This window comes from Geovibrio sp. ADMFC3 (assembly GCF_054687035.1).
Window position 1 is genome coordinate 3,045,362 of record NZ_BAAFZG010000002.1, and the last position, 57,671, is coordinate 3,103,032.

Here is a 57,671-nt window from a genome sequence, read left to right on the forward strand (position 1 = left end):
ATGAAGTGGGCAAGCTTGAAGCGTTTACCTCACCCAGAGGATTTATAATATGGTCTGCTCCTGTTACTGATAATGCAGGCAACAAACTAAGCATTACTGTAACTCCCAACGGAATAAGAACCGGTCAGTATCCTTTTCAGCCTATGCAGGGCAGGGGCGGCGTTCCCGTCAAATAAACAGGCGATAAAAAAGGCGGACACAGTGTCCGCCTTTTTTATGGAACTTAAGCGATATAAATAATTATTTAGAGAATCGCCTTTTCAGGCGGTTTTTTGTTGTTTTGTGTGATTTTTAAGTTGTTCAGGGGTGAGCCCCAGCCCGTCACCCAGTCCGAAAACATACCATTTAAGCTGTTCTTCGGTGAGATCAGAAGCCATTACAAATACGTCGCCTTCTTTTTCACCTTTGAGGATTACATTGAAGTGAGATGATTTTCCCTCGACTTTCTTTTCAAGGAGAATGGACACATTACGTTCTATAGCCTGATTTATATGTCCGAGAACGGCAAAAACATTGCTCAGGAATTCTTCGCTGGACTTCATAAGACCTCCTAGTCATAAAACGGGCATCCATGCCCTAAAACCACCTGATATAGTTATCGTCCGTATGATTCGATCTTAAAGTATTTTTTTAATGAATTACAGTGAAATTAAGAAAAAAATAAAAAAAGCCGCGGATGTGTTTCCGCGGCTTAATAATTATTTAGTATAATTGCGGTTAGCTACAGTGAGAATAACCGCAGGAGTAGCAGATATCGCAGCCTTCAACATGCTCAATGGGACTGCCGCATTCAGGGCATGCGCCGTTTTTCACTTTGTGAGACTCATCATGAACACTTACAGTCTCAAGAAGTTTGTCGACACTGAGCTTTTCCTGTTTTCCCGTTACGGTTATTTCAAGAGCAGATGCCTTAAGTGCAAGTTCAAGGGCTTTACCCACAGCATCGGAGCAGCTAAGTACTGTGTTTTGTCCGAAGCCGTATTTCATGTGGCATGAAATTCCTTTGAGCTGTTTGATTATGAGATCTATATCTCCGCCGCTTCTCAGGTCAAGAGATATAAGTCTCCCGATAGCCTCGCACTGACTCTGGGCGCATCCGCCTGCCTTGCCCATGCTGGTGAAAACTTCAAAAGGTTCGCCGTTTTCATCCTGATTTATGGTTACGTAGAGTTTGCCGCATCCTGTCATCATTTCTATAGTGCGTCCCACAAGGACAGAGGGGCGGGGTCTGGGGGCTTTGGGAGCCTGCTCAATTACGACTGTTTCCTCTTTTTTGTCCTTAGTTCCCACATTGAGAACCTGACCAGTACGGCTGCCGTCACGGTAGATTGTTGTCCCTTTGCAGCCAAGTTTATATGAAAGCAGATAAGCGTTTCTCACATCCTCAACTGATGCCTCGTTGGAGAAGTTAACAGTCTTGCTGACGGCGTTGTCAGTATATTTCTGAAACGCAGCCTGCATTTTAATATGCCACAGGGGCGTGATTTCATGTGAGGTTACAAAAACTTTGCGCCATTTAGACGGAACTTCATCAAGATCGTGAACATGACCGGTATCTGCGACTTTTTCCATGAGTTCATCAGAGAAAAAGCCGTCCTTTTTGGCTATGTCTCTGAAAACAGGGCAGACTTCCGGAAGCTTGTTATTGTCCATTACGAATCTGTAGAAAGCTATTGCAAAATAGGGTTCAATGCCGCTGGAACATCCGCCTATGATGGATATTGTGCCTGTGGGGGCTATTGTCGTAACTGTGGCGTTACGCATGTTTTTAAAGCCCATTGCAGGGTAAACGCTGTCATTGAAAGTAGGGAAATTGCCTCTCTCTTTGGCAAGCTCTGCTGATGCTTCTCTCGCTTTATCACGGATGAATTTCATCATTTTTTCAGCAAAATCAATGGCATCATCACTGTTATATGGAATCTCAAGCATGGCGAGCATATCTGCCCAGCCCATTATGCCCAGTCCGATTTTGCGGTTTCTTTTAGTCTGGTTTTCGATCTGAACTATGGGGTATTTGTTCATTTCGATAACGTTATCAAGGAATCTGACGGCTATTTTTACTGTTTCTTCAAGGGTTTTCCAGTCAGTTTTGCCGTTTGCAACAAATTTTCCGAGGTTGATTGAGCCAAGGTTGCATGATTCGTAGGGGAGCAGGGGCTGCTCACCGCAGGGGTTCGTGCTTTCAATTTCTCCTTCTTTCGGTGTAGGGTTTTCGGCATTAATTCTGTCCAGAAATATTATGCCGGGATCACCGCCTTCCCATGCAAGCTGAACCATCTGATCAAAGACTTCCTTAGCATTGAGAGTGCCTGCTTTTTTCTTGGTCTTGGGGTTTATGAGGTCGTAGTCTGTGCCGTTTTCAAGGGCTGTCATAAAGGCTTCTGTGGCACCGACTGATATGTTGAAGTTTGTGAGCTTGGTTTTATCTTCCTTGGCGTAAATGAAATCCATAATATCAGGGTGATCCACACGGAGGATACCCATATTGGCGCCCCTTCTTGTTCCGCCTTGTTTGATGGTTTCCGTTGCTGCATCAAAAACGCTCATAAAGGATACAGGACCGCTTGATACGCCTTTGGTCGTTTTCACAACATCGTCTTTGGGTCTGAGGCGGCTGAAGGAAAACCCTGTCCCTCCGCCTGATTTATGAATAAGGGCGGTGTTTTTCACCGCTTCAAAAATGCCTTCTAGTGTGTCTTCCACGGGGAGGACAAAACATGCGGAAAGCTGCTGAAGCTCTCTGCCTGCGTTCATAAGTGTTGGGGAGTTCGGAAGGAATTTCAGGTCAATCATCTGATCGTAAAACTGAGCAGCTTTGGCGAGAACATCTGCTTTCTCGTCAAATTTCCTTTCGGCTTCCGCAATGTTCAGCGCAACCCGCTGGAACATTTTTTTCGGCGTTTCCGTTGCGTTTCCGCTATTATCCCTCTTCAAATACCTCTTTTTAAGAACGGTAACCGCATTTGCCGAAAGTTTCGGTTCACGGGAGAGAACCTTTTCAATCTCCTCGGTGTTAAGCATACAACCTCCGCACCCCGGTTTTTTTAAAAACCAAGGGTTAGCGTTTTTTTCAAAATAAGAGACGCATAAAGCGCCTGTACAAAAAATAACGCAGATCTTGCCCGATCCGCATTTTATTAAAATATAAGGGAAACTGTTTTTCCCAAGTATTTTTTTAATTCATTGTCTGATTAATCACTCTGAAAGGGAAAGCTGGATGCTTTTGAAGTTAAAAAAGGAAATACTTCCGACCCTGCGGTGATAAGCCACGACAACACCTTATAAATAGAAATGTTGATTTAAAGTTAACAAAACTGCCGTAATGCAACCTTGAACGCCGATAAAAATAAACAGGCTTAAAGGTAAAGAACATTTTAGCAGTGTCTGTTAATGGGGAGCAGAAAAAGAAGAAATGCACCGCCCATGTGATATATGTTAAAGCATGAAAGAGGGTTCGTCAAACAAAAAAATAATAAAAATTATTCATGCTTATCAGTGGTTTGGGTGTAGGAGTCTGTTTACAGCCGTTTATGGCTGAACATATTCCTTCTGACCTCTCATTTCGTCATCGGCAAGTTGTTTAAGGGTATAGGATTTAAGTTTCTGAAGCAGGCTGGACTGTATATCACCCCACATTTTATGGGCGGAGCATGTGTTAACTATGCTGCAAAAGCTGTCATCGAAAATACACTCGTTGAGACTTAATTCGCCTTCGATTGCTTTAATTATGTCATAAACAGTTATGTCTGAAGTTGGTTTGTTTAACCTGAAACCGCCTTTTTTCCCTCTTTCCGAGCTTAATATATCGGCTTTTGCGAGATTCTGGAGGATTTTGCCGAGAAAGCTGTCCGGTATATCGCATGCTTTGGACAGTTCAGAACGCATGAAGACAGTTCCTTCGGGTTTTTTGGCAATGTGAATGAGTGAGCGGATAGCATAATCACTTGCTCTGGTAACTTTCATATGTAGCTCCTTGTTATCATCAAAATTAAAGCCGTCGCAGGTCTTCTGTCTAAACTAAATAAAAATACTTAGATTGCGATTAATCATACAAACACAGTCTGGTTCAGTCAAGGCTTTTGAGAGCGGAAGCATCTTTTTTAATTTATTTTATAAAAATAGGTTGACACAGAAGCAAAAAAACTATAAATACGATTTCCCAATTACAGGGGTGTAGCCAAATGGTAAGGCAGCAGTTTCTGGTACTGTGTATTGTGGGTTCGAGTCCTTCCACCCCTGCTTCTTTTTTTCTCACTTTTTTTGTTAAAAATTCCCGCACGGAACCGTGCGGTGAAAAATATTGACAAAATCATTAAAAGCTTATAAATTTTTCTTCCTTACAGGGGTATAGCCAAATGGTAAGGCAGCAGTTTTTGGTACTGTGTATTGTAGGTTCGAATCCTTCTACCCCTGCTATTTTTTCATTGAATTCATCCGAAGCGCTGCCCTGATTTTAACAATATTTTACATATATTTCTGATTTCAGCTTTCATTAACCCTTGTTTATTTAAAAAAACTTAAATTAATCATGTATCAGGATATTTATTTTCATATTCTGTTTCTATTCTGCTTTTAACTTTGCAAATATTGAAAAACCCTATCCCTTGACTTCACTGTATGAGAGGAATATATTTTAAATATTAGAACTTAACAAACTTATGTCTGTCTAAATTTTGACAGGCTTATTCTGACGGCTTTCAGTGCGGCAACGTTGACCCCCCGTATAAACCACTTTGGAGGTTACTAATGGGAAAAATTTACGAAGCACCCGGAAATGCAGGAAGTATTGTATCATTAAAATCGCGTTACGATAATTTTATCGGAGGAGAATGGGTAGCGCCTGAAAAAGGGCAGTATATGCCTAACATCAGTCCGGCAACAGGGCAGCCTTTTTGCGAAGTTGCCAAGTCCACATCTGCTGATGTTGAAAAGGCATTGGATGCCGCTCACAAAGCGAAAGATGCTTGGGGTTCATCATCCCTTGCAGAAAGGGCGGCGGTGCTTAACCGCATAGCAGATGCTATTGAGGCTAACCTTGAAATGCTTGCTGTTGCGGAAAGCTGGGAAAACGGCAAACCGGTTCGTGAAACTCTGGCGGCTGATATTCCGCTGGCTGTTGACCATTTTCGTTATTTCGCAGGGGCGACACGCTCTCTTGAAGGAACCCTGACAGAAATCGACAAAGACACTGTTGCTTATCATTTTCATGAGCCGCTCGGTGTTGTCGGGCAGATCATACCTTTTAACTTTCCTCTTTTGATGGCAGCTTGGAAAATTGCTCCTGCTCTTGCCGCCGGCAACTGCACTGTAATCAAGCCTGCATCTCCGACCCCATGGTCTATACTTAAGCTTGCAGAGGTTATTGCTGATGTTGTTCCTGCCGGAGTTATCAATATTATAACAGGCCCCGGCGGGGAGATAGGCAAGGCCTTGGCGACAAGCCCACGCATATCAAAGATCGGCTTTACGGGTGAGACAGCAACAGGAAGACTTATCATGCAGTATGCCGCTCAAAACCTTATTCCTTCTACAACAGAACTCGGCGGTAAATCCCCTAACATCTTCTTTGAGGATGTAATGGCGCAGGACGATGCTTTCCTTGATAAAGCTGTTGAGGGTTTGGTGCTGTATGCATTCAATAAAGGCGAAGTTTGCACTTGCCCGTCTCGTGCGCTTATTCAGGAATCTATATACGATAAGTTTATGGCACGTTGCCTTGAACGCATTAAAAAAATTAAACAGGGCAACCCTCTGGATACATCCACAATGGTTGGACCTCAGGTTTCCGTTCAGCAGATCGAGAAAATAACAAGCTATGTTGAAATCGGTAAACAGGAAGGAGCAGAATGCCTGATCGGCGGTAAACGCAATAATCTCAGCGGCGAATTCTCCGGCGGATATTATTTCGAGCCGACTGTTCTGCGTGGAAATAACAAAATGCGTGTATTTCAGGAAGAAATCTTCGGACCTGTTCTCGCTGTCACAACCTTTAAGGATGAGGCGGAAGCTCTTGAAATAGCTAATGACACTCTCTACGGTCTCGGCGCCGGTGTTTGGACAAGAGACGGAAGCCGTGCTTACCGCATGGGACGTGCTATTAAAGCCGGACGTGTTTGGACAAACTGCTACCACTTGTATCCGGCAGGCGCAGCTTTCGGAGGATATAAAATATCCGGTATCGGAAGGGAAAACCACCTCATGATGCTTGAGCATTACACCCAGACTAAAAACCTGCTTGTAAGCTACAGCCCCAATGCTTTGGGATTCTTTTAAGGAAGATGTATTATGAAAACGCCTGACGGTGAGCCTGCGGTTGTGGCTACCCCCGCAGCCCTTGAAGCAATAGAAAGCTTACTGAAAGAGCGTGGTTCCGTCATCTTTTTTCAATCTGGCGGATGCTGCGACGGCAGTCTGCCTATGTGCTTTGAAGAAGGTGAATTTATGATAAGTGATAATGATGTTCTTCTCGGTGAAGTCGGGGGATGCCCCTTTTACATCGATTTTCGGCAGTATGAGGCATGGAAGCATACTCAGCTTATACTTGATGTTGGGGAAGGCGAACCTGAAGGGTTCTCCATAGCCGCAGGAGAAAATAGTCATTTCATCACAAGATCCCGTGTATGCAAGATACCCTCTGCTGAATCCTAGGCAGAGAAATAAGCATCACATATAATTTATAATTACGGAGAGGAGCAAAAACCTGCGCTCCTCTCCTTTGTTTTTATAATTCCCGTCTGCAAAACGTTTTTTCATATATTTTAAAAAGTGATATATAATATCCATTGTCTGCCGGACTGATTTCTTTTGATTAATCTGCCGCAGGCTCTCTTTTGACATCTTAATTACATTGCCGGAGGAGCTAATGTTTATCACCGTAGCAGTTCTTTGTGTTTGTATAGTGTTTTTCATCAACGGACGTGTCCGCTCTGATCTGGTGGCGCTATGTGCATTGATGATACTGATGCTTTCGGGGATACTCACTCCCGCAGAGGCTTTATCGAGTTTTTCCGATTCCCTTGTGATCATGGTCATAGGCTTGTTTGTGGTAAGCGGCGCTCTTCTGCGCACAGGGCTTGCTCAGATGGTCGGAAGCAGGCTTCTCAAACTGGCAGGAGCAAGTGAGGAAAGACTTTTTTTCCTTATAATTGCCGTTACCACAATGATCGGGGCTTTTATCAGCAATACTGGTACGGTTGCACTGGTTATGCCTATTGTTGTCAGCATGTCCATGCAGTCTGATATTAATATCCGCAGGCTTCTTATGCCTCTTGCGTTTGCAGGAAGCATAGGCGGAATGTTTACCCTTATAGGTACTGCTCCGAACCTTGTTATTCAGGGTGTGCTGGTTCAGCATGGTTATACAGATCTCAGATTTTTCTCCTTCGCTCCCACAGGGCTGGTTGTATTCTTTGTGGGAACACTGGGTTTTTGGCTGCTTTCAAAAATATTTTTATCGAAAAAAGTAGATATAAAAGAAAAACACCACAGCAAAAGCCTGAAAGAACTTGCCGAGGAATACCACATAATGAACAAAACATTCGTGGTAAAGGTCTCTGCAGGTTCTCCGGTTGAAGGAAAACCTCTGTGTGAGCTTAATATAACTGAAAAATACTCTGTCAATATTGCAAGAGTAATCAGAAAAGGAGAGCATGGCTTCATAATCCGGAATGAAGACACTGTGGAAACGGCAGGTCCTGAAACTGTGATACATGCCGGTAACATTGTGGAAGTTCTGGGAAGTGCCGAAAACGTTGAACGCTTTATAGATGACAACTCGTTGAAACTGATAAAAGGCGGAAGCGGAGAAATATCCGATACCGGCATTGCAGAGGCTGTCCTTTTGCCCAATTCCAAACTTATTGATGTTAAAATAAGCGAATCCGGTTTCCGTAAAAAATATAATGTTAACATTCTTGCTGTTAATCACCGCAGAAAATATAAGTCGGATAATCTGGCGGATGAGGTGATGAGAGCAGGCGATGCTCTTTTGGTGCAGGGCAGGTGGGAAGACCTCGGACGGCTTAACAGGGACTACGAAAATATTGTTCTTGTCGGTCAGCCCCTTGATGAGGCTTCAAAAGTTACACTGAACCATAAGGCTCCGCTGGCGGCACTGATAATGTTTATTATGATAGCATCAATGGTCACAGAGACTCTGACGCCTCCTGTGGCTATAATGTGTGCCGGGCTTGCCATGGTTCTGACCGGATGTCTCAGAAATATGGAGGAAGCCTATCATCTCATAAACTGGGAGAGCGTGGTTCTTCTTGCTTCTATGCTGCCTATGTCCATTGCTCTCAATAAAACAGGGGCAGTGGAGCTGGTTACAAACAGTATTGTCAGCTCTTTCGGAGAAATGGGACCGTATGCTCTTCTTGCGGGAATATACTTCAGTACATCTTTTCTGACTCTTTTTATCAGCAACACAGCCACTGCGGTGCTTTTTGCTCCCATAGCCCTTCAGGTTGCCGAAAGTATGAAGTTAAGTCCGTATCCGCTGCTTATGGCTGTGACAATTGCAGCCAGTATGTGTTTTGCAAGCCCCTTTTCCACACCTTCAAATGTGATGGTTATGACACCGGGCAGGTACAAGTTTGCAGATTATTTAAAAGTTGGTGGTCCGATGCAGATTGTTATGGGTATTGTGATGATATTTGTATTGCCGCTTATATTTCCTTTTTAGGTGTTTCTGTGAGGTTTGAAGTTTATTTAAAACATTGACAACAGAGGGATAGAATGATACTGAACATTAAATCTGCAGGTTCTAATCTGTATGCACCTGCTGCATTTTTGTATAGTGTTCCCTGAATGATTACGAACATGTGTCTGAAAGGGGGCGGCTGTTTTTCAGCATGCCGATATGCTTAAACAAAACCACAGGATGTATGTTTTTACATTAATAAAATATGAGACATTTACCTGAAATAGAAACCCTTGTTGTCAAAATAGGAAGCAATATTCTTCTCTGTGAGAACGAAGGGCTCAACTTAGACTTTATCCGTTCTCTTGCTTCTTCAGTCGCTGATGTTCAGAAAAAAATCAAAAATATAGTAATAGTTTCTTCCGGTGCTGTGGGAGCGGGTTTCAGACATTTAGGCTTTTCTTCCAGACCAAAAAACATCACAGACAGACAGGCATGTGCAGCCATAGGGCAGGCTCGTCTTATATGGCTGTATGAAAAAGAGTTTGAGAATTTCGGAAAGAGTGTGGCGCAGATCCTCATCACGAAAGATGATTTTTCCAACAGCCGCAGGTGCCTCAATGCACGTTATGCTATCCGGCGCCTCCATGAGTTTGGCGTGATACCGATTATAAATGAAAATGACACTGTAGTTGTTGATGAGCTTAAATATTTTGAATCATTCGGTGATAATGACAATCTCTCTGCTCTGGTTGCCGGGCTTATCGGGGCTGATCTTTTGCTCATTCTTTCTGATGTTGAGGGACTTTACGATAAGAACCCTTCGGTTTATCCGGATGCAAAGCTGATACACGATGTTCAGTATATAGATGAAAATCTTATGAATGCCGCCGGGGAGTCTGTGAGCGGAGTTGGCACAGGCGGTATGGGCTCAAAGCTCAAGGCTGCAAAAAAGGCTCTGGACGCCGGATGCCATGTGGGTATAATCAACGGACGTAATACAGAGAATATAACCAGGTTCATAAACGGCGATCTTGTGGGAACATACTTCTCACACACTGAAGATGTTTACCGTATCAGAAAATTCTGGATAGCTCACGCAGCAAGTGTTAAGGGGACTATTTCCATTGACGCAGGCGCTGTTAAGGCTATAGTAGATATGAAGAAGTCGCTTCTCCCGTCCGGAGTGGTAAATATCGAGGGACGTTTTGGTATCGGGGATATAATCTCCGTGACAGACAGCGCAGGGCTTGAAATTGCCAAAGGCAAAGCACGTTATTCCAGCAAGGATATGAGGCAGATTAAAGGCAGGAAATCCGCTGAGATCTTCGATATACTCGGCTATAAATTTTCAGATGAAGTGATACACAGAGATGACCTTGTGGTATCTCTTGAAAGGGGGCATGGATGAAGGAACTTTTTGAAAAAGCCAGAGCCACTTCCTACAAGCTGATGAATCTGAATACAAAAGTTAAAAACGAGGCACTCGCAGCAATTGCCCGTAAGCTTGACGAACACCGGGAACTGATTAAGGCTGAAAACGCCAAAGACCTGAAGGCGGGCGTTGAAGCAGGCTTAAGCTCTTCTCTCATGGACAGGCTTAAGCTGGACGACAAAGCCATAAACTCCATGATTAAGGCTGTAAACGAGATAAAAGAACAGACCGACCCTGTTGGTTCTGTTGTTGACGGATACAAGCGCCCCAACGGGCTTTATATAACTAAGATTCGTGTTCCCCTCGGTGTTGTGGGAATCATTTACGAATCGAGACCTAATGTAACCATAGACGCCGCTGCTCTCTGCCTTAAGTCCGGAAATGTTTCCATACTCAGAGGCGGAAAAGAGGCTATTCATTCAAATGCGTGCCTTGGCAGAATAATGGAAGAGGCGATAGCCGAAGCCGGTCTGCCGGAAGGTGTTGTGAATATTGTTCCTGACACTGACAGGTTCAGGGTTACTGAAATGCTTCAGGCAAAAGGATATATCGATATAATCATTCCCAGAGGCGGAGCAGGGCTGATTAAGTTCTGTGATGAAAACACCTGCATACCCCTTGTTAAGCATGATAACGGAATATGCCATGTTTACGTAGATAAGGATGCCGATATCGAAAAAGCGCTTAAAATAGCACGAAATGCTAAGGTTCAGCGTCCGGGTGTGTGTAATGCCGCAGAAACTCTTCTGGTACATGAAGATGTTGCGGGTGCATTTTTACCTTCCTTTGTTGAGTGTACCTCAAAAGACGGTCTTGAGATCAGAGGCTGTGAGAGAACGCTCAGTTTTGTAGATGTCAAACCTGCAACAGAAGAAGACTGGCGCACGGAATATCTTGATCTTATTATTTCCATTAAAGTGGTTTCCTCAATGGAGGAGGCTTTGGTACACATAAACAGATACGGCTCCGGTCATTCCGAAGCGATTATTACAGAAAACTATACAAGTGCGAGATACTTCATGGACAGAGCGGACGCTTCTGCAGTGTTTGTGAACGCATCCACAAGATTTAATGACGGCGGGGAGTTCGGATTAGGGGCTGAGATAGGTATCAGCACGCAGAAACTTCACTGCCGCGGACCTATGGGCGCCTTTGACCTGACAACTACAAAATATCAGGTTTACGGCGACGGTCACATTCGGGAATAAGATGCGTCTGGGACTTTTCGGCGGAACATTCAATCCTATACATCTGGGGCATGTGACTCTTGCAGGTAATGTTTTCAGGGATTTTAAGCTGGATCGGCTCCTGCTTATCCCGTCAAGCATTCCTCCGCACAAACAAGGAAGCGGGGTAATATCACCCGAACTAAGATACGAGATGGTTCAGCTTGTTGCCGAGAAATTAGGCAAAGGGTTTGAAGTTTCCGGCTACGAAGTCAATTCGGCGGAAGTGTCTTATACCTATAAGACTCTTAAAAAATTCAGAACAGATTATCCCGAAGCGGAAATATTCTTCATTGCGGGAACTGATATTTTTGTTACCATAGAAAAGTGGCAGTATTGGCGTGACCTTTTCAGGCTCGCTAATTTTATAGTCGTAAACCGCTCTTCAGTGAGTTTTGATGAGCTGATGAAGCGTATCCCCGTCAGCCTCAAGGAGATGGTTGTCAGACCTGATGAGTATAACGGGGAAAAATACGGCAGGATAATACTTTACAACATGCCTGAAATTGACATTTCAAGCACTGAAATAAGAGATATGCTGGATGCGGAATACAGAAAGGCAAATCTGCCTGATGATGTATATGAATTCATACGCACCAACAATTTATACAGGAGAGCCAATGGCTGAAGACACTCTTTTAAGAGACATAGTAAAATACCTTGACGACAAAAAAGCGGAAGACATCGAAATTTTTAAAATAGCGGAAAAAAGCAGTCTTGCTGACTACCTTGTGATTGCCACCGCAAACTCAAACACACATGCCAACGCCCTTGCTGATTTTATTCTGCAGGAGCTTAAAGGACAGCAGATTCAGCCTTACGGGCTTGACGGATACAAGGTTTCCAAGTGGATCTGTGTTGACTTCGGAAGCATCCTTCTCAACATAATGTGTGAAGATGAGAGAAACTACTACAACCTTGAATCAATTTGGGGCGGATGCACAAAAATAGACGCTTCGCAGTTTTTTGAGGCTCCTCAGAAAAACGCCTGATGATCAAAATCGCCCTTATCGAACCTGAAATACCCCAAAATACAGGAAATATAGGCAGAATTTGCGTGGGAGCAGACTGTGAGCTGCTCCTTGTTGGCAAGCTTGGTTTCTCTATGGATGATAAGTACATGAAGAGAGCAGGGCTTGACTACTGGGAAAAAGTGCGTCTGCAACGTATTGAAACTATTAGTGAATTTTTTAATAAATACGATACTCCGGAATACACTCTTGCATTTCTTTCCAAAAAGGCAGAAAAAATCTATACGGAAATACCCGCCAAAAATGACGGGACTCTGGTGCTTGTCTTCGGCAAGGAAACACTGGGGCTTTCCGATGATATTCTGCAAAAATATGCTGAAAGAAGCTACCGTATACCCACCACAGGAAATGTGCGCAGCCTGAACATTGCTAACACGGTTTCAATTGTTACTTTTGATGTTCTGCGGAGGCTTAATTTTGCAGGGCTGGAGAGAAAAATATGCTTGTAATCGGGCAGATAGACTACGCAAACGTCTACCCCATCTTTCATCAACTGAACAAACACAGCGAATACAAATTTGTTAAAGGTGTTCCTTCGTATCTTAATAAAGCTCTGAGGGAAGGGGTTATAGACCTTTCTCCGTGCAGCAGTATTGAATACGCCAAATCATTTGAAGACTACATCCTGATCCCCGGAATCTCCATAAGCAGTACAGAAAAAGTAAAAAGCGTGATGCTTTATTCCGAAGTTCCCATCGAAGAGCTTAAAGGGCGTAAGGTTTTTCTCACCGGAGAATCCGGCACGAGTGTTGTTCTGTTCAGGATACTGGTAAATGAAATGTACGGTTTTCAGCCTGAATTTACAGATCAGCAGGATGAGGCAGATGCTAAGGTTCTGATAGGGGATAAAGCACTTTTTGAGCTTTATAACGGGCAGAATAAGCATGTGTATGACCTCTGCACTCTTTGGAATGCTTTCACTGGTCTGCCGTTTGTTTTTGCTCTGTGGATAGCCAGAAAAGACTCAGTTAAAGAGAAAAGAACCGAGTTTGAAATGTTTGCAGGACAGCTTGATGAGATAAAAAAGGACAGCAAGTCAAACCTTGCTGCTTTGCTTGATCATTACTCAATGAAGGGGCTTACTTCATACCAGATAATCGACTACTGGGAAACAATGGACTACAGCCTGTCAGACAGACATGTTCAGGGACTTCTGCGCTTTTACAGCTATGCCAGAAAATACGGAGCCATAAAAGAGGTTCCGCCTATTAATTTCTTTATATAATTCTTGAAACAAGAAAGCCCCTGAAAGCAGATGCTCAAAGGGGCTTTTCTATGTAAAAATCCGGGTGATTTTTAAAGTTTGATAACCTGCTCGCCGTGAAGGTTAATATCCAGACCTTCTGTCTCTGTTTCTGCACTTGTTCTTATGCCCATTGTAAATTTGATTACCAGAGCAATGATAAGGCTGAGAACAAAGGAGTATATACCCGCAGCCATTATGCCTTCAAACTGAAGCCAAACCTGATAAGCATTACCTTTAACAAGACCTTCCGCACCCACTGTGGCAAATATTCCTGTTGCTATAGCACCCCAGAAACCGCCTATTCCGTGTATGCCGAAAACATCCAGAGATTCATCAAGCTTGAAGATGAACTTGAGACGGCAGCCGTAAAAGCAGAGTATGCCCGCTACAAAGCCGATCACTATCGCTGCCCAGGGCTCAACAAAGCCTGCAGCTGGTGTGATGGCAACGAGCCCTGCAACAATACCTGATGCGAGACCAATACCGCTGGGTTTTGACTTAAGAGCTTCCATAAGGAGCCAGCCGAGAGCCGCAGCACCGGGAGCAACAAGTGTGTTTACGAATGCTACACCTGCGCCTTCTCCTGCGGAAAGGGCACTGCCGGCGTTGAATCCGAACCAGCCGAACCAGAGTATCCCTGCGCCGATAAGTGTATAGCCAACGTTATGAGGAATTGTGGCGCTTTTCATAAAGTCTTTTCTGTTGCCGAGAACTATGGCAAGTGCAAGTGCCGCTGTACCTGATGAGAAGTGGACAACGGTTCCGCCTGCGAAGTCCAGCGCTCCTCTTTCGAGCAGCCATCCGCCAGCTCCCCACACCCAGTGTGCGATGGGTGCATAGACTATTGTTGCCCATACGGATATGAAAATAACAAAAGCGGAAAATTTCATTCTTTCCACAACAGCGCCGCTGATCAGAGCGCAGGTGATGATGGCGAACATTCCCTGAAACATTGCAAATACAGAGAGAGGTATTGTTCCTGAAAGCTCACTGGCAAATGAACCGCCCATAAGGACATACTGAAGGCTGCCCCAAACGGAAGAACCGCTGTCGCCGAAGGCAATTGAAAAACCTATCAGAACCCACTGAACACCTATCACCGCCATTGATATAAAAGAGAGCATCATTGTGTTAAGTGCGTTTTTCGCACGAACCATACCGCCGTAAAACATCGCCAGACCGGGCAGCATAAATAAAACCAGAGCCGCAGACGTGAGTACCCACGCCGTGTCGCCCGGATTAACTTCGCCTTCGCCCGCAAATGCCGTTACAGATAAAAGAAGTGTCAATACACCTGCTACAAATTTCATAACTCCTCCTGTTCGCCCTATTCATGCAAGAGACGTGCCAAAACGGTACTATGATTTTTTGCGGTTTCAGAGATATCAGGTGGTTAAAATTTCAGCAGTTATGCTTAAAAAAAGAACGTACATCTATCGGCCGTTTATGTGGCGGAAGGGAGAATAATTGTCAGAACAGCACCCTGAGAGGTGTTTTCCAAGGTTATGTGACCGCTCATGTTATTTTCTATGACAGTTTTGGACATATACAGTCCGAGTCCTGTTCCTTTGCCCTGTTCCTTCGTTGTGAAATAAGGGTCAAAAACTTTGGCGGAGTTTTCGGGGGCTACCCCGGTTCCATTGTCTATTATACGTATGATTATTTCTGCGTCATTTTTATCTGCTTCAATAGTGATGGAAGGTTCAAACAGAGCTTCGGAGCTTCTGCGCTCGTTTATTGAATCTGCTGAATTTTTCAGGGCAGTGAGTATTACCTGTTTAAAGTCGGAAAGATAACCCTGCACAAGGAACGAGCTGTCCTCAATGAGGACACCGGAGAGAATATCTGTATAAACTTTACTGTCAGTGCCTGATGTTACAAGGCTTAAGGAGATTCCGTCACTCATTATCCTGCCGGATATCAGCCTTGCGGCGTCTGTTGCGACGGTAACAGCGCTGAATATTGTTCTGCCGTCCATCGGTTTGTAAAATCCGCTGAAGTCATCTATGGTTTTAGACAGCATGCTTATCTGGAGCATGGTTTTCTGAACTGTTTCTCTGACATATTCAGGGCTAATTTCCTTATGCTCAAATGCGTCTTCCAGATCCTGAACATAGAGCCCGATGGTGTTTAGCGGCTGTCTCCACTGGTGTGCGATTGAACCGAGCATCTCGCCCATGGCGGCCAATCTGGACTGCGACATAAACATTATCTCCTGCTGGCGGTGTTTCTCCACTTCCGCAGCTATCTTGCGCTCAAGCTGGTACTGAACCTCTTTTATCTCTGAAATGTCTGTAAAGGTGGCAAGCGCAGCCTGTCTGCCTTCGTAGTTTATGCCGCTCAGGGTCATGAAGATGCTTTTCTGCACACCATCTCTGCGGTTCAGGCGTATATCCTGAAGCTTTTTTGTGGATCCTTTTGAACCTGTTACACTGAAACAGGAATTCTTGACAATACTCTGCTGTTCCGCAGAAACAAGCTCCCACAAGCTCACAGATTCCAGCTCCCTTAAAGAAAATCCGGAGATCTCACATGCCATCGGGTTAGCGTAGTGTATTTTATCGCTGAAAACAATTATGCCGACAGGAACTTTTTCCGAAAGCGCACGGAAAAGCTGTTCACTTTCAGATATTTTCTTCTGGAGTTCCACTCTGTTTGTTATGTCATAAATAATAAGGAATAGTTGCACATGTTCTTTGAATTTAAGCAGTGTGGAGTGTATTTCAGTTTCTCTCACGCTGCCGTCGGGCAGTTCCTGAGTTACAGTTCCCTGATGGATAAATCGCTCAAGTGAGAAGGAAAATCCTTTATCTTTTCCATGGATAAAGTCCATTATATTTTTGTTTATAAGCTTGTCTTTGTCCGTTTGGTAGAACTTTTCAGCGGCGTTATTTATATCGTGTATTATCCCGCTGACGGGATCAATCAGCATCATCACAGCGGTGTTTTTTATGAACACTTTTCTGAAAAGCTGTTCATTTTCATTAAACATATTCTCCGCTGTAACAAAACGGTCTATGTTTACCATTGAGCCTCTTATGCCATCAGACTGTCCTTGTTTGTTTTTGACTTGTTTTACAGTGCTTTCCACCCATATAACTTTACCGTTTTTCTTTCTGATTCTCAAACGTACGGGTTGGTTATCTGCTTCTGCGCCGTATTTATGGGTAAACCACTTTTCAGTGTCTGTGTCGTAGATTATTCTGTCCAGAACAGCAGGGGTTTTGTTTAGTTCCTCTTCTGTATAACCTGTAAGGTTTTTGCATCCAGACGATATGAACCTGAGGTCACCTTCGGCGCCTATCCAGTATTCCATTCCGTTTACTCCGCCGGATATGACCTCGGCAGAGTACAGCGACTCTTTGCTTTTTTCAGTCAGTTGTCTTATTGTACGGGCAAGACCCGCCAGCTCCGGTTCTTTTTCCATTTCTGAGAATTTATCTGCAAGATTGAGTGATTCAGGACTTATTGCCTCTGCGAGATCAGCCAGTTTTCTTTCAAGCCTTCTGTAAAGCAGGAACGAAATAAAGAAACTGCTCAGTAAAATAACGGCAGCAGATGGAATTACCTCTGTGAGTATCACTTTTCCGGCAGAAAAGACCGATGCTGATGGAACAGAAACTGTCATTATAAACCCTGTGTTTTCTATACGCTCAAAAAACAGAAGGTATTCTGTTCCGTTATAATCCGAAGTTAAAATACCTGATTTTTCCTTAAGCATTCTGCCGATAACAGGGAGTATATCAGGACTTGTCTTCTTAATTCCATTCTGTACATCAATGTTCTGTCCGTCCCTGCTGTCGTATATTGTTTTTCCGGCAGAGTCGGTTATTAATATATTTGCGGAACTTTTCTTAAGCAACGGAAGAAGAATATCCTCTGCCATCTCTTTACGGAAAGACGCCATACTTATTATTCCGCCGAACATTCCTGCTGTTCCGCCGCCATTGCCTATAATGGTTGAGGCGGCTACGAAATACTGCGTATCAGAAAAATAAAATTGTTCGGGAACAGATATGTAGACACTTTTGTGATCAGAATTTTCAACTACGGTGCTTTGCCAGAACTGCTTGTCTTTAAGGGTTAGCAGTTCGGAGTACGGGGATTTATCATCAATACTCACAAGTCCCTTTTTATGGGGGTTGCCGTGTCCGGTTGAATAGAATATTCCTCCGCTGGTTTCACCGCCGGCGAGTATAAAATTATCGTACCTGCCTATGCGCCGTCCAAGCTCATTCTGAAGAAAAGGGCTGATCTTTTTCCAGTCCATGCTTTTGATTACAGGAGTTTCACTGAGAAGGGTTATATCGTTGGTACGTTCTTTGAGATAGTTTTCAAAATAAACGGCAGAAATTTTCAGGGCACCTGAATATTCGTTTAAAGCGAGTTTTTCCTTTGCTCTTATGCTTTCTCCGAAGGCCAGGGCAATAAATATAAGAGCCGGAACCGAAGCAGAAAGCAGTATGTTGGCAAAAATATTTTTCTTTAAGTTAAGCATGGCGTACCCTGAATTTAGTGCCTGTTCATAAAATCTTCATGTTAAGTATGCATAATTGCAGATATATTTGTAAAGCCTTTTAAATAAATTAAGAAAATATTGAATGATCTGTACATTTATGTTAGGAGTCTCATGATGATTTCAATAAAACGGTACTTGCATCTATGAGCTTTGAAAATGCCGTTATTTTTGCCGGATTAATCGGTCAGGCCGTATTCTTTTCAAGATTCATAGTGCAGTGGCTTTCTTCCGAAAAAGAGAAGAAAAGCGTGATGCCTGTTTCTTTCTGGTATCTCAGTCTGGCGGGGAGCTTCATACTCCTTGCCTACGCAGTTATTGTAAAAGATCCTGTGTTCATAGCCGGGCAGTCTGCCGGTTTTATAATTTATCTGAGAAATCTTTACTTTATAGCTTTGGAAAAGGGGGTAAAAAAGTCTGTTTTTACCCTTTCTGCTGCAGTTTTTGTTATAATATACACAGGTGTTTCATGTACTTTGGCATGGTTTGCCCCGTCTTTCAGGCACGAACGTGAAACAAGCCATCTGCTGATGCTGTATATATTAGGCATGAGCGGTCAGTGTTTTTTCTTTTTAAGGTTTTTTGTTCAGTGGCTTTACACTGAAAAACTTCGCAGAAGCGTTATTCCCGATGCATTCTGGTATTTCAGTCTGGCAGGAAGCATTCTTCTGCTTATGTACTCTGTTCTGGTTCATGATGTTGTTTTTACAGCCGGTCAGACTATAAGCATACTTATTTATTTGAGAAATATGTACTTTATCCGTAAAGAGAGGTCAGATTCCATTGCTTAGTGAACGTAAGGAACGCAGATATTTATTTTATATTGCAGTTTATGTAATTCTCGCACTTATATCGTCTTATCACATGGCTCTGTTTGAATCCACAGAAGGGCGTTACGCTGAAATTGCCCGTGAAATGCTGGTGAACGGGAATTTTATGATCCCTGAATTCAACGGAATAACTCATTTCCACAAGCCTCCTGTTGTGTATTGGCTGATAGCCGCAGGTATGAAGCTTTTTGGTATAAACGGTCTGGGTGCAAGATTTTTCGGCATAATTGCTGCGGCTGTGGCTCTTATATTCACGAGAAAAACTGCCTACCTCCTCACCCGTGACGATAACACAGCCGACTGCGCAGTCCTTGCCACCGGTTCAAGCCTGTTATTCCTTTCTGTTTCAAGAGTGGTTGCAATTGATATTTATATAACTGCCGTGATTATTATTGCTCTTTATGTTTTGTTTTCTGCGGCAGGAGGAGAAAACGGCATTCTTGAGGGTGTGCTGTTCGGTTTGCTCCTCGGTGTTGGGTTCATGCTCAAGGGACCGATTGTTATTCTGTTCACAGTTTTGCCGGCTTCCGCTGCTGCGGTTTACAACAAAAACTACCGCAATCTTTTTAATCCGGTATTTTTCTTTTCCTCACTGGCAGTATTCCTTCTGGTAGGTTTGCCATGGTATATTTATCTTGTCTTTAATTATGACGGAATAGTCTCTTATTTCATTGGATATCAGCTTGTTGACAGGATGACTACCGAAGTTTTTAACCGTGCGGAGCCGTGGTATTTTTATCCCGCTGTGCTGTTCGGTCTGTTTCCTATGTTTGTTTATTCCCTCTACGGCATGATAAGTGAAAGGTTTGCCGGGCGCTACTCACTCTGGCTGTTTTTTATGCTGCCGTTTGCAGTCTTTCAGGTTTCCTCAAGTAAACTGGCTTCGTATCTTGTGCCTTTCAGTCCTCTTTTAGGGATACTTGCCGTGTCGGCAGTGATGCGTTTCCGTTCCCATATGCCTTTATTTTTTGGGCATTTGTACATGTCTGTTTTTATAATATTTCCGGCAGTCGCAGCTTATGCTCTTGATTTCCTGATGCCTTACAGAATGGTTCTGATGATGACCACTCTCATTGCTGCTGCTGTTTATATTACGATTCTTGGCGGGTACAGATTCGGCAGAGGTTTTGTGATAGCTTCCGCATGGACAATTCTCGTTGTCAGCATCCCTCTTTATGTGATTATTCCTATGGTTGAAGAAAATGTTAAAGGATTCAGACTGCTTTCTGCCGCATCCATGACAGAAAAATACGGTAAAAAACTTGAGGCTGTCTGCTACAAAGCATTCCTGCCCTCTATCAGTTTTTACCGTCAGGAGATTGTGCCGATGGTTCTTTCACGCAAGCGTGAGATCCAGTTTGAAAAGGATGAGGAATACAAAAAATACTATATTGAAGACCAAAAGGATGCGGTGAACTTTTTTGCTGAAAGACCGGAAGTTTTTGTTATTACTTCCGAACATAGCATAGGCGAAGTCGAGACAGGCTACGGTTATTCCTGTTCTCTTGAATATGAAACAACGAAGGTTAATCTGTATCTCTGTGCCCGCTGATTATGTTCATTATCAGTAAATGTCTTCTGATAGGCAGAACCCTGTGAAAGATTCTGCCTGTTCGTTTCTCTGCTCTGATACAAAATCTTATAAGTCTGTTTATTTAATCATTTTTCGCATGTTAAGACGGCGTTTCTCCCTGTTACGAAAGGCTAAACTTTGTTAAATTTGGTTTGACTAAACCATGTAAACCTGATAAAAAACAGACACATAATTTTGTTTTCATTATTAACCGGAGTTAAGCTGATGATCTGGAATGAAGAGTTTGAAACCCTGCCCAGAGAGGCATTGGAAGCATTACAGTTCCGCAGGCTGAAGTCACTGCTGGAAACTGTTTATGCGAGAGTGCCTTTTTATAAAGCTAAGTTTGACGAATGCGGCATCAGGCCTGAAGATCTTAAAACCCTCAGTGATTTGAACAAATTTCCTTTTACATATAAACAGGATCTGCGTGACAACTACCCGTTTGGAATGTTTGCCGTACCGCAGGAACAGGTGGTGAGGATTCACGCTTCCAGCGGAACCACAGGCAAACCCACTGTTGTGGGATATACCAGGCGAGATATTGACACATGGTCCGAACTGATGGCAAGAACACTGAGCGCAGCAGGCATAGGCAAGGGGGATATCCTTCAAAATGCATACGGCTACGGGCTTTTTACCGGCGGTCTCGGCGCTCATTACGGTGCTGAAAAAATAGGCGCCTCTGTTATTCCTATCTCCGGAGGCAATTCCAAACGGCAGCTCATGCTTATGAAGGATTTCGGAACAACTGCTATCTCTTGTACTCCAAGCTATGCCTTAAGCCTTTTTGAAGTGGCTGAAGAGGAAGGGTACGACATAAAGAGTATGCCTATCAAAGTGGGTGTTTTCGGTGCTGAACCCTGGACAAACGAAATGAGGAACGAAATTGAAGCCAAATGGGGCATTGACGCTGTGGATATTTACGGTCTGAGTGAAATTATCGGACCAGGGGTCGGCTTTGAGTGTGTGGAAGCAAAAAACGGAATGCACGTCAGCGAAGACCATTTCATAGTAGAAACAATAGACCCGGATACAGGAGAGGTTCTGCCCTTCGGTGAACCGGGCGAACTTGTTTTTACCACCATAACCAAAGAGGCTATTCCTCTCATCCGCTACAGAACAAGAGATATAGCTGTGATAAACCGCCAGCCCTGTAAATGCGGGCGTACATTTGTCCGCATGAGCAAAGTCATGGGCAGAAGCGATGACATGCTGATAATCCGCGGCGTAAATGTTTTCCCATCGCAGATTGAGGCTGTTCTTGTTGATAAAAAAGGAGTTCTTCCTCATTATCTTCTTGAGGTTGACAGGGTGGAGAATCTTGATACCCTTGAAGTTAAAGTTGAGGTTGAAGGTTCTTTCTTCAGTGATGAAATCAAAGAACTTCAGAGACTCACCAGAGAAATAGAGAAAGATATAAAAGACATGATCGGCGTCACCTGCAAGGTGCGTCTTGTTGAACCCAAATCGATAGCCAGAAGTGAGGGCAAAGCCCAGCGTGTTATCGATAAAAGGAAACTATGAGGTGCAGAAATGAAAATCACCCAGATTTCAGTATTTATCGAAAATGAATCAGGCAGGCTTCACGAAGTAACAGGGCTTCTTGGGGATAACAACATAAACATCAGGGCACTGTCCCTTGCGGATACTTCTGATTTCGGAATACTCAGGCTTATTGTAAACGAGCCTGACAAAGCTTACCGGCTTCTCCGTGAAAATGAGTTTACAGTGGGCAGAACAGAGGTCCTCGCAGTTGAGGTGCCGGACAATCCCGGCGGGCTTGCAGGCGTTCTCGGCACTCTGAGCAAGTCATCCATCAATGTGGAATATATGTATGCACTTGTGGAGAGAAGCACTGACTGCGCTGTGATGATTTTCCGTTTCGATGATACGTCCAGGGCTGTGGATGTTCTCACCGCAAGCGGTTACAAGCTTAAAAAAGGCGAACAGATCTACGAGATATAATATTTATCATGTGTTCTTGCGCCCACCTTTAAGGGGCGTGTAATGGTTGCCGTTATGATTGCGGCTATTATAAAAAACGGGGGCGGAAATGGTGCGTATTCTTGCGGTTATGGCAATTATCCTTTCATGTCTGACGGCATTTGCCGGAGAAGTGAAGCTCGGAGCTTTATTTGCTGAAACAGGTCCGGCGTCTTATCTCGGACATCCTGAAAAGCTTACTGCTGAAATGCTTGTGGCGGAGATTAATGCCGCAGGCGGAATCAACGGGGACAAGGTTGTCCTTGTTTCATATGACACACAAGGGGATGAGCAGAGAACAATCAACTATTTCAAAAGGCTGGCGACAAAAGACAAAGTTTTTGCCGTAATCGGACCCACAACCACAGGCTCAAGCCTTGCTGTGAAAGACCTTGCGGAAAAGTTTAATACTCCTCTCATAAGCTGTGCAGCCAGTGCCGCAATTGTCACACCCGTTAATAAATATGTTTTCAAAACTCCTCAGAGCGATATTCACGCTGCTGAGACGATATTTAAATACATGAAATCCAAAGGCATGAAAAAAGCGGCGATAATCACTGCTCAGAACGGCTTCGGAGTCACCGGAAGGGATGCTCTCATAGAAGGTGCAAAGGTTCAGGGAATAGAGATTGTTTCCGATGAAAAATTCGGCGACAAAGACAAGGACATGACAAGCCAGCTCAGTAAAATCAAATCCGCTTCACCTGATGCAGTTATATGCTGGGGTGTTGGTCCTGCTCCGGCTATAGTTGCAAAAAATGCCAAGGATTTAGGTATAGAAAACATTTTCATGAGCCATGGTGTTGCTTCCATGAAGTTTGTTGAACTTGCCGGAACAGCCGCAGACGGGCTCAAGCTCCCTGCGGGAAGGCTTATCGTGGCGGACAGACTTGCGGATAGTGACCCGTTTAAACCTGTGCTTATGAAATATAAAAAGGATTACGAGGGAAAGTTTAATATGCCTGTTTCCGCTTTCGGCGGACACGCATACGATGCTTTTTATCTGTTTAAGCTTGCTTATGAAAAATCCGGCGCAGACAAAGGGAAATTTCTTGCTGCTCTTGCCGGAATAAAAAACTTTAAAGGAACAGCCGGAGAGTTTAATATGACGGAAAAGGATCACAACGGTCTTACGTCCGATGCGTTTATTATGGTCGAAATCAGAGACGGAAAATTTGAGATAGCACAGTAATGCAGTTCTTATATTCGGGGCTCACCGGCGGCAGTATCTATGCGCTGGTAGCCCTAGGCTACAATATTATCTACAATACAACCGGACTTATCAATTTTGCTCAGGGTGAATTTGTCATGCTGGGCGGAATGCTGATCTATACGCTTTTTGCAGTGCTTGGATTGCCTTTTATAGTTGCCTTCCCTCTGGCGGTGGTCACCGCTCTTATTGTGGGTCTGCTGTTTGAAAGGGTGTTTATCAATCTTGTAAGAGTGAAAAGCGATATTAACCTGATTACCGTAACAATTGCCGCTTCCATACTGCTTAGGGATTTTGCCATGCACATATGGGGCAGGGATACGGTTACGGTTGGCGAGTTTATGCCTGTGAAAAGCATCGAACTCCCCGGAGGGGTTATCTCAAACCAGAGCATTATGGTTATTGCTGTGGGGGCGTGTATAGCTTTTATTCTGCATCTTTTCCTGAAAAGGAGCAAATACGGGCGTGCCATGCGTGCCTGTTTCGATGATATGACCGCCGCCGGAATCTGCGGCATAAACGCTGTGATGGTGCGTGTAATGAGCTTTGGTGTGGCGGCCGCTGTTGGAGCCGCTGCGGGCGTTCTTATCTCTCCCATAACATTCGTGACATATGACGATGGTTTGATGATTGGGCTTAAAGGCTTTGCCGCCGCTATTCTGGGCGGACTTGGGAGCTTCTGGGGCGCAGTGGCAGGGGGAATTCTTCTCGGACTGCTGGAAAGCTTCGCAGCGACTATAATGCCCTCCGGCTACAAAGATGCCATCGCATTTGTTGTAATACTGCTGATTCTGTTTGTGAAGCCTGCGGGTCTGTTCGGTAAAAGGATGGCGAAAAGAGTATGAGAAAGATCAATCCTTTTCCCGCTCTCATTGCGGCATTTATCCTCGCCACAGTTGGTCTTACGGTTGAAAATGAATACTACCTCGGCGTTGCTGTGATCATAATGATCCATGCTCTCAACGCCACAGGACTTAATATACTTCTCGGTTATACAGGGATAATTTCCATAGGTCAGGCGGCTTTCTTTGGCATAGGCGCATATATATCAGGAGTTTTATCCGCAACATACGGATGGAATCCTCTTCTGACTTTTCCTGTGGCATTTATGGGTGCATTTATCATCGCATACATCATCGGCTGGCCTGTTCTGCGTCTGCATGGTCATTATCTGGCCATGGCGACACTCGGCTTCGGTATGATAATCTACATACTTATGAATGAGATGGATTTCATAACAGGTGGTCCGTCCGGTCTGATGGGAATAGGGGATATTGAGTTTTTCGGACTCTATTTCGGGCTGGATCAAGCGTATTTCGTGCTGATGTCTGTCTATTTCGTGTTTGTTTTGTTCATGCTGGAACTGTTTGATAAATCGTTCCTGCATTATAAACTGAAATTTATCAAATCATCCGAATCCGCTTCAAACAGCTACGGACTTGATACAGTGCAGACAAAGCTTCTGGTGTTCGCTTTCGTTGCGGGTTTTACAGCGGTTAACGGTTCTCTCTATGCATTTTTTGTTCATTTCATAAGCCCTGTTTCGTTCAGCCTCAAGTACTCCATAGAGCTTGTGGCTATGGCTACTGTGGGCGGGCTGGGCTACATCACAGGCGGTGTTATAGGCGCAGTGATTCTCGGGCTTGTGCCTGAGCTTTTTGCCTCTGCGGAGGACTATGAAATGCTTATATACGGCGGTCTTCTTGCCGTTTGTGTAATGTTTGTTCCCGGCGGAATAGCCGGAACACTCTCCAGACTGAGGAAGAAAGATGCTTGAAGTAAAAGATATATCTGTCCGTTTCGGCGGAGTAAAGGCTCTTACTGATGTTAGCTTTACAGTAAAAAACGGGAGCGTTTCAGCTCTTATCGGTCCTAACGGGGCGGGTAAAACCACTATGTTTAACGTGGTCACAGGTTTTGTTGCGCCTGTTGCTGGCAGTGTTAAGTTTATGGATAAAGACATCACAAAGGCGAAGCCGCACAGGGTTTTTAATTCAGGCATATCCCGCACCTTTCAGAACCTTAATATCATCCCCGAACTTTCTCTCCGTGAGAATATGTATCTGGGGATAATCGGCAGAGATAAGCCATCCGTTATTAAAAGCGCTTTCCGGCTGAATAAACATTACTGGAAAAATATATCGGAAGAGATAGATACTTTCCTTGAGTTTGCAGGGGTGCAGGACTTTCAGCACCACAGACCGTCTTCAGTGCCTTACGGTGTTCTGAAAAACTTTGAAATGGCTCGTGCTGTGGTTTCAAAGCCGAAGCTCCTGCTTCTGGATGAACCTGCGGCGGGGCTGAACATGGCGGAGAAGGAACGTCTGGCGGGCATAGTGCGCAAGGTGTCTGCGGACGGAATCACCATCCTGATGGTTGAGCATGACATGCAGTTTATCTCAAGCCTTGCGCAATATGTCGTCTGCCTTAATTTCGGCGAAAAGATAGCCTGCGGAACTTACGATGAAATAAGGAATAACGACGCCGTCCTCAAGGCTTATCTGGGGGATGAGGATGCTTAAAATAAAATCCCTCTGTGTTTCATACGGAGCCGTGGAGGCCCTGACAAATGTTTCCGTGCATGTGAGCGAGGGTGAGTTTGTTTCGCTCATCGGCAGCAACGGAGCCGGCAAAACCACTCTGCTTAATTCCATAATGGGCATAGTTCCCGCTGCGCAGGGTGAAGCCATATTTATGGACAAGAGTATTTCGTCCATGAAGGTTCATCAGGCTGCTGCAAAAGGGATTGCTCTCGTACCTGAGGGACGCAGAGTTTTTTCAAATATGACCGTGCTTGAAAATGTGCTTATGGGCGGTTTTTCCAAAAGCTCGAAAGAAAACTCCGAGAAGCTTGAGGAGATATATTCCATGTTTTCGGTGCTTAAGGAACGAAAAAATCAGCTTGCAGGAATGCTTTCCGGAGGCGAACAGCAGATGCTTGCCATAGGCAGAGCGCTTATGTGCAGCCCCAGGCTGCTTTTAATGGATGAACCATCCATGGGGCTTGCGCCCCTTGTAATAAAAGATGTATATGAGAAGCTTGCTGCCCTTTCCAAAACGGGGCTTACGATACTCCTTGTGGAACAGAATGCCGCTATGGCGCTGAAATACGCCGACAGAGGCTATGTGCTTGAAAACGGGCGCATTGTCCTTCAGGGCAGCGCAAAGGAGCTCCTCGGCGATAACGAGGTCAAGAGAGCTTACCTCGGCAAAGAATACAAGGAGAAATGGGAGAGATAGAATGAAATACTGGCAGGAACGTGAAGAGACAATGAACGTTGAGGATAGGGAAGCGTTTCAGCTTGAGCGTCTTCAGTCCACCCTTAACCGTGCCTATAAAAATGTGGATTTCTATAAGAAAAAGTTTGACGAGACGGGTATTAAGCCTGAATCAGTCAAAGAGCTTGCAGACATAGCGAATCTCCCTTTCACCACTAAACAGGACTTAAGAGATAACTATCCCTACGGTATGTTTGCTGTGCCCCTGCGTGATATAGTCCGCATTCACTCCTCCAGCGGGACAACAGGTAAACCCACTGTAGTGGGCTACACAAGAGCAGATCTTGAAAACTGGAAGGATCTTGTTGCACGCATAATTATGGCGGGCGGAGCGGATGAACAGGATATTGTTCATGTAGCATTCACTTACGGACTCTTCACAGGCGGATTCGGACTGCACTACGGCGCAGAGCATCTTGGCGCATCGGTTATCCCTGTTTCCAGCGGAAACACGGCACGCCAGATAAACATCATGCAGGACTACAGAAGTACAGTTCTTGTCAGCACTCCTTCCTACGCTCTGCACATAGCGGAAAGCCTTTCAAAAATGGGCTTAACAAAGAATGACCTCCACCTGAAAACAGGTCTCTTCGGCAGTGAACCGTGGGGAGAAAAGATAAGGCAGGAAATAGAGGAAAAACTCGGTGTAGACGCTGTGGATAATTACGGTTTATCGGAGCTTATGGGACCGGGGATCGCCGGAGAGTGTCTGGAAAAGAGCGGTCTTCATGTGAATGAGGATCATTTTTATGTTGAAATAATTGACCCTGAAACCCTCAAACCTCTTCCCCTTGGCGAGAAAGGCGAGCTTGTCATAACCACCCTTAAGCGTGAGGCTATGCCCCTCATCCGTTACAGAACAAGGGATGTTACAAGGCTTTACAGAGAGAAATGCGGCTGTGGAAGAACACTGATCAAGATGGAAAAACCCAGAGGCAGAACGGATGATATGATAATTATTAATGGTGTAAATATTTATCCTTCGCAGGTTGCAGAAGCTCTGGAAACTGTAAGCGGGGCATCACCGCATTTTATGATGATAGTGAGTAAAAAAGGCGTTCTCGATGAACTTGAAATACAGATTGAAGTCAGCGAAGCTCTGTTCTTTGATGAAATGAAGAAACAAAAATCACTCATGGAAGAGCTTGTGAGGGTCTTCCAGCAGGCGATACTCATAAAACCCAAGGTTAAGCTTGTTATGCCGAAGACTCTGGAACGCTTTGAAGGTAAAGCAAAAAGAGTTATAGATAACCGCAAGCCGGAATAACATGAAGGACGATCAGCGGATAATCAATTTCTTTTTTGAGGCGGGTTTTCTTCAAAACCTTCAGCGAACAGGAATACCATACCTCGGTTCCGGAAAGCAGAGCGTTGCCGAACACAGCTACAGGGTTACAGTTATAGGCTACACCATGGCGTTTATACTTGGTGCGGATGTGAATAAGGTGCTTAAAATGTGCCTGTTTCACGATCTTGAAGAGGCACGGACAGGGGATCTTAACTATCTCCAGCAGAAGTATGTGGACTCTGATGATGAAAAAGCCCTGCGCCACGCATTGAAAGACCTTCCCATCGAAGGCGAGGTATCGGAACTGATAGAGGAATACGCAGAACAGAAAACTCTGGAAGCGAAGATCGCAAAAGATGCGGATGTACTTGAGCTTATTATGTTTCTCAAGGAACAGCTTGATAAAGGCAACGAACAGGCGGGTAACTGGCTGAAATCCGCAGTGAAGCGTCTGAAAACCGAAAAAGGTGTTCAGCTTGCGGAAAGTATTCTTGAAACAAGATATTATGAATGGTGGTACGGTGATGGGAACGGATGGGAAAACGGATCAAAAAACTGGTAATGTTGAATATCCATCCATTTTAGACACTCTTTATGTATCTGCCGGCGTTGTGCTTTTCAACAGACGTGCCCTGTATAATCTCATTCTCAACAAGCTGCATATATTTAATCTGATCACAATTATGCTGATAGCTTATCTCATCCCTTATAAATCCCCTTTCAGCGGACAGGTGGAGTATTTTAACTTCGGCAATATGATAGAAGGAATCCTCATGGCGGGTTTCTTTATGCTGTTTATGTTTATGCTTTGCAGGCGCAAGGCGGAATCGTTTCTTCCTTTGGTGCGCATTGTGCTTGCAATGGAGCTTACAGCAGTTATCAGTCCGGTTAGTTTTCTGCTTTCCGGAGTTGCCCTCAAGGTTTTCATGGGTCTGTATGTGGCGTGGTATCTCAGTGTGGGTGTGTTTGCGTTCAGCCATCTTAACAATGTAAACTATTATCGTGCAGGTCTTGCAGTTCTGACGGCTTTTTTTCTCACACAGCTTGTGCCTGCTTTTTTTGTCTAATCTTTGGGCAGAGGCGAAGCGGAGATAAAAATGACTCCGTTTTCCACTTTTAAATCATAAAAACGCAGGTCAGAGTATCCGTCAGGATGAGTGAGACACTTGCCAGTGGATAGATCATACTCCCACCCGTGGCGATGGCACTTTATCAGGCTGCCGCTCTTGGGCAGACCATTCGCCAGAAGATTTGCCTGCTGATGCTTGCAGCTTATCTCCATTGCGTAGAATGAACCGTCATCCCTTTTGAAAATGCCTATGTTTTTGGCAAGAATTTTGACTGTTTTCCAGTTTATGCTTTCAAAGTCTTCTGTTTTTGCAGCTTTAATAAAATCCATAGGGAAACCCTGAATCTGTATTTAAGTCGGCGCAGCCCATTAACATAAGCTGCACCTGTTATATTAATATGTTAATTTGCCTCAAGAACAGCCATTCCGAAATCACGTCCCCATGAGTAAGCTTTTTCAAGATCATCCTTCGAGGGAGTCATTTTTACTTTAAAGGATTCCTGCGGGAGCTTCATACGCATGCTTTTCATGATGTCTTCACTGACCTTTACGCCTTCTCCGCTCCACCCGAAAGAGCCGAAAGCTCCGGCGAGTCTGTTAACCATATTCAGCACAACAAAATACGCAAAAAGGTTGAGTATGGGTTTAGGAGCTTTGGCATTGAGTGTAGGCGTACCTATGAGCAGACCGTATGATATCTCAATTTCATCGATCAGTTCGCCCACAGGCAGCGCAGCAGCGTCCAGAAGTATTGCCTTAAGCCCGGTTTCCTCCACGCCTGCCTTTATGCTGTCAGCAAGCATTTTTGTATTACCGTAGGCTGTGGCATAAACAATTGCGACCCTGCGGTCCTGTATATTTTTGTAGTATCTGTCTGCCTGTTTTTTGTACCAGTCAATATATACTTCCGGTTTTTCACGGAGGATAGGGCCGTGAGAAGGGCAGACCATGTCTATTTCAATATCTTTTATTTTGTGGAGAGCCTTGAGTATATGCTCCTTGTAGGGACGCATAATCATGGAATAATAGAACCGGAAAGCTTCCATCGCTTCTTCTTTGTTGTCCAGCTCGTCATTAAAAATCTTTTCACCGCTGCAGTAGTGGGCGCCGAGAAAATCGCAGGGGAAGAGGATCTTTTCCTCCACAAGATAGGTGAACATTGTGTCAGGCCAGTGGAGAAACGGTGTATGGAAAAAGCGGAGTGTCTTGCCGCCAAGATCAATAACATCATCATCACCCACGGCACGTCCGTTATATTCTCCGTTTACTATATTATCCACAAATGTCTTAGCCGTCTTAGAGTAAATCACTTCTATATTTGGATTTTTCTCCAGAAGTACGGGGAGACAGCCGGAGTGATCCGGTTCGTTGTGGTTTAATATAATGTAGTCGATTTCTGAAATGGGGCAGATTTCTTCAACTGTTTCAACGTATATATCTTTAAAAAGAAGCTTGTTGGCTTCAATAAGAGCTTTCTTTTTTGTTCCCTGTACAAGGTAGCTGTTGTATGTAGTCCCGTGTTCAGTGGGGATGACAACGTCAAAAATTTCAAGTTCCGGATCTCTCACTCCGACCCAGTGGACATTGTCCGCTACTTTAAATGAATTCATAGTTCCTCCGTGATAAGAGATAATTTTTATCTTTTAAAGAATAGTTCATAGATAAGGAAAAAGCAATGGTTTTGAGAGGAGGTGCAAACGAAAAAGCCGCCCGGGCAAACCGGACGGCTGGTTTTTCGTTTATTAATCTTCGTAAGCCTCAAAGCTGTCTTTGCCTACTCCGCATTCGGGGCAAACCCAGTCTTCGGGGATATCTTCAAATGCTGTTCCGGGTTCGATTCCGCCATCGGGATCGCCGACTTCCGGGTCATAAATCCATCCGCACACTGTACATACATACTTCATAGCTGTCCTCCTTGTGGATTAGAAATGATAACTAAACTATAATAGGCAATTAGAACAAGTCAAGTCCGATATACAATTCGGAGTCCGATTTAAAGATATATGAAAAAGGTTTTCATTTTAGATCTTTTTGGTTTCAGCGCCTGTTACGCCGACCCTGTGAAGAAGGCGGGACTTAAGCTCAGGTACCACTTCCTCATAAGGCATTTTATCAAGGTTAATCTGTCCGCCTGCGGACTTCATGTGTCCGCCGCCTGTACCTATGCCTTTAACTATGCGGGTGGCAAGCCTTCCCACAAGCTGTTTTGCCGATTTACAGCGCAAAGAGAAGTAACACTGGTTGTCTATGCGCCCGATTACAAATGACCACTTAATGTCACGCATTCTTAAGATAAAGTCGCTAGTTTCAGCAATGAGGTCAGGGTTACGGACTTCACCGAGATCGCAGAATACAAGGTTATCTGCAATCTCTGCCTGTTCAATAGCTTTTTTCATTGTTTTGAAATAGTAGCGTGGAAGTTCGGGGTTTTCTATTTTCTGAAGCTTTTGGGTTGATATGTGGGGGAAGATGTACGCCATCATATCCATATCGTGCTGGGTGATGCTTCTGCCGGAGCCAAACGTGTCTGTCTTCATGCCGTAGTAAAGTGCTGTTGCTACATTGACATCAGGCTCAATATGCAGTGCTTTCATGTATTCGGCAATTATCGTGCTCGTGCTGCCGGTTCCGGGTCGAACATCGTAAATCTGTGTGGATTTTGTCTGCGCCCTGAATGTGTGATGGTCTATGACAACATTCGGCGTTATGTTCTTTGGTATAAAAACATTGCCTGCATTAGGCTGTGTATCAGCGACTATGAGATAATCATATCTGGCGAAGTTGAGCTTGGTTGAAAGGTGCAGATCAATTTTACATGTTTTGATAAGCTCTCTGTTTTCCGCCCTGCCGATAATGCCGTGGTAGGCTATGGTGCAGCGTTTTTTTAGCTTATGGCTCAAAATCATTTTCATCCCCGCAGCAGCGGCAATGGTATCCGGATCGGGGTTGTTGTGAGTGAGGATCAGCACTTTGCGGAAAGGCTTAACATCCAGCAGTATTTTTTCTATCATGCAATACTCTATTCGACCACAGCAGCAGAGAAATCAAGCATGAGTTCATCACCCTCGAACCTTGCGGAGTAGCCATACCTTCCTTTAAGTTCTTCAAGATTCCTTAAAAGGGAATCCCTGCTGAAAACTGTCTCAGCTTCAAATATAGCCTCCTCAAGAGAGAAAGTTTTTATGCTGTAATCTTTAAATATTTCTCTGCGTTTCAGAAAGTCCATAAAGTCTTTAACATCGGCAAACTTGCCGAAGTTTACTGCTGTTACTGTATATTTTGTCACGGTATTTACTGTTTCAGGCAGAGGAATAAGGTTTGTTCTTATATATTCCGCCGCAGTAAACAAGGAGCTTCTGAATGCTTCCGCCACACAGAGGTCATCAGTTTCCTGAATGGCTTTTCCGGTGACTTTCACAGCGGGGAACTCCTTATCTCTGGAGTAGGGCTTAATGTACACTTCCGTGTCGCAGCTGAAAATCTCACCTTCCTGCCGTGTATCCGGATTGACAGTGATGATAAAAAGATACTGCGCCGGAGTAACCGCAAAAGCCGCCATCATATCAGCAGGCTTGGGGCTGTCTGACATTTCAGCAAGAAAATCCTGATTATTGGACGCCGTAAATCTTTGCTGCTGTAAGACTTCTGCTGCGGTTTTGCGGAGCAGGGGCTTAATGTCGTCTTTGATGTTGCCGGCGACCTCAAACACAACTGAGTTTGTGGCTTCTCTGATATAGTAATTGAGGTTGCCCATTGCTATTTCATCCATATCAGCAGAAACAACATAAAATACAGTATTGTCCTGAACATAGCGGTTTATGATTTTGTATCCGGTGATGAATTTAAGAAACTCATTGGTTATTTCCGGTGTGGATGTGTTGTCAGCAGATGAAAAGAAATTTCTCATGGCGTTTTTCAGCGCATTTTCTTTTGCGTTCATATCCGCCGCTTTAACATTGCTTTCATGGATCACGGAACTTCCCCTGCCTTCGATAAACATGGCATGGGCTTTATCTGTGAAAGAAAAAAGAGCAGCGGCAATTAATAAGCAGATGATTGTTTTTCTCATATGATTCATTATTAACCTGTATTAATAGAAGTTGTCAACTCTATCCGAGGATCTTGTTGAAGACAAAGGACTTTTAAAAGTTCCCAGCCCCTGAAGACCGATTACGAAATAGATAATCTGTTCTCTGCCGGAGTAATCTCCTTTATCATCAATGGGATTATATTCTTTTTGAGTTAATGAGAGACCCATATGCCAGCAGCCTGACTTGTATGTTCCGTAGAATGAGTTGCTTATTGTGCGCAGATTATCCAGAGAAATGCTCTGGTTTTTTCCTGATGTTTTTGTTTCAAATGCGAATTCAAACTTTTTAAATTCGAGAGCAATACTGAACTCAAGTGAGGTATTTTCTGTTTCTTCCGTATAGTCCAGATCTTCATAAAGATACTCTTCACTGAATGTAACAGGACCTTTTTTAATATAAAATCTTTGGTTGAGGAGCGATGTATTAGCATCGCTGTGGTCATAGTCATGCCTTAGATACATTCCGGTTTTTTGGTCATAATTATAATTAATTTTTGCGATAATAGGGCGTAGACGGCTTTCACTGAGCATTGCATCGTAGGTTTGCTCCAGCGAGGCATCCAGATTCCATTTTTCAGCATCAAAGTAGTTTTTCAGAAAGTATGTGTAGCTTTTTGTTCCTTCTATGTAGTCACCTTCGATACGTTCAGGTATGGCTGAATGATCAAGTTCCGGTATTTGTTCGTATCTGAAAGTGTTGTATATGGAGTGAGAGAATTTTTCGTATTTTCTGTAGATTTCGTTCAGCGCTATTTCATAACCGACCTTGTAAGTAAGTCTGTCTATCGAGTTTTCATCGGCGTTTATCTGGGCTATGGTGCTGCCGTGGCTTCTGTGAACATTCGGTGCTTCGTCAATGTTATCCCAGCGTGTGACAAGAAGCTGTGCATAGGGCTTGAAAGTAGCTATCTGAAGGTTTATGGGCGTATATATCTCGCCTGTCAGGTGCATACGCTCATATTCATCTTCAACAGTGGAGTCTGCTCCGTCAATTGCCGGGTAAACTGTTTTTTCTCTGTAGAGGACATGGTCAAAGTCTGCTGTATAGTTGAATCCAAGAAATCCCTGACGCAGGTTTTTCCTTACGAAAATATTGGGCAGACGATTTACTTCCGTTTTTTTATAACCGTTGTCAACATCCGTAAACTGCATGTCGTTTTTAAAACGTATGCCGAAATCAGCATAATCTGTTCTGTGTATAAGTCTGAGATCTGCATAGAATTTATTGTCAGGGTTGTCGTAGTTGTCAACCATCTCCGTATCTGCAATATCTCTCAGGTATCTGTAGTCAGATACATAATCTGCTTCTATATAAACTTCTGTATTGTCGCCTATTTTAAAGTTTGAGTCCTGATAGAAGAGATACCTTGTTTCCTTGTCCGATTCGCTTTTGCTGTCATTCATGAATTCGCCGTACATGTAAAGGTTTTCATTCATGCCTTTGGCGTATCTGAATTCTCCCAGATAGTGAACATTACCTGAAGTGTATATGTTTGTGCCGATTGTGGCATCTTTATCAACGTTTATATCACGGAAATATTTAAGCCCCAGCATGCTTCCTCTTGTGGAGTTTGAGCCGAGCTTCGGGATGAGAAATCCGCTTTCACGGTCCTTTTTGATGGGATACACAAGGTACGGGGTGTAGAGGACGGGAACACTTTTTATCCAGCCCGTTGTGTTGGTGGATTTTATATAATGACCTATGTCCATTGTGGCACGGCTGGCGGTAAATGACCAGTCCGGCGCTTCTCCGGGGCAGGTTGTGAAGCGTCCTTTTTCTATGAGGAAGTTTACCTCTCCTGTCCGCTCAAACTTTTCCGCTTCGAGGTAATGATAAGGCTCAACAAAGCCTTTAACATCTATAAATGTTCCTTTCTCTTCTGCAAAATTATATAAAAGGCGGGAACAGTCAAAAAAGTTGTTTCCTTCACGCAGGCGTACATTTCCGCTGGCATCGAAAACACCTGTGGCTCTGTCGTAGACGACCTTATCTGCGGTGAGGGTGGCGTTATCCTTCATGATAACCACGTTCCCTGTGGCTTCGTATGTTATATTATCAGGGGCGAACATTTCGTCCGCTTCGAGGGTAATGTTGTCTGCTTTGGTATTACCGCCGCCCGGAAGCATAAGGTCTGCGGCGTTTGCGGAGATATATGAGATTAAAAGAATAATGGCTAAAAGTCTGATCACGCGAGTTTCCCTTCTTCAACACAAGTGTGCAGTTATGTATGTTTTTAGTTTGAAATAAGCTTCTTTACGCAGGCGCACAGATAAAGCGAACCGCTGACAAGTATATCAGCATTTCCAGCAAGTTCAACCGCTATGTTTAAAGCCTTTTCCGTATCTTTTTCCTGTATTGTTCCTTCAATATTCAGAGGCAGGCGGAGGCTTCTTTCATTGCCCGGTATTTCCGTTATTACAATATTACGGAACTTGGCGGAGAGAAGTGCTGTAAGTTTTGATATATCTCTGTCAGCAGTGGATGAGATAAGCACACTGCCGATTTTCTCCGAATCCATAGATTTGACAAGTTCATGCATTCCGTGCGGGTTGTGGGCTCCGTCAAGGATGAATCTGCCGATACGCTCCTGCCTGCAAGGCGGAAGAACCGGCACGAAATTTTCCGGCAGACGCCCAAGCAGATACTCCACAATGTTTTTCGCAAGCGCAAGGTTCTGCCCGAAAGGAGCAGGAACTGCGCCATAGGCCTTTTCAGTGGGGATAATACTTTTATCCGCCAGAGTCTTCAATATATAGTTCGTTATGGACGGGGTATTCATCCCAAGCATTACGGTTTTGTTCTCTTTGATGATTGCCAGCTTTTCATCAGCAATGCGGTAAATGCTGTTACCGAGAAAAGCTGCATGATCCTTTGCTATGGCGGTAATTACAGGGAGTTTGACATTCAGGACATTTGATGAATCAAATCTTCCTCCCATTCCCGTTTCTATGACGGAAAAATCAGGCTTAAGTTCTGAAAAATATAGAAAAGCACATAAAGTAAGCGCTTCAAAGTACGAAAGGCGGAACTTTTGGATTAACGGAATCGAGCTTTCAAAAATACGGTCGAAATCGGCATCGCTTATGTCCGCACCGCAAAAAACTATTCGTTCATTGGTTTTGAGTATGTGAGGTGATGTGAAAAGAGCTGTTTTATAGCCGCAGGCGTTCAGCATATCCGCTGTGAATCGGCAGGTGGAGCCTTTGCCGTTTGTTCCAGCCACATGGATGATTTCTCCGAGCGACTCCTCACGGAAGCCTGCTTCCTTTAATGCTCCTTCAATACGTGAAAGGGTGAGTTCAAGATTTTTGAACTCACCCGTATTTCTGAAATATTTTTCAAAAGCGTTAATGGCTTTTTCCTTGTCAGTTGTAGCCGAAGAAATCGAGAACTCTTGTGATGTCTTTTCTCCAGCGTTTTCTGTGGGACACTATGTCAACCATGCCGTGTTCGAGGAGGAATTCTGAACGCTGGAAGCCTTCGGGGAGCTTCTGTCTGATTGTCTGTTCTATAACTCTGGGACCTGCAAAGCAGATAAGTGCCTTGGGTTCAGCCATTATAACATCTCCGAGCATGGCGTAGCTTGCCGTAACGCCGCCTGTTGTGGGGTCGGTGAGGAGCGATATGTGTCCGAGACCTTCCATGCGGAGTTTCGCCAGTGCTGCGGATGTTTTTGCCATCTGCATGAGGGAGAGTATGCTCTCCTGCATTCTTGCTCCGCCGGAGCATGAGATAGTGATCACATGTCTGTGGTTTTTGATTGCGTTTTCCACCAGTCTGGTGATTTTTTCGCCGACAACACTGCCCATGCTTCCGCCGAGGAAGCCGAACTCTATGCCGCCTATATTTATTTCACGTCCGTTAATTTTTGCCATGCCGCCAACGAATGCGTCGTTCATGTCCATTTTCTTAACGGCTGCTTTTATCCTGTCAGGGTATTTTTTGCTGTCTTTAAACTTGAGAGGGTCGAGGGAGCGTATTCCGGTATCAAACTCAACGAATGTATGAGGATCAATGATGTAGTCTATTTTCTGCATTGCGGACACGGGAAAGTGGAAATCACACTTGGGGCAGCACTGGTAGTTGTCCTCAATTTCCTGACGGTAGCTTATCTCGCCGCATCCGGAGCATTTACTCCATATATTTTCCTTCATATCTTTTTTCTGTGAGCTAACTTTGGTGATTTTCTCCAACAAAAAGTCGGTTATTCCCATATGGGACTCTCCTTGTTTTTAATAATCCGAATCTGCACTTATGTTTGAAAAATCAAACACCGGATGTAATTTTATTGTTTTTTTGTATGTTTCGCAACATTAACTATTTTTTATCTTTATTGTCAGCCAGTTCTGCTTTAAGCATGAAATAGCGGCTGATAATTCTTTCTGCCTGTCTTTTTACACGTATTCGGTTAATTATACCGACGTGCAGGTGAAGCCAGCTTTTTATATCACGCTTGCGGAGTCCAAGACCGTCTATTATCACAAGCCTATAGCTGTTCTGCCCTGTTTTCTGCAGAAGAACATTGGTCAGGTAAGCATCAGCAAAGATTATTCTATTGTCTGTCAGGTAATCCGCCAGCTCATGAATTAGCTTTTCTTCCTGACTATCTGTCAGTAAACCTGCACTTACTGCATCGTACATATCTGTTATTTCAGAGCCGTCAAAATTTGCAACCCTGTCTGCCACAAGTCCCTGACCGAGATCAGTTTCAATCAGACCATAGCATCTGGTTATGTGGCTGAAGTTACTCACTCTGCCTTCTATAAGCCGGAAGTAATAGTCATCCAAAAGGTTGTCGTTCAGCTGTCTTCTTTTGTTTTCAGGCAGTTTCAGAATGTTTGATGAACTCTTGAGAACTTTGATTACTTTGCTGCTGTCCTGCGGGTGTGTGTACACATCACGCTCTCCGCCGGAGGAAAGAAAAAGGGATTTATCAACAGTTATCATCATTCCGCTATTGCCACTTATAAAAAAGCCGTCCCTGTTTGCCGTAAAGATCCTGTAATGTTCTCACGCCTTTTGCGTAGAGAGCTTCAAAGCACCGCACCGTAAGCAGGGCAGTGTGGGCCGCATCAAACAGCGCCCTGTGCCTGTAGGCGGCTGGAACGGGGATGTCCAGTTCTAATTGTGACATCAGGTTGTCAAGACTATAGCTTGTCAGCCCGGGAAACGCAAGTCTTGCGAGCCCTATCGTATCAATAATTTTTGTAAAACTATGTGAATGCTGGCATTTATCTAAGGTGTGATAAACGAATTTGCAGTCAAAACCCGCATTATGAGCTATGGCTATGCTGTCGCCCACGAAACCGATGAATTCGGGTATAACCTCTTCGGCCTTGGGCTTGCCCTTTGTCATTGCTCTGCTTATGCCGTGAACTGCGTATGCCTGATACGGTATGTCACAGCATGGATCTATTAGAGTTTCAAACCTGTTCTGAAGGTTAAGCGTAAGATTAGGCTCTATTTTGACTGCTGCTATTTCCACAAGTCTTGAACCCTTATCCGGTGACATGCCTGTGGTTTCTGTGTCAAATACAGTAAAAGTAAGCTCTTCAATGGGTTTATTTATCATTGATCACCTTAAAGAGGCGGATAAAATCCTCAAGATTCATCTCTTCCGCACGGATTGACGGTTTTAATTCCGCTTTTTCGATCATATTTTCTGGGTTTTCCACACCCATCAGGTTGTTGCGGAGAGTTTTGCGTTTCTGTGTGAAGCATCTGCGCAGGAAAGAAAGGAATTCTTTTTCATCACCCACATCCTCCTTAGTGTGAGGAGTAAACTTCAGTATGGATGAAAAAACTTTGGTGTTCGGAAAAAAGTTTCCGCCGGAGATGTCTTTTATCTTTTTCTTGTCATAGAAGTAATCAGTCATTACGGAGATTGAGGAATAAGCCTTTGAACCTGATTTGGCAGCGATTCTGTCTGCAACTTCTTTCTGGTACATGAATATCATTCTGTCCGTTATGCTGTGAAGTTCCGTACATTTCGCTGTGATGTCAACAGACACATTATATGGCAGGTTGCCGATTATTTTCAGCCTGTCTGTTTCCAGAAGCGATGTATCAAACTCCATGAAGTCAGAATGTATAACACGGAAGTTTTTATAAACGTGGAGATAGCGGTTAAGGAACGAAACCAGTTCACCGTCAATATCCACTGCGGTGACATTTGCGCCGGCTTCAAGGAGCTTATGAGTAAGCACTCCGCAGCCCGGACCAATCTCAAGCACATGGTCGCCTTTTTCTATTTCAGCGGAGCTTACAATGAGGTCGAGTATGTGAGTATTGGTGAGGAAATGCTGTCCGAACGCTTTTTTTGTTCTTCTTTGTTCCTCTTTAAAAAGTTTAAGCAGATCGAGCATTAATCACCATTTCTTTCGCCACCTGAACAGCCCTGAAAAGGGATGACGGTGCGGCAGTATTTTTTCCAGCTATATCAAAAGCGGTTCCGTGGTCAACCGATGTGCGTATGATCGGCAGGTTCAGGGTAACGTTGACCGCATTGCCGAAGGACTCCATCTTAACGGGGATCATCCCCTGATCATGATACATACAGACCACAAAGTCAAATTCTCCCTTAAGCACTTTGGGAAACAGAGAATCCGCAGGGTAGGGACCTCCGGCGTTTATACCTTCTTTCACAGCCTGTTCTATGGCGGGAGCTATGATATACTGCTCTTCGTCTCCCAGCGCTCCGTTGTCTCCGGCGTGGGGGTTAAGACCCAGAACAGCTATGCGGGGTGTACCTTTGCAGAAGAATCTGCCTGCGTTATGTGCGTTGCGAATTGCCGTGAGTACCGTATGTTCATCAAGCTTTGCCGTGAGATTGCAGAGGGGTACATGGGTGGTGGCGAGCAGAGTCCGCACCTTATCACCCACAAGGAGCATAGAGAAGTCCTTGGTATCCGTTAGGTATCCGAGAAATTCCGTATGACCGGGGAAGCTGTATCCGCCGAGCTGGATTGATTTTTTATTTATAGGGCATGTGACAATGGCGTCAATTTCGCCTGACTGCGCCATCTTCACTGCTTTTTCCACAAAAAGCATGGATGCTTTACCGTATTCACCCTTAATTTTGCCGTAATCGATGGGAAATTCCATTTTTTCATCCGGTTCGATGATTCTGATGTCCGGCATCTCTGTTTTGAGGATATTCCTGAAAGCGTCTTCCATTATGAAGCGGTAGCCTATGAAGACAGTTTCCACATCTTCCGGCTGATTCAGGGCATATTTGGCGGCAATTTCAGCGCCTATTCCGGCGGGGTCGCCGATTGTGATTCCGATAACTGTTTTTTTCATAGGCAGAAGATAATACCGAAGGGGAGGATTTATCAAGCTATACTTTACATTACCGTTTATTTATGGGGTTTTTCATCTGCAATGAGGAAAAATTTTACTCCATTTTTTTTGACACGGCGTTTTACGGATGGTACGCTTGTGCTGAAAGTTTAGCTTACAGATAATTTAAATATAATATTCTCCAAGGGAGGTTAGTCAATGAGGTTAAAGACACTGCTGGCAATACTGGCAGTGGCGGCTTTTCTGGGCGGATGCGCCGGGGGCAAAACCCCTGTTTCAGCAGGCGATGCGCGCAGTAAGGTCGATTCACTGTCTTCCAAAAAATTTGAAGTTTCCAAGGTTCAGCTTACTGTGGCTCCGAATCCTCCTGAGGCTTCCGATCTGATGTTTAATGCCCTTGCCCAGCCGTTTATGTTTGGTACAATGGGGCAGACATTTACAGACCAGCTCAGTATTCTGCTTAAACGTGATTTGGGTATAGATGCCGATTACAGGCAGCTTCACAGCACCTTTAACTACAAGACATCCAAAAAAGCCGGCTTTGTGTGGGATCCGGATCTTTATGCAAGGCAGGCAACCAAACAGTTTAAAACAGGAAAACAGACCATAGAGATAACTGCCTATGTTCCTAACCCGTCGGTAGCGGCTATAGAGACGTTGATCACGGTCTCCGGCGATGGTGACGTGCTTAAGCAGTACAAAATTCAGGCTGTGATGAGTCCAAATGTTCATAACTTGATGCTGCATGAAAAAGCAAAGGATTACTTTATCCATATTCCCGAACTCCTTAGTCTGGGAATCAACGGATATATTATAAACGAGGCTAGTGCGGCGGAATCCATTGCGGATTTCAAAGGCATGCTTGAACGTATAAGGTTTCAAAATAACCCTCCTGAAAATGATTTGAAGCGTCTGCGGGAAATGGTCACAGATATCGACCCTTCCTCCGGAATAGTTCTGGAAGAATTCGTTAAGCCGGATGAGGCGCAGGAAAAAAGCGGCAGCGGCGCAACGCTGATGGACTGATTTCCCGACCAACAGGAGAGGATTTATGCGATTCAAACTGCTGACAGCTCTTATCCTGATGTGTATCACCGCACAGGCAGGAATGGCAGAAAGCCCGTCTGCTAAGACTCCTCCGCTTCTTCAGGCGGATGTTCAGCAGCTTCCGGCAAATTATATGGACGGCTGGAGCAAACTGGGCGGAACACTTTTATCGGCGGCAGAGAGCCTGCAAAACGCTGACGGAGAGAAAATATTTGCCCTGAACACCAATACAAAACTTGGCTCTGTTCAGGTTTCTCAGGTTTTAAAGATCTATGACACCCTCAATGCTGTTTACAATAATCAGTGGAACAAAATAGCCGAACAGACAGGACAGGATATTATCAATAAGATGTGGCCTCTTTTCGGAAGCTACATGGCTCTGCACAGTGCTGTGAAAACATCTTTCGAGGCAGTTTTGGCTAACTGGTCGCAGGAACTGTACGCCTCCAATGCGTACCGAAATGTTGTAAATGTTCTGAATGACGCTGTGGTTAATCAGGCAAAAAATCAGGAACCTTACCTCCCTTCATTTTTTCTGAAACCCGGCTCACCAGCACATAAATCAATGCTTGCCATAGAGGACAGAATGTTCACTTTATGGATGAATACTTCGCCCGATATTGAGCTTGGAAAAGGGGATTACCCGTCCTTAATACGCCATGTATTCGGCAAAGACCCTAAAGATGACAGGGAAACTTTCAATGGTTTCTTACAGCGTGCGGTTATGGACCAGAAGGGGATGATTGTAGCAACTTATGAAAGAGTGCGTGAAGATTCTCTGCATGAGGCGATGCGCAGGTTTTATGAGCAGACTGCGGCGGAACTCAAACGCAAGCAGAAGATGATGTTTTTTGTAATAGGTACCCGTGATGACTACGGCGGCAGGCTTATTGAGGAACCTGTGGGCAGCGGAGATATACTTGCTTTTGAGTCGAACCCTTTTGTACCGTTTCTTTACAGCGGTGAATCGGCAAGGCTTGTATGGCAGGTTTACATGGCAGACGGCACTCCTGTGGAGGGTCTGCACAAAGTAATAAATATCAAAGACGGCGATAAAATTCATAATGCACGTATGCGCTTCCGGATAGATAACCTTCCGGCGGGCGATTATTACGTCATGCTTTCCCGCTGCGTTAACCAAAACTGCGAAAACAGACGTGATGTATTCACAGTCGGAGACTCTCTGAAGATAACAAGGGCTTACCTCAGTCTGGATCAAGAAGGATTAAGCAGGATAAACCGTGATCCCTTGAGCGGTGAGGCTCAGTTTTTTCAGGTTGATTACAAAGGCGGCGGTTCGCCTCTGCATGTTGAATTGGTAATTACCGATGCAGAGGGGAAGGATGTATTCAGTTCAAAGCAGGAGCATCCGTCATCCGGTGCAAAAGGGCGCTTTGGTTTTAGCCTCTCCGGCGTTTCTTTGCGGGAAGGGGAGGAATACACAGCCAAAGTGTCTGTATCTGTTGGAGAAAATGAACCTGAAATGAAGACCCTTACATTTACTCCAAAGTTTTACTCAGCAGAGATCACCGGTCCTGAATCCACGGATGAGAACAAGCGCACAGCTTATAAATTCAGACTTCCTTCTCAGATGATACCTCCTTTCAAAATAGACACAGTCAAAAATGCAGGTGAGGTTTCACAGGTTAGTGACAACAGTCTTTTTTTCACACCGAAGGCAAAAGGAGCAAGAACTCTCGCCGTTGTAATTGCGGATTCTAAAGGGAAAAAGGCAGTAGGGTTTAAAAAGGTTCAGGTCAATGCGGAAGTTTTGCCACCTCCGCAGCATATTGAAGTCGTTCAGCCGGAAATACTGGATGTCCCTGTACAGTCAAATCCTGTGCCCTATGCAGGGGTTCCCTCACAGCCTGCGCCTCCTGCCGGAGCTTCATCAAATCAGGGGCTTGCTGAAAAGGGGCGTGAATGGCTTAAGGACAGGCTTGGCATAATTAAAAGTGATCTGAGCTATCCATGCAGCGGCTACGTAGACAGCCTGATCAGCAAGGCATACAGCAATCTTTCTGACAGCCATGCAAGGCAGATAGCAGAGTGGGATATGTCCGGCGCATCCGGTCTTGGTGAGCTTACTGAACTTTATACAACACTTTACTACAATGCCCTAAGCAATCTGCTCAGTCATGTATCAGGCATGCCTTACTCCGAATGCAACCTCAAATGGATGAGAGGTTTCTGCGGCAAAAGCTCAAGGAACACCCTCGAAAAGGCGGGAATGCAGGGGTTTTATTCTGCATATATGCGTAAAGCTCCGCAAAGCGAGATCGAAAGAGACAGACAGAACGGGTCACCGTGTATCTATTAACGGTGACAGCTACTTTTTGATGAAGCCTTTCAGTCTTTCCTCAGCCTCGGTGAAGTCTCCGAGGCATGAGTATCCGTTGATAGCTTCAAGCCGCAGAGCATCGTCAATGGAGCGTCCCTGTATGTCCATTATTGTTTCTTTTACAGAGCGCACCGCACGCTGACTGTTTTTCAGTATCATCCCTGCGTATTCCTCGGCGGTTTTCATCAGCTCTTCAGCGGGAACAACTCTGCTCACAAGCCCAAGCTTCAGGGCTTCATCCGCCTTTATCTCTCTGCCTGTCATTGAGAGATCAGCGGCGACTGCCGTTCCTGCGACTGCACATAGACGCACAAGTCCGCCGTCACCCTGATGCAGTCCGAAGCGGGTTTCAAATACGCCGAATTTTGCTTTTTCGGATGCTATGCGTATGTCGCATGCGAGGGCAAGCTCAAACCCTGCACCTATGGCATGACCGTTAATGGCGGCAATCAACGGTTTATACATTCTGTGCTTTCCTCTTGTTATTCCTCCGGCAAGACCTTTTTCTGCATTTTGTCTCAGTGAATAGAGGTCCGCATTTTTCCATTTAGGTATGAATGTCTTAAGATCCGCCCCTGCGCAGAAAGATTTACCTGCGCCGGTTATGATCGCTACGTCCGTTTCAAGGCACGATGCAAAATCGTTCCAGACCTCTTCAAGTTCTCTGTTAAGCTCTTCATCAAGGGCGTTCAGTGCCTCCGGTCTGTTCAGGGTGATGCAGGCTGTTCTGTTTTTCTTTTCATATGTTAGCTTTTCCATAACCTTAACCTTATTGTTTTTTGATAAATTATGTCTTTATATTTTCGGGAGATCATCTATTATTATAGGTTACAGAACCCATAAACAACAGGAGAAACGATGCCTCAACTGACCAAAAATATTTTTGAAGAACTTTCGGAAAATATTAAGGGTGATGTTTACACCGATAAGATAAGACGATATATGCACTCAACAGACGGCAGTATATTCAGAGTCGAACCTGCCTGTGTTGTGTATCCCCTTGATAAAGATGATATCAGAACATCGGTGAAGTTCTCGTCCCGCTACGGGCTTTCCATCCACACCAGAGGTTCGGGAAGCGGTCTGTGCGGTTCAGCAATAGGTAAAGGGCTGATACTGGACTTCTCAAAATACATGAATACCCTTGTTGAACTTGATGAAAAAGGGAAGACATTTACCTGTCAGCCGGGATACCGCTTCGGTGAGCTTGAAGTTATGCTCAAAGGAAAGGGGCTTTTCTTCCCGCCTGATCCTTCCAGCGGAGAGTACGCAAGCTTCGGCGGAATGTACGGTACAAACGCAAGCGGTGCGCACTCTGTTAAATACGGCAACGTATCCGACTACATAGAAGATGCGAAGCTTATCCTTGCGGACGGCACTGAAACAACTATCAAAACCCTTGAAACAACACCTTTTGACAAGCTTCCGCCTAAGTTTAAAAAATTATATAAACTCTATGAAGAAAACATGGAAGAAATTGAAAGCGCCTATCCCTCAATACGCTGTAATGTTTCAGGTTACAACCTGAGAGGATTGATTAAAAACGGCGGGCTTCATATAGGTAAGCTTCTGGGCGGCTCTGAAGGCACGCTGGCGATAGTGACGGAGCTTACATTCCGCCTCCATGAAAAACCTGCGTTCGACAGTCTTGTGGTTGCTTATTTCGATGATATAGTCAAGTCCGCACAAGCTGTGCAGAAGGTTCTTCCTTCAAACCCATCGGGTATTGAGATAATGGACAAGTCCCTTCTAAATCTCGCCAGAGAGTCTGATACCAAGCTCAAAGAAGCCATACCCGAAGGTGTGGACAATGTTCTTATGATCGAATACGACGGTTATGATAAGGATGAAGTCCGCAGACTGGCGGAAAAAGCCATGACGGATGTTGAAGATCTTACCACATCGGCTTATGTGGCGGCTTCCGAAGAGGAGGCGGCTAAGTTCTGGGCCGTGCGTAAGGCAGCAGTGCCGATTCTTTACAAGCTTAAAGGGCGCAAAAAAATTCTTGCTCTCATCGAAGACGCCGCAGTCCCCACAGACAGACTTGTGGATTATTTCAAAGGCTTATACGCCATACTGCACCACCATAAAGCTGATTTCGTGATTTATGGTCATATAGCAAAGGGGCTTCTGCACACCAGACCTCTTCTTGATCTGAAAGATCCCCATGATATAGAGATGCTTAAAACTCTTGCTGACGAAGTGTTTGAACTTGTAAACGCTCTCGGCGGCGTTGTCAGCGGTGAACACGGAGACGGCAGACTCAGAACAGCTTATATAAGGGAGCAGTACAAGGATATTTATCCGCTGTTTCTTGAAACCAAATCCATTTTCGATGTTGAAGACCTGCTGAATCCTGACATTAAAACCGTCAGTGATGATGAGCAGATGATGAAATATCTCCGTTTCGGCTCCGACTACGGCAGTTCAGACCTCACAGGCAAACACCTTGTCTGGAACGAAGGCTTCACTGACGAGGCTGAAAAGTGCCACGGCTGTTCAAAATGCACCACAGTTACATCAGCCACAAGGATGTGCCCTGTGTATAAGGCCACAAGGGACGAAACCGCAGCCCCCAAGGCTAAGGCTAATGTTCTCCGTGCATTGATAAGCGGTGCCATAGACGGCGATTCGCTTTATGAGGAAGCTTTCCAGAACGTTATCAATAAATGCGTGAACTGCGGAAGCTGTGTCATGGAGTGCCCCTCTAATGTAAATATACCCAAGCTCGCAATCGAAGCTAAGGCAATGTATGTTAAGAGGTTCGGCGCCGGTATAGAAAATAAGATAGTTGCCAACTGCGACATACTCGGAAAATACACCCATAAGATCAGTCCTTTAATAACCAAAGCGATGAAGCTTAAGCTGAACCGCAAGGTTATGGAGATTATGACGGGTGTTACGGCAGAGCGTCCGTTTGTGGGTTTTAGCGGCAAATCTCTCTTTGAGAGGGCAAGCACCCGTGCTTTCCGTACCAAGGGCGAGCTTAAGGTTGTTTACTTCGCCGGATGCTACGCAAGCTACATGAACCCTGAACTGGGGCTTTCCACTATAGATGTTCTTGAGCATATTGGCTGTGAAGTTATTCTGCCTGAACAGTTCTGCTGCGGAATCCCTTTCCTTTCCAAAGGCATGACGGATGATGCCAAACTCAGGGTGAAAAAGAACCTCGCAAGCTGGGGTAAGAAGGCTATGGAAGAGGCTGATTATGTTGTTGTCTCCTGCTCATCCTGCGGGCTGTCACTGATGAAGGAGTGGAAATTCCTCATGAGCGATTCACAGGTGGAAGCGGTGAGCAAAAAGCTCATCCATGTCAGCGCACTTGTTAACATGAGAAGAAACCGTTTGAGAGTTAAGGAGAAAAAACTTAAACTTTCCTATCATAAATCCTGTCATATGAAAGTACAGGCTGATAACAACTGCTCAGTTGCGATGCTTGCTTCAATACCCGGAGTTAAGGTCACAGACCTTAACAGCAATTGCTGCGGAATGGCGGGAAGCTGGGGTATGAAATCAGAAAACTTTGAACTCAGCGCAAAAATCGGCAAGCCGATGATAGATAAACTTAACGAATCAGAAGCCGACTACGGCGTAACAGACTGCCCCACATGCACAATTCAGATGCAGCATATGGGAAATAAAAAGGTTAAACACCCGGTTGAGGTGCTGAAGGAATGTTTGGAAGACTGACAGCCTTTCTGCTTGTAAGCGTTTTTTGCCTTGTTTCCGCCCATGCGGATGAAGGCGATTACCTTATGGGTCTGAACGCATACAAAGACGGACTGAACAGTGTGGCGAGAATGGGCTTTGAGGCTTATCTCGCCGATTCTCCCGATCAGGCTAACAGGCACTACGCCGAGTATTTAATGTACCGTATTCTCCTTGAAGACGGCGACTTTGAAGGTGCATACGCATACTTTACAAAGATAGAAAAGGTTAACGACTCCCGCTTTGACCAGAACGTGATCAAAGGCGACAAAATGCGTTTTCTGGTTCGTAAAGATTGTGATGCCGCCAAAGCGGAACTGATCGCCGGCACTTCTTCCGCCGGAGCGGCGGTTTACACTGAATCATCCTGCGGAGTTGACGCCGCCGCGGCAAAGGCAATCGCCGCAGTGAGCAAAGATTCTAAAGTGCTTCTCTCTGCCGCTGCTAAGGCTCAGGGAGATCCCGAAGCCGCCGGGGCTCTTTTCTCAGGTATAAATCCCAAAAACCTCACCGCCGAACAGGCAAAGTATTTCGGTGTTCTTTTTTACAAAAACGGCAATTATGACAATTTCTGGAAAGTTTACGGGGTTTATAAAGACTCCGATATGGTAAGTCTCGCTCTGGATAGGCTCTGGAGTATTAAGGACTACAAAGGCTATATCTCAAGCTTTGAGGCAAACCGCAAAAGCTACAGCCTCGAATCAGCCGTTTTCTGCCGTGCAATTGAGTCATACAAACAGACCGGCTCAGATTTTGACTGTGAATTGCTGGATAGCTGCATAAAAGATAAAAACGCAGATTTTGCAAAAACAAAAACAGCATGCCTGATAAAAAGCGGCAAGAACCCCCTTGATGCTGATATTGACTCTTTCGGCTCTCCTGCTGTTCTGGGTGTGTGCGACTATGTACCCTATATGGTCGATAAAGGAATTTACAACGGTAAATCCTTTGGGGAATTTGCCTCATGCGCCAATAAGTTTGACATAGCGGAACTTCTATACCGCAAAAAGAATTTTGGCAAACTCCTTGAGATAGCCTCCAAAGGCAATGACGACAGGGATTATTACTATGTGACGCTTGCTCACATCGGTCTTGGCGACAGAGCGAAGGCGTCCGCCGCTGCGCAGAAGATCAAGGATGCTGAGCTGAAGGCTTATTTAAGAGGGCAGGTAAAATGAAAAAGTTTTTTATAGGATTCATCTTCATATCAGTTTTCTTTGCTGCTCTGCTTTACAACTATATGTCTGATGAGAGTCACAAGCTTTATGACGAAGCAGTCAAGCTCTATGATGAACAAAAGTATTTTGAAGCCCACGAAAAAGTGAAAGAGGCTATGGATAAAAATATGCTCAACCGCAAAGCGATCTTGCTGAAGTCAAAGCTTTACGAGATTGTAACGGGTGAGGAGAATTATCAGGAGGCGTCCCGCCTTTATGAAGAAGCTGTGAATCTGGCTATGAAGGGCAACGGTGAGCAGGCAAGGGTAAATATTGTCCGTTCCCTTGAGCTTCTGGATAAGGTTCCCTCCACCGCTCCGTCAAAGGAAAAGGCGGATAAACTCATCGAGCGTATAGCCCGTGATGCGGAACCTCTCTTAAGCAAGGCACCCGATGTTGCATACCGCAGGGCGAAAAGCTTTTATGAGCAGGGCAACTACCGCAGAGCCTATGAAAATCTTGTTCGGCTTCCAGCTCTTTCACCTGAGGGAAGAGCAATGAAAAGCTCTGCCGCATATAAGGCCGGGTTGGATGTTTATACCAGCATAAAAGACCTTCCTGACATCTCCAATGCTGAAATATATGACGCTATCTACTGGTTTGAGCAGGTGGAAAGCGGTCAGCCGGACTATATGGACGCAACAGAAAAAATAAACGAACTAAGGGCAAGGCTCAATTAATTTCATTGCGCTGATTCGCTGAAAAATGCTAAAAACGTGTCAGTATTCCAAGAGGTTATCTTCATGTCAAACTATGACTTCACAGGCGTAAAAGTTCTCGTTGTCGGGGATGTTATGCTTGATAAATATTATTTCGGTTCAGTCCGCAGAATTTCTCCGGAGGCTCCGGTTCCTGTGGTCAGGGTCAAAGATTCCAAGCTCACTCTGGGCGGTGCGGGGAACGTTTTAAGCAACATAACCCACCTTGGCGCAAAGGGAATAATGTTTTCCTCATGCGGTCAGGATGACAACGCAGTTACTCTGAAAAAGCTCCTTGATGAGCTTGGTGCCGACTGCGGGTTTATTGACCGTGATCTCCCCACTACCACCAAGCTGCGTGTCATAGGCGAAAAACAGCAGATAGTCAGACTGGATTTTGAAGAAATTGTGCCTGTCAGCCTTACTGATGAGCATAAACGCTTCATAGATAAGGCAGCGTCAGAGTGCGGAACTGTGGTTCTTTCTGATTACGGCAAAGGTGTCTGCACTGATGAAATGTGCAGATTTGTCATAGAAAAAGCAGCAGAATACGGCAGAAAAGTGATTGTTGACCCCAAAGGGAGCGACTGGAGCAGATACAGCGGGGCGGACATCGTAACCCCTAATGTTAATGAACTTGCAGAAGCGGCTGGCAGAAATGTTGAGAACGCCGATGATGAGGTCTGCGCCGCAGCCAGAGAAATACTTGGTAAATACGGCATAAAGTGCCTTCTTGTTACCCGTTCCCACAAGGGTATGAGCATAATAACGAAGGAAAGCGCAACGCATATCCCTACGGAAGCGAAAGAAGTTTTTGATGTTTCCGGTGCAGGGGATACTGTTGTGGCTACCCTTGCCGCCGCTCTGGCGAACGGTTATGAACTGGAAACCGCAGCAGTTACAGCAAACAAGGCGGCTGGAATAGTTGTAAGCAAAATAGGCACTGCGCCTGTTTACATAAATGAGCTTAATGAAGAGGGCAGAAGCCACGCAGTGACGAGTCTGGATTCCATGCTGCGTATTGTGGAAAACCTGAAAAGGTCAGGCAAAACTGTAGTGTTTACAAACGGATGCTTTGATATACTTCATAAAGGGCATGTAACCTACCTTCGTGAGGCTAAAAAGCTTGGTGATGTGCTTATTCTCGGTCTGAACACAGATGATTCCGTGCGCAGGCTTAAGGGTGAGTTCAGACCAGTAAACTCCGAGGATGACAGGGCAGAGGTTCTCTGTTCCCTTGAATCTGTGGATTATGTTGTCAAGTTCGGTGAGGACACACCCCTTGAACTGATCGAAAAAATACGCCCTGATATACTTGTTAAGGGCGCAGACTATAAAATAGAGAACGTTATCGGACGTGAATATGCCGGAAAGACTGTTTTAATCAGCTTTGTTGACGGATATTCCACAACATCTATTCTGGAGAAAAGCAAAGGCTGACAGCGGTGACGTTTACTATGCTGTGAGCGTGTATGTAAAAAAAACAGGATGTATTTTTTTGCATTATCAAATAAGTCCCATGGATGGGACTTCGCCGTGCGCAGCGAAGGGTTGTTTATCAGCCCGCGAGCGTGTATGTAAAAAAAACAGGATGTATTTTTTTACATTATCAAATTAAGGAAGGTATTCATTATGATAGCAGTAACAGGCGGAGCAGGATTTATAGGAAGCAACATAGTAAAAGCCCTGAATGACATGGGAGAGGACAATATTCTCATTGTCGATAATCTTGATAACCCTGCCAAGCACCTGAACATGAACAAACTCAAATTCAATGACTTTATAGATAAGCGTGACTTTCTGTCCGTTATGAAGGCAGATAAGTTTTTTATAAAAGCCTTTTTCCATGAAGGTGCATGCTCCAACACCATGGAGACGGACGGAAGATACATGATGCAGAATAACTATGAGTTCAGTAAGGAGCTTCTGCATTACAGCATAGAAAAAGGGACTAAGTTCATATACGCCTCTTCGGCATCTGTTTACGGAAACGGAGATGAAGGTTTCATCGAATCGCCCGAATGCGAATATCCGCTTAATGTATATGCTTTTTCCAAATTTGCTTTTGATAACTATGTCCGCAGAGTGAAGAACCCCGGAATACAGATAGCCGGACTGCGCTACTTCAATGTTTACGGACCGCAGGAGAACCACAAAGGTAAAATGGCTTCCGTTGCTTTCCATTTCTTTAACCAGCATCAGGACGGCAGCAGGGTTAAGCTTTTTGAAGGAAGCGAAAACTTCCGCAGAGACTTCATACATGTTGATGATGTTGTGGCGGTTAATATGTTTCTGTATGAAAACCCTGATGTGTCAGGTATTTTTAACTGCGGAACAGGAAACGCCAGAAGCTTTGCCGATATAGCCGAAGTTTTCAGAAAAAGATACGGCTCTGAATTTGAATCAGAGATAATCCCTTTTCCTGAACAGCTCAAAGGAAAATACCAGAAATATACACAGGCTGACCTCACTTCACTGAGAAAAGCCGGATACAGTAAAGATTTTCTCTCCCTTGAAGAAGGTGTGGATAGATACCTTTCTGTCCTTGAGAAGACCGGCGGCTACATAAAGTAAAATTTATGAAACAGCTCCGCACGGGTTCACTTCTCCGCATGGCCGACAGGTACGCCGGAACGGCTCTGCTGCTTGCGAAATCAATCTTTCATAAAAAACAGAAATTCGGCGGAGAAATCCGCCGTGCGGCTTTTCTGAAAACCGCAGCCATTGGCGATACTGTGCTTATTGCCGCAATAGTGCAGGATTTCAGAGCAGCTTACCCTGATGCGGAGCTTGTGTTTGTCTGCGGACAGGACAACGCCGCTGTGGTGCGGATGTTTATGCCTGCGGATAAAATTGTTGTAATAAATCACAAAAATCCGCCGGAAGCGGTAAAAGCTGTGAAGGCTCTGGGGCATTTTGATGCGGTGCTGGATTTCGGTTCTTGGCCCCGTTTTGATGCTTTTCTGGCATCCTGCTTCAATTCAGCTTTCACTGCGGGCTTCAACACAGACGGACAATGCAGACATTACTGTTATGATAAAGCTGTGAAGCATTCTCAAAGTGTTCATGAGCTTGAAAACTACCGCAGTCTCGCCCAGGCGGCGGGAATCACAACAGGGGCATCACCCCATATAGAGCTGTCTGATGATACAAAGTCGAAGCAGGTTGTTTTCCATATGTTTTCCGGCGGCAGGCGGTGGTATCTCAAGGAGTGGTCGCAGGAAAAGTGGCTCCAAGTGGCTGAAAAGCTCAGCAGATATGGCTACATGATAATAGTAACCGGCTCAAAGGCGGACTATGCGAGAGCGGCGGAGTTCTGCGCTTTATCCGGTGCTGTGAATGTTTCCGGCTGCATCCTTGGCGAAACGGCGGCTTTGCTTAAAGCATCTTCTCTTGTAATAAGTGTAAATACCGGAGTAATGCACCTTGCGTGCGCTCTCGGATGTTCCGTTGTTGATATTTGCGGTGCTGTGCGTCCGGAAAGATGGGGTGCTTTCTGTGAAAACTCTGTATCTTTGGCATGTTCCGAGCCTTATATCAGTCTTGGCTTTGAAGAAAAGGAAGGAAAACCAATGGATGAGATATCCGTAGAAGTGGTTCTTGATGCCGCGGGAAGGTTTCTGAAATTATGAGGTGGCTTTTTACTCCTGCTCTTATTCTTATAGATCTGCTTACCTATTATATTGTTCTTGAGTTTGCCGTCATAAGCAGAACCTTGGTGGATGTACTGTTCCCTGAAGTCACAAGATTCAATTTTTCCTTCACGTATTTCGCCGGTCTCTGGTGGGTTCCTGTGATTCTTATTGCCGTCACAGCATACAAAGGTCTTTATACCAGACGTCTTACAACATTTGATGAAAGCAGGGGGCTGATAAGCGCTGTTACGTTCAGCCTGATTCTGGTATTTGCCATAGTCTCCGTGGGCAGAATGACCGATTCTGTTTCACGCCTTACCCTTGTTTTCATGTGGGTTTACGGAATCATTCTCTTCCCTGTGATACGCAGATTCGGCAAGAGGTTTCTTTTCTCACTGGGCATAGGCACAGAAAAAATTATCATAGCCGGTACAGGCGCTGCGGCTGAAGATGCTGCTGCGGCTCTGCTTGCTGAAAAAAGTTATGGATATGAGCTTAAAGGGTTTTACCCTGTTGCAGACTGCACAGCGGAGAGAATAAGTGTCAAAGGCGTTTCATACCCTGTTCTCCGTGATGACATAGAAACGCTCCTTGATGATGCGGCAGCGGTTGTATTTGTGGAAGGAGAAACGGGGCATGATGAAATAACCGCTCTGACAACCAGTGTAAGACGCAGGGTGGGCAAAATAATCACCGTTCCGGAGCCTGACCGTGCTGCTATGATGAACAGCGAATTCCACTACCTCTTTAACAACAGGCTGTTTGTACTGAAATCGAAAAACAATCTTGCCTCCACGGCTAATAAAATCGCCAAGAGGCTGTTTGATATAATCTTTACCCTGCTTGTTCTCCCCTTTGCTGGGCTTATCATTATAACTGCGGCAATCGCCATACGAATAGAGTCCAAGGGTTCACCTTTTTACAGCCACAGGCGCATAGGCAGAGGCGGAAAGATCATAGGCGTTCTCAAGATGCGCTCAATGTACAAGGATGCCGATGAACGGCTCAAAGAGATTCTTGCTTCTGATCCTGTAAAAAAAGCTGAATGGGATACATCATTCAAGCTTAAGGATGACCCGAGGGTTACTAAAGTCGGCAGGTTTATAAGAAAAACATCGATAGATGAAATGCCTCAGTTTATCAATGTTCTTAAAGGTGATATGAGCGTTGTGGGTCCCAGACCCATAATAAAAACAGAGCTTGATGAATATTACGGTAAAGACGGTGAATATTACTGCATGGTGCGTCCGGGTATAACGGGCTTATGGCAGGTCAGCGGGAGGAGCGACACGGACTATCCTTTCCGTGTGGGGCTTGACAGCTGGTATGTTATGAACTGGAGCATATGGCTTGATATAATGATAATTTTAAAGACAGTTAAAGCAGTGATTAAAAAAGAAGGAGCATATTAGTTTTGAGCAGAAGTTTTTACATCAGCACATACGGATGCCAGATGAATGAGTACGATTCCGAAAGGCTGGCATCTTTTTTCTCCGCCATGGGCTTCACTCAGGCGGATACACCAGAAGAGGCAGACTATGCGCTTTTAAATACATGCAGTGTGAGGGAAAAACCTCATCACAAAGTTTCTAGCGAACTGGGCAGGCTGAAAAAAATAAGGAACAAAAACCCCGAACTTAAGATAGGCGTATGCGGATGTGTTGCCCAGCAGGACGGAGAAGCATTGTTAAAGCGCTACCCGCAGACTGATTTTGTACTAGGAACAGATGCCATAGCACGCATAGGCGAAGCTGTGGAGCTTGTGGAAAAGGGTGAAAAGGTCTGCTTCACAGAATTTACCGATGGCGAGCTTAAAGTGCCTGTTTTCGGGCGCCAGACAGGATGCAGCGCATTTGTGACAATCATGAAAGGGTGTGACAACTTCTGCTCATACTGCATAGTTCCTTACGTCCGTGGGCGTGAAAAGAGCAGGCACGCATTTGAAATTCTGGATGAGATAAGCTTCCTTGCTGATAAAGGGGTAAAGGAAATTACTCTTCTTGGGCAAAATGTGAACTCATATGGAAAAAACCTTGACGAAAACATCAATTTTACGGAACTTTTATATAAGGTAAACAATATAAGCGGGATTGAGAGAATAAGGTTTGTTACCTCGCATCCCAAAGATTTTTCAGACGAGCTTATATACGCAATGCGTGACTTGGATAAGGTGTGCGAAAGCCTGCATCTTCCTTTGCAGGCAGGCAGCAGCGCAGTTTTGAAACGCATGAACAGAAAATATACTTACGAAAAATACAGAGACAAAGTGCTGAAAGCAAAAGAGCTTATACCTTCATTGGCATTGTCTTCTGATTTTATTGTAGGATTTCCCGGAGAATCAGCGGAAGATTTTGAAATGACTCTTCAGGCAATGGAGGAGATACGCTATGAATCCCTCTTTGCTTTTGCTTATTCTGTTCGCCCCGGAACAAAGGCGGAAGAATTTGAGGATGATGTAAAAGCCGCTGATAAAAAAATGCGTCTGGCACGTCTTCTTGATTTGCAGAAGAAAATCAGTGCTGAAATATCAGCAGGTTACGAAGGCACAAAAGTTCAGGTTATGACCGAAGGCTTCAGCAAGCGTGACGGCGGCGTATATACAGGAAGAAACAGACAAAACAGAGTAGTAAATTTTACCAGTAAAAAAGTTTTATCTGTCGGTGACATCACTGATGTTATAATAAACAAAGCGAAACCTAACAGTTTTTTCGGCGAGGCATCGGAGGATTAATAAATGATAGAGGTCAGCTTAAAATGCGTCATGAGAGAACCGCTCACAGGCAGATGTATGATTCTGCTTGAGTCTGTTTCAGGGCTTGAGGTTCTTCCTATACCGGTAGGTGAGGAAAGCGCAGGAACTATCCATGACTGCCTTTGCGGACATAAGGCGGACAGCCTGAACATGCTGGGCATTACTGCAAGCGTAATAGCATCCCTTGACAACGCATTCCCTGAAAGAGTTGTTATAGACGGTTATGAGGACGGAGTATTCTCGTCCAGAGTATATATTATTGTGAACGGCGAAGAAAAATCTGTTGATGCCAGACCTTCAGATGCTGTGCGTTTCGCCCTTCTGGCAAATGTTCCTGTTTACGTTACTAAAAGACTCCTGCATGAAAAATTCAGGGATAGAAAACTCTGCTTTGAAAAAAGAGAAGGCGGGTGCTGCGGGTAATGCTTTGTACCCGCATTTATTTATTCATCGGGTGGGTAAGTTTGTGTTCTTTGACAAAGCTTTCTATTATTCCGTTAGTGTCCACCCCATAGCTGTCGCTTTTTATTGATGATATTATTTTTTTGTTGGTTGCATTAGTATTCTGGTTTTTCAGATCAAGCAGATAAGGAGTGATTCTTGTTCCTTTTTCGTTGCTTATCACAATAACCACAGGTTTGAGAATGTCTTCCTGCCTGCTGTCAAAAACAACCGCCATTTCGTGCGTGTCAAGCATAGTCAGCGTGCCAACAGGGTAAATCCCCATGATATTAATGAAAAATTTTACAAGTGTTTCGTTGAAATGCCTGCCGGAACCATCAAAAATAAGCTTAAGGGCTTCCGCAGGTGATTTACCCTGATGGTAAACCCTGTCGCTGGTAACAGCGTCATAAACATCGGCGATTGCAATAATTTTTGCCATGGGGTTGATCTGCTTCTCGTTAATTCCTCCGGGATACCCTGAACCGTCTGCTTTTTCGTGGTGCTGAAGAACAGAAAGAAGAACATCTTCCGGAAGTTTCGTGTAATATTTCAGCAGATCATAGCCCCTGACCGGGTGTTGTTTCATTATTCTGAACTCCTCATCTGTCAGCTTATCCGGCTTGTTGAGGATCTTTTCGGGAATTTTCATTTTCCCAAGGTCGTGCATAATTCCCGCCATGCCTATCAGATTAAGCTCGGACTGCGATTTTCCCAGCCTGCGTCCTATGGCGATGCTGATTATGCTCACGTTCAGCGAATGGGTGAATGTATAGTCATCAAAGTCTTTAAGTCTTGTCATGTTAGGAAAAACAGAGGGGCTGTTAAGGCATGTCATCACAAGCTCATTCACGACACTTTTGGTCGATTCTGTGTCAAGGGATTTCCCCATTCGTATATCGGTAAGAACTCTTTTAGTAACTTCTTTGCTCTTTTTGTGTATCGCCTCTGCTTTTATTACTTCGTCTATGGTAGGGGCAAATTCTTTGATAATGCTGAAGTCCGCATCAGGAGCTGTCTGTTTCTGGAGTTCAGTGATAATCACATTCTCCTGCTCCTGCTTTTTCTCTGCGGGCATGTCATTTACTTCAACACGGATAAAAACACGC

General features: G+C 44.7%; 52 protein-coding genes and 2 tRNA genes (2 of these 54 running past the window's edge). 35 read left to right on the plus strand and 19 right to left on the minus strand.

Features of this window, described 5'->3' with window-relative positions:
- Window positions 1-176, plus strand: the 3' portion of a protein-coding gene (locus ACYRYY_RS14860; protein ID WP_460216373.1) for a hypothetical protein. The gene continues 286 nt to the left of window position 1, outside the view; only the last 176 of its 462 coding nucleotides appear in the window; its start codon lies off the left edge, out of view; it ends in the stop codon at window positions 174-176.
- An 84-nt stretch (window positions 177-260) separates the two neighbouring features.
- Here ACYRYY_RS14860 and ACYRYY_RS14865 read toward each other — a convergent pair whose 3' ends face one another.
- The 3 genes from ACYRYY_RS14865 to ACYRYY_RS14875 form a co-directional block, all read right to left on the minus strand.
- A complete protein-coding gene (locus ACYRYY_RS14865) occupies window positions 261-542 on the minus strand; it encodes a hypothetical protein (protein WP_460216374.1) in 282 nt (93 codons plus the stop codon).
- A gap of 175 nt (window positions 543-717) precedes the next feature.
- A complete protein-coding gene (locus tag ACYRYY_RS14870) occupies window positions 718-3,021 on the minus strand; it encodes a vitamin B12-dependent ribonucleotide reductase (RefSeq protein WP_460216375.1) in 2,304 nt (767 codons plus the stop codon).
- 507 nt (window positions 3,022-3,528) lie between these two features.
- The gene (locus ACYRYY_RS14875) at window positions 3,529-3,963 is read right to left on the minus strand and encodes an RrF2 family transcriptional regulator (RefSeq protein ID WP_460216376.1); all 435 of its coding nucleotides are present in this window, start codon (window positions 3,961-3,963) and stop codon (window positions 3,529-3,531) included.
- 204 nt (window positions 3,964-4,167) lie between these two features.
- Between ACYRYY_RS14875 and ACYRYY_RS14880 the strand changes: the two genes are divergently transcribed.
- From ACYRYY_RS14880 to ACYRYY_RS14930, 11 genes are all read left to right on the plus strand, one after another.
- Window positions 4,168-4,239, plus strand: a tRNA-Gln gene (locus tag ACYRYY_RS14880).
- 102 nt (window positions 4,240-4,341) lie between these two features.
- Window positions 4,342-4,413, plus strand: a tRNA-Gln gene (locus tag ACYRYY_RS14885).
- A gap of 333 nt (window positions 4,414-4,746) precedes the next feature.
- Window positions 4,747-6,273: an acetaldehyde dehydrogenase ExaC gene (exaC, locus tag ACYRYY_RS14890; protein ID WP_460216377.1), complete on the plus strand. Its 1,527-nt coding sequence runs from the start codon at window positions 4,747-4,749 to the stop codon at window positions 6,271-6,273.
- 12 nt (window positions 6,274-6,285) lie between these two features.
- Entirely contained in the window at window positions 6,286-6,648 is a 363-nt protein-coding gene (locus ACYRYY_RS14895) for a DUF779 domain-containing protein (RefSeq protein WP_460216378.1), read from the plus strand.
- Window positions 6,649-6,862: 214 nt separating this feature from the next.
- Window positions 6,863-8,683: an SLC13 family permease gene (locus ACYRYY_RS14900; RefSeq protein WP_460216379.1), complete on the plus strand. Its 1,821-nt coding sequence runs from the start codon at window positions 6,863-6,865 to the stop codon at window positions 8,681-8,683.
- A 223-nt stretch (window positions 8,684-8,906) separates the two neighbouring features.
- The gene (proB, locus tag ACYRYY_RS14905; protein ID WP_460216380.1) at window positions 8,907-10,052 is read left to right on the plus strand and encodes a glutamate 5-kinase; all 1,146 of its coding nucleotides are present in this window, start codon (window positions 8,907-8,909) and stop codon (window positions 10,050-10,052) included.
- Window positions 10,049-11,284, plus strand: a complete 1,236-nt coding sequence (locus tag ACYRYY_RS14910) for a glutamate-5-semialdehyde dehydrogenase (protein WP_460216381.1) — start codon at window positions 10,049-10,051, stop codon at window positions 11,282-11,284. The genes proB and ACYRYY_RS14910 overlap by 4 nt, the downstream gene beginning before the upstream one ends.
- A 1-nt stretch (window position 11,285) precedes the next feature.
- The gene (nadD, locus tag ACYRYY_RS14915) at window positions 11,286-11,930 is read left to right on the plus strand and encodes a nicotinate-nucleotide adenylyltransferase (protein WP_460216382.1); all 645 of its coding nucleotides are present in this window, start codon (window positions 11,286-11,288) and stop codon (window positions 11,928-11,930) included.
- The gene (gene rsfS, locus ACYRYY_RS14920; RefSeq protein ID WP_460216383.1) at window positions 11,923-12,294 is read left to right on the plus strand and encodes a ribosome silencing factor; all 372 of its coding nucleotides are present in this window, start codon (window positions 11,923-11,925) and stop codon (window positions 12,292-12,294) included. Before nadD ends, rsfS begins: the two co-directional genes overlap by 8 nt.
- Window positions 12,294-12,782 (plus strand): tRNA (cytidine(34)-2'-O)-methyltransferase, encoded by a 489-nt coding sequence (locus tag ACYRYY_RS14925; RefSeq protein ID WP_460216384.1) that lies wholly within the window; start codon window positions 12,294-12,296, stop codon window positions 12,780-12,782. The genes rsfS and ACYRYY_RS14925 overlap by 1 nt, the downstream gene beginning before the upstream one ends.
- Window positions 12,773-13,558 (plus strand): menaquinone biosynthetic enzyme MqnA/MqnD family protein, encoded by a 786-nt coding sequence (locus ACYRYY_RS14930; protein ID WP_460216385.1) that lies wholly within the window; start codon window positions 12,773-12,775, stop codon window positions 13,556-13,558. Before ACYRYY_RS14925 ends, ACYRYY_RS14930 begins: the two co-directional genes overlap by 10 nt.
- Window positions 13,559-13,629: 71 nt before the next feature.
- Here ACYRYY_RS14930 and ACYRYY_RS14935 read toward each other — a convergent pair whose 3' ends face one another.
- Complete coding sequence (locus tag ACYRYY_RS14935) at window positions 13,630-14,889, minus strand: ammonium transporter (protein ID WP_460216386.1); 1,260 nt, start codon at window positions 14,887-14,889, stop codon at window positions 13,630-13,632.
- Between the two features lie 134 nt (window positions 14,890-15,023).
- Window positions 15,024-18,077 (minus strand): PAS domain S-box protein, encoded by a 3,054-nt coding sequence (locus ACYRYY_RS14940; protein ID WP_460216387.1) that lies wholly within the window; start codon window positions 18,075-18,077, stop codon window positions 15,024-15,026.
- A gap of 164 nt (window positions 18,078-18,241) precedes the next feature.
- Here ACYRYY_RS14940 and ACYRYY_RS14945 point away from each other — a divergent pair, with 164 nt between their 5' ends.
- The 12 genes from ACYRYY_RS14945 (at window position 18,242) to ACYRYY_RS15000 (ending at window position 29,328) form a co-directional block, all read left to right on the plus strand.
- Window positions 18,242-18,886 carry a lipid-A-disaccharide synthase N-terminal domain-containing protein gene (locus ACYRYY_RS14945; protein ID WP_460216388.1) on the plus strand — a complete coding sequence of 215 codons (645 nt, stop codon included), beginning with the start codon at window positions 18,242-18,244 and terminating at the stop codon, window positions 18,884-18,886.
- Window positions 18,879-20,477 carry an ArnT family glycosyltransferase gene (locus ACYRYY_RS14950; RefSeq protein ID WP_460216389.1) on the plus strand — a complete coding sequence of 533 codons (1,599 nt, stop codon included), beginning with the start codon at window positions 18,879-18,881 and terminating at the stop codon, window positions 20,475-20,477. Before ACYRYY_RS14945 ends, ACYRYY_RS14950 begins: the two co-directional genes overlap by 8 nt.
- A 246-nt stretch (window positions 20,478-20,723) precedes the next feature.
- On the plus strand, window positions 20,724-22,025 hold the full coding sequence (locus tag ACYRYY_RS14955) for a phenylacetate--CoA ligase family protein (protein ID WP_460216390.1): 1,302 nt from the start codon (window positions 20,724-20,726) through the stop codon (window positions 22,023-22,025).
- 9 nt (window positions 22,026-22,034) lie between these two features.
- Window positions 22,035-22,466, plus strand: a complete 432-nt coding sequence (locus tag ACYRYY_RS14960; RefSeq protein WP_460216391.1) for an ACT domain-containing protein — start codon at window positions 22,035-22,037, stop codon at window positions 22,464-22,466.
- A gap of 88 nt (window positions 22,467-22,554) precedes the next feature.
- Window positions 22,555-23,676: an ABC transporter substrate-binding protein gene (locus ACYRYY_RS14965; protein WP_460216392.1), complete on the plus strand. Its 1,122-nt coding sequence runs from the start codon at window positions 22,555-22,557 to the stop codon at window positions 23,674-23,676.
- Complete coding sequence (locus tag ACYRYY_RS14970; protein ID WP_460216393.1) at window positions 23,676-24,539, plus strand: branched-chain amino acid ABC transporter permease; 864 nt, start codon at window positions 23,676-23,678, stop codon at window positions 24,537-24,539. Before ACYRYY_RS14965 ends, ACYRYY_RS14970 begins: the two co-directional genes overlap by 1 nt.
- The gene (locus ACYRYY_RS14975) at window positions 24,536-25,471 is read left to right on the plus strand and encodes a branched-chain amino acid ABC transporter permease (RefSeq protein ID WP_460216394.1); all 936 of its coding nucleotides are present in this window, start codon (window positions 24,536-24,538) and stop codon (window positions 25,469-25,471) included. Before ACYRYY_RS14970 ends, ACYRYY_RS14975 begins: the two co-directional genes overlap by 4 nt.
- A complete protein-coding gene (locus ACYRYY_RS14980; protein ID WP_460216395.1) occupies window positions 25,464-26,216 on the plus strand; it encodes an ABC transporter ATP-binding protein in 753 nt (250 codons plus the stop codon). Before ACYRYY_RS14975 ends, ACYRYY_RS14980 begins: the two co-directional genes overlap by 8 nt.
- Window positions 26,209-26,934: an ABC transporter ATP-binding protein gene (locus ACYRYY_RS14985; protein ID WP_460216396.1), complete on the plus strand. Its 726-nt coding sequence runs from the start codon at window positions 26,209-26,211 to the stop codon at window positions 26,932-26,934. The genes ACYRYY_RS14980 and ACYRYY_RS14985 overlap by 8 nt, the downstream gene beginning before the upstream one ends.
- Window position 26,935: 1 nt before the next feature.
- Complete coding sequence (locus tag ACYRYY_RS14990; protein ID WP_460216397.1) at window positions 26,936-28,240, plus strand: phenylacetate--CoA ligase family protein; 1,305 nt, start codon at window positions 26,936-26,938, stop codon at window positions 28,238-28,240.
- Between the two features lies 1 nt (window position 28,241).
- The gene (locus ACYRYY_RS14995) at window positions 28,242-28,823 is read left to right on the plus strand and encodes an HD domain-containing protein (protein ID WP_460216398.1); all 582 of its coding nucleotides are present in this window, start codon (window positions 28,242-28,244) and stop codon (window positions 28,821-28,823) included.
- Window positions 28,786-29,328, plus strand: coding sequence for a hypothetical protein (locus tag ACYRYY_RS15000; protein WP_460216399.1), 543 nt, complete (start codon window positions 28,786-28,788; stop codon window positions 29,326-29,328). The genes ACYRYY_RS14995 and ACYRYY_RS15000 overlap by 38 nt, the downstream gene beginning before the upstream one ends.
- On the opposite strand, the gene ACYRYY_RS15005 is transcribed toward ACYRYY_RS15000, so the two are convergent.
- The 12 genes from ACYRYY_RS15005 to pdxA all read right to left on the minus strand — a co-directional run bounded on the left by ACYRYY_RS15005 (window position 29,325) and on the right by pdxA (window position 40,723).
- On the minus strand, window positions 29,325-29,660 hold the full coding sequence (locus tag ACYRYY_RS15005) for a Rieske (2Fe-2S) protein (protein WP_460216400.1): 336 nt from the start codon (window positions 29,658-29,660) through the stop codon (window positions 29,325-29,327). The genes ACYRYY_RS15000 and ACYRYY_RS15005 overlap by 4 nt on opposite strands.
- Before the next feature lie 71 nt (window positions 29,661-29,731).
- A complete protein-coding gene (locus ACYRYY_RS15010) occupies window positions 29,732-30,940 on the minus strand; it encodes an FprA family A-type flavoprotein (RefSeq protein ID WP_460216401.1) in 1,209 nt (402 codons plus the stop codon).
- A 132-nt stretch (window positions 30,941-31,072) separates the two neighbouring features.
- Complete coding sequence (gene rd / locus ACYRYY_RS15015) at window positions 31,073-31,234, minus strand: rubredoxin (RefSeq protein ID WP_460216402.1); 162 nt, start codon at window positions 31,232-31,234, stop codon at window positions 31,073-31,075.
- Between the two features lie 117 nt (window positions 31,235-31,351).
- On the minus strand, window positions 31,352-32,341 hold the full coding sequence (locus ACYRYY_RS15020; protein ID WP_460216403.1) for a DHH family phosphoesterase: 990 nt from the start codon (window positions 32,339-32,341) through the stop codon (window positions 31,352-31,354).
- A gap of 8 nt (window positions 32,342-32,349) precedes the next feature.
- Entirely contained in the window at window positions 32,350-33,408 is a 1,059-nt protein-coding gene (locus ACYRYY_RS15025) for a hypothetical protein (protein ID WP_460216404.1), read from the minus strand.
- Window positions 33,409-33,420: 12 nt separating this feature from the next.
- Window positions 33,421-35,610, minus strand: a complete 2,190-nt coding sequence (locus ACYRYY_RS15030; RefSeq protein ID WP_460216405.1) for an LPS-assembly protein LptD — start codon at window positions 35,608-35,610, stop codon at window positions 33,421-33,423.
- Window positions 35,611-35,654: 44 nt separating this feature from the next.
- Window positions 35,655-36,806, minus strand: coding sequence for a bifunctional folylpolyglutamate synthase/dihydrofolate synthase (locus ACYRYY_RS15035; RefSeq protein WP_460216510.1), 1,152 nt, complete (start codon window positions 36,804-36,806; stop codon window positions 35,655-35,657).
- Entirely contained in the window at window positions 36,787-37,635 is an 849-nt protein-coding gene (accD, locus tag ACYRYY_RS15040) for an acetyl-CoA carboxylase, carboxyltransferase subunit beta (RefSeq protein ID WP_460216406.1), read from the minus strand. The genes ACYRYY_RS15035 and accD overlap by 20 nt, the downstream gene beginning before the upstream one ends.
- A gap of 103 nt (window positions 37,636-37,738) precedes the next feature.
- Window positions 37,739-38,371, minus strand: coding sequence for a YrbL family protein (locus ACYRYY_RS15045; RefSeq protein WP_460216407.1), 633 nt, complete (start codon window positions 38,369-38,371; stop codon window positions 37,739-37,741).
- 4 nt (window positions 38,372-38,375) lie between these two features.
- Window positions 38,376-38,993: a 3'-5' exonuclease gene (locus tag ACYRYY_RS15050; protein ID WP_460216408.1), complete on the minus strand. Its 618-nt coding sequence runs from the start codon at window positions 38,991-38,993 to the stop codon at window positions 38,376-38,378.
- The gene (rsmA, locus tag ACYRYY_RS15055; protein ID WP_460216409.1) at window positions 38,983-39,786 is read right to left on the minus strand and encodes a 16S rRNA (adenine(1518)-N(6)/adenine(1519)-N(6))-dimethyltransferase RsmA; all 804 of its coding nucleotides are present in this window, start codon (window positions 39,784-39,786) and stop codon (window positions 38,983-38,985) included. Before rsmA ends, ACYRYY_RS15050 begins: the two co-directional genes overlap by 11 nt.
- Complete coding sequence (gene pdxA, locus ACYRYY_RS15060) at window positions 39,770-40,723, minus strand: 4-hydroxythreonine-4-phosphate dehydrogenase PdxA (protein ID WP_460216410.1); 954 nt, start codon at window positions 40,721-40,723, stop codon at window positions 39,770-39,772. The genes rsmA and pdxA overlap by 17 nt, the downstream gene beginning before the upstream one ends.
- Window positions 40,724-40,921: 198 nt before the next feature.
- Here pdxA and ACYRYY_RS15065 point away from each other — a divergent pair, with 198 nt between their 5' ends.
- Both ACYRYY_RS15065 and ACYRYY_RS15070 read left to right on the plus strand, forming a co-directional pair.
- Window positions 40,922-41,749 carry a hypothetical protein gene (locus tag ACYRYY_RS15065; protein ID WP_460216411.1) on the plus strand — a complete coding sequence of 276 codons (828 nt, stop codon included), beginning with the start codon at window positions 40,922-40,924 and terminating at the stop codon, window positions 41,747-41,749.
- A 25-nt stretch (window positions 41,750-41,774) separates the two neighbouring features.
- Window positions 41,775-44,090, plus strand: coding sequence for a hypothetical protein (locus ACYRYY_RS15070; protein WP_460216412.1), 2,316 nt, complete (start codon window positions 41,775-41,777; stop codon window positions 44,088-44,090).
- A gap of 9 nt (window positions 44,091-44,099) precedes the next feature.
- On the opposite strand, the gene ACYRYY_RS15075 is transcribed toward ACYRYY_RS15070, so the two are convergent.
- A complete protein-coding gene (locus ACYRYY_RS15075) occupies window positions 44,100-44,870 on the minus strand; it encodes an enoyl-CoA hydratase/isomerase family protein (protein ID WP_460216413.1) in 771 nt (256 codons plus the stop codon).
- A gap of 99 nt (window positions 44,871-44,969) precedes the next feature.
- Here ACYRYY_RS15075 and ACYRYY_RS15080 point away from each other — a divergent pair, with 99 nt between their 5' ends.
- The 9 genes from ACYRYY_RS15080 to ACYRYY_RS15120 all read left to right on the plus strand — a co-directional run bounded on the left by ACYRYY_RS15080 (window position 44,970) and on the right by ACYRYY_RS15120 (window position 56,544).
- A complete protein-coding gene (locus tag ACYRYY_RS15080) occupies window positions 44,970-47,801 on the plus strand; it encodes an anaerobic glycerol-3-phosphate dehydrogenase subunit C (protein ID WP_460216414.1) in 2,832 nt (943 codons plus the stop codon).
- Complete coding sequence (locus ACYRYY_RS15085) at window positions 47,786-48,997, plus strand: hypothetical protein (protein ID WP_460216415.1); 1,212 nt, start codon at window positions 47,786-47,788, stop codon at window positions 48,995-48,997. Before ACYRYY_RS15080 ends, ACYRYY_RS15085 begins: the two co-directional genes overlap by 16 nt.
- Complete coding sequence (locus ACYRYY_RS15090) at window positions 48,994-49,716, plus strand: hypothetical protein (protein WP_460216416.1); 723 nt, start codon at window positions 48,994-48,996, stop codon at window positions 49,714-49,716. The genes ACYRYY_RS15085 and ACYRYY_RS15090 overlap by 4 nt, the downstream gene beginning before the upstream one ends.
- Before the next feature lie 63 nt (window positions 49,717-49,779).
- Window positions 49,780-51,174: a D-glycero-beta-D-manno-heptose-7-phosphate kinase gene (gene rfaE1, locus ACYRYY_RS15095; RefSeq protein WP_460216417.1), complete on the plus strand. Its 1,395-nt coding sequence runs from the start codon at window positions 49,780-49,782 to the stop codon at window positions 51,172-51,174.
- 192 nt (window positions 51,175-51,366) lie between these two features.
- The gene (gene rfaD, locus ACYRYY_RS15100; protein ID WP_460216418.1) at window positions 51,367-52,308 is read left to right on the plus strand and encodes an ADP-glyceromanno-heptose 6-epimerase; all 942 of its coding nucleotides are present in this window, start codon (window positions 51,367-51,369) and stop codon (window positions 52,306-52,308) included.
- Between the two features lie 5 nt (window positions 52,309-52,313).
- Window positions 52,314-53,366, plus strand: a complete 1,053-nt coding sequence (locus tag ACYRYY_RS15105; protein WP_460216420.1) for a glycosyltransferase family 9 protein — start codon at window positions 52,314-52,316, stop codon at window positions 53,364-53,366.
- A complete protein-coding gene (wbaP, locus tag ACYRYY_RS15110; protein WP_460216421.1) occupies window positions 53,363-54,781 on the plus strand; it encodes an undecaprenyl-phosphate galactose phosphotransferase WbaP in 1,419 nt (472 codons plus the stop codon). Before ACYRYY_RS15105 ends, wbaP begins: the two co-directional genes overlap by 4 nt.
- A 2-nt stretch (window positions 54,782-54,783) precedes the next feature.
- Window positions 54,784-56,100, plus strand: coding sequence for a tRNA (N6-isopentenyl adenosine(37)-C2)-methylthiotransferase MiaB (miaB, locus tag ACYRYY_RS15115; protein WP_460216422.1), 1,317 nt, complete (start codon window positions 54,784-54,786; stop codon window positions 56,098-56,100).
- A gap of 3 nt (window positions 56,101-56,103) precedes the next feature.
- Window positions 56,104-56,544 (plus strand): bifunctional nuclease family protein, encoded by a 441-nt coding sequence (locus ACYRYY_RS15120; protein WP_460216423.1) that lies wholly within the window; start codon window positions 56,104-56,106, stop codon window positions 56,542-56,544.
- A gap of 16 nt (window positions 56,545-56,560) precedes the next feature.
- On the opposite strand, the gene ACYRYY_RS15125 is transcribed toward ACYRYY_RS15120, so the two are convergent.
- Window positions 56,561-57,671 carry the 3' portion of an HD-GYP domain-containing protein gene (locus ACYRYY_RS15125; protein WP_460216424.1) on the minus strand. The gene runs 149 nt beyond the window's last position, so 1,111 of the gene's 1,260 nt are visible here — the last part of the coding sequence; its start codon lies beyond the right edge, outside the window; its stop codon occupies window positions 56,561-56,563.

Bases quoted from the DNA above. Each gene is read 5' to 3' on its own strand.
- ACYRYY_RS14865 (WP_460216374.1), bottom strand. From the start codon at position 542: ATGAAGTCCAGCGAAGAATTCCTGAGCAATGTTTTTGCCGTTCTCGGA.
- ACYRYY_RS14870 (WP_460216375.1), bottom strand. From the start codon at position 3,021: ATGCTTAACACCGAGGAGATTGAAAAGGTTCTCTCCCGTGAACCGAAA.
- ACYRYY_RS14875 (WP_460216376.1), bottom strand. From the start codon at position 3,963: ATGAAAGTTACCAGAGCAAGTGATTATGCTATCCGCTCACTCATTCAC.
- exaC (WP_460216377.1), top strand. From the start codon at position 4,747: ATGGGAAAAATTTACGAAGCACCCGGAAATGCAGGAAGTATTGTATCA.
- ACYRYY_RS14895 (WP_460216378.1), top strand. From the start codon at position 6,286: ATGAAAACGCCTGACGGTGAGCCTGCGGTTGTGGCTACCCCCGCAGCC.
- ACYRYY_RS14900 (WP_460216379.1), top strand. From the start codon at position 6,863: ATGTTTATCACCGTAGCAGTTCTTTGTGTTTGTATAGTGTTTTTCATC.
- proB (WP_460216380.1), top strand. From the start codon at position 8,907: ATGAGACATTTACCTGAAATAGAAACCCTTGTTGTCAAAATAGGAAGC.
- ACYRYY_RS14910 (WP_460216381.1), top strand. From the start codon at position 10,049: ATGAAGGAACTTTTTGAAAAAGCCAGAGCCACTTCCTACAAGCTGATG.
- nadD (WP_460216382.1), top strand. From the start codon at position 11,286: ATGCGTCTGGGACTTTTCGGCGGAACATTCAATCCTATACATCTGGGG.
- rsfS (WP_460216383.1), top strand. From the start codon at position 11,923: ATGGCTGAAGACACTCTTTTAAGAGACATAGTAAAATACCTTGACGAC.
- ACYRYY_RS14925 (WP_460216384.1), top strand. From the start codon at position 12,294: ATGATCAAAATCGCCCTTATCGAACCTGAAATACCCCAAAATACAGGA.
- ACYRYY_RS14930 (WP_460216385.1), top strand. From the start codon at position 12,773: ATGCTTGTAATCGGGCAGATAGACTACGCAAACGTCTACCCCATCTTT.
- ACYRYY_RS14935 (WP_460216386.1), bottom strand. From the start codon at position 14,889: ATGAAATTTGTAGCAGGTGTATTGACACTTCTTTTATCTGTAACGGCA.
- ACYRYY_RS14940 (WP_460216387.1), bottom strand. From the start codon at position 18,077: ATGCTTAACTTAAAGAAAAATATTTTTGCCAACATACTGCTTTCTGCT.
- ACYRYY_RS14945 (WP_460216388.1), top strand. From the start codon at position 18,242: ATGAGCTTTGAAAATGCCGTTATTTTTGCCGGATTAATCGGTCAGGCC.
- ACYRYY_RS14955 (WP_460216390.1), top strand. From the start codon at position 20,724: ATGATCTGGAATGAAGAGTTTGAAACCCTGCCCAGAGAGGCATTGGAA.
- ACYRYY_RS14960 (WP_460216391.1), top strand. From the start codon at position 22,035: ATGAAAATCACCCAGATTTCAGTATTTATCGAAAATGAATCAGGCAGG.
- ACYRYY_RS14965 (WP_460216392.1), top strand. From the start codon at position 22,555: ATGGTGCGTATTCTTGCGGTTATGGCAATTATCCTTTCATGTCTGACG.
- ACYRYY_RS14970 (WP_460216393.1), top strand. From the start codon at position 23,676: ATGCAGTTCTTATATTCGGGGCTCACCGGCGGCAGTATCTATGCGCTG.
- ACYRYY_RS14975 (WP_460216394.1), top strand. From the start codon at position 24,536: ATGAGAAAGATCAATCCTTTTCCCGCTCTCATTGCGGCATTTATCCTC.
- ACYRYY_RS14980 (WP_460216395.1), top strand. From the start codon at position 25,464: ATGCTTGAAGTAAAAGATATATCTGTCCGTTTCGGCGGAGTAAAGGCT.
- ACYRYY_RS14985 (WP_460216396.1), top strand. From the start codon at position 26,209: ATGCTTAAAATAAAATCCCTCTGTGTTTCATACGGAGCCGTGGAGGCC.
- ACYRYY_RS14990 (WP_460216397.1), top strand. From the start codon at position 26,936: ATGAAATACTGGCAGGAACGTGAAGAGACAATGAACGTTGAGGATAGG.
- ACYRYY_RS14995 (WP_460216398.1), top strand. From the start codon at position 28,242: ATGAAGGACGATCAGCGGATAATCAATTTCTTTTTTGAGGCGGGTTTT.
- ACYRYY_RS15000 (WP_460216399.1), top strand. From the start codon at position 28,786: ATGGGAACGGATGGGAAAACGGATCAAAAAACTGGTAATGTTGAATAT.
- ACYRYY_RS15005 (WP_460216400.1), bottom strand. From the start codon at position 29,660: ATGGATTTTATTAAAGCTGCAAAAACAGAAGACTTTGAAAGCATAAAC.
- ACYRYY_RS15010 (WP_460216401.1), bottom strand. From the start codon at position 30,940: ATGAATTCATTTAAAGTAGCGGACAATGTCCACTGGGTCGGAGTGAGA.
- rd (WP_460216402.1), bottom strand. From the start codon at position 31,234: ATGAAGTATGTATGTACAGTGTGCGGATGGATTTATGACCCGGAAGTC.
- ACYRYY_RS15020 (WP_460216403.1), bottom strand. From the start codon at position 32,341: ATGATAGAAAAAATACTGCTGGATGTTAAGCCTTTCCGCAAAGTGCTG.
- ACYRYY_RS15025 (WP_460216404.1), bottom strand. From the start codon at position 33,408: ATGAATCATATGAGAAAAACAATCATCTGCTTATTAATTGCCGCTGCT.
- accD (WP_460216406.1), bottom strand. From the start codon at position 37,635: ATGGGAATAACCGACTTTTTGTTGGAGAAAATCACCAAAGTTAGCTCA.
- ACYRYY_RS15045 (WP_460216407.1), bottom strand. From the start codon at position 38,371: ATGATGATAACTGTTGATAAATCCCTTTTTCTTTCCTCCGGCGGAGAG.
- ACYRYY_RS15050 (WP_460216408.1), bottom strand. From the start codon at position 38,993: ATGATAAATAAACCCATTGAAGAGCTTACTTTTACTGTATTTGACACA.
- rsmA (WP_460216409.1), bottom strand. From the start codon at position 39,786: ATGCTCGATCTGCTTAAACTTTTTAAAGAGGAACAAAGAAGAACAAAA.
- pdxA (WP_460216410.1), bottom strand. From the start codon at position 40,723: ATGAAAAAAACAGTTATCGGAATCACAATCGGCGACCCCGCCGGAATA.
- ACYRYY_RS15065 (WP_460216411.1), top strand. From the start codon at position 40,922: ATGAGGTTAAAGACACTGCTGGCAATACTGGCAGTGGCGGCTTTTCTG.
- ACYRYY_RS15070 (WP_460216412.1), top strand. From the start codon at position 41,775: ATGCGATTCAAACTGCTGACAGCTCTTATCCTGATGTGTATCACCGCA.
- ACYRYY_RS15075 (WP_460216413.1), bottom strand. From the start codon at position 44,870: ATGGAAAAGCTAACATATGAAAAGAAAAACAGAACAGCCTGCATCACC.
- ACYRYY_RS15080 (WP_460216414.1), top strand. From the start codon at position 44,970: ATGCCTCAACTGACCAAAAATATTTTTGAAGAACTTTCGGAAAATATT.
- ACYRYY_RS15085 (WP_460216415.1), top strand. From the start codon at position 47,786: ATGTTTGGAAGACTGACAGCCTTTCTGCTTGTAAGCGTTTTTTGCCTT.
- ACYRYY_RS15090 (WP_460216416.1), top strand. From the start codon at position 48,994: ATGAAAAAGTTTTTTATAGGATTCATCTTCATATCAGTTTTCTTTGCT.
- rfaE1 (WP_460216417.1), top strand. From the start codon at position 49,780: ATGTCAAACTATGACTTCACAGGCGTAAAAGTTCTCGTTGTCGGGGAT.
- rfaD (WP_460216418.1), top strand. From the start codon at position 51,367: ATGATAGCAGTAACAGGCGGAGCAGGATTTATAGGAAGCAACATAGTA.
- ACYRYY_RS15105 (WP_460216420.1), top strand. From the start codon at position 52,314: ATGAAACAGCTCCGCACGGGTTCACTTCTCCGCATGGCCGACAGGTAC.
- wbaP (WP_460216421.1), top strand. From the start codon at position 53,363: ATGAGGTGGCTTTTTACTCCTGCTCTTATTCTTATAGATCTGCTTACC.
- ACYRYY_RS15120 (WP_460216423.1), top strand. From the start codon at position 56,104: ATGATAGAGGTCAGCTTAAAATGCGTCATGAGAGAACCGCTCACAGGC.